Genomic DNA, 57,671 nt, shown 5'->3' on the forward strand with positions numbered 1-57,671 from the left:
CGCGCTCTCCAGCGAGCGTACCGAGGTCGTTCCCACGGCGATAACGCGGCTGCCGCGCGCTTTGGCGGCCAGCACCGCGTCAACCACGTCCTGCGGGACTTCGGCATATTCGGAGTGCATGATGTGCTCTTCGATGCTGTCCACGCGCACCGGCTGGAACGTCCCCGCGCCGACGTGCAGCGTCACGAACGCCATCTCAACGCCTTTCTCGCGCAGCTTTTCCAGCAGCGGCTCGTCAAAGTGCAGGCCCGCGGTCGGCGCGGCTACCGCGCCCGGCCTGACGCTATAAACGGTTTGGTACAGCTCGCGGTCGGCTTCTTCATCCGGGCGGTCGATATAGGGCGGCAGCGGCATATGGCCAATGCTGTTAAGAATATCCAGCACCGGACGCTCGTCGTTAAACTCGACTTCAAACAGCGCGTCGTGGCGTGCCACCATCGTCGCCTGGATGCTTTCATCATCGCCCAGCAGCAGCTCGGCGCCCGGCTTCGGTGCCTTCGAGGCGCGGATGTGCGCCAGGATGCGTTTGTCATCCAGCATGCGCTCGACCAGCACTTCAATCTTGCCGCCGCTGGCCTTACGCCCGAACAGGCGCGCCGGGATCACCCGGGTATTGTTAAAGACCAGCAGATCGCCGGGATTAAGCTTATCGAGCAGATCGGTGAAGGTGCCGTGCGTCAGCGCGCCCGTCGGCCCGTCTAACGACAGCAAGCGGCAGCTACTGCGCTCAGGCTGCGGGTAGTGGGCAATCAGGGATTCGGGTAGTTCAAAGGAAAAATCGGTAACGCGCATGACGGTGGCTCAGACTAAATAAAGAGGCGGGTAGTCTAGTGCCGGGGCGTTCTCCCTGCAACCTTTACCCCGCAGCACGGTTATAATACTCTAAATAATTCGCGCTGCAGGACAAGGCGCCTGTGCCTTGAACAGCGCCTGCGCTGGCCCCATCAGGGCGAGGCCGTCGGCCGAGTCATGCGGCAACCGGGAGGCAAATTCGTCAGCAACGAATTTAACCTGCCGAGGTCTGGCCTCCGGTGAGGGGCATGGATATCCTTCATTAATCCCGGGCGCTTAGTCAACTCGGTGACCGGGAAGAACAAGGCCCACGAATGGACCGAGTAAGGAAGCCAACGCACATGCAACCGGAAGTACAACGAGTATTATGAATTTTCTCGCACACCTGCACTTAGCCCACCTTGCCGACAGCTCGCTGCCGGGCAACCTGCTGGCCGATTTCGTCCGCGGTAATCCGCAGTCGGACTATCCCCTGGAGATCGTTGACGGCATCTTTATGCATCGGCGAATAGACGTCATGACCGACAATCTGGCGGAAGTTAAGGCTGCTCGGGAGTGGTTTCGTCCGCAGACCCGGCGCGTGGCGCCGATTACGCTAGACGTCATGTGGGATCACTTTCTCTCGCACCACTGGGACCGCATCTCGCCCGATATGCCGCTCAGCGAGTTCGTCCGCTATGCTCATGCCCAGGTGGCAACCATTTTGCCGGATTCGCCGCCGCGCTTCGTCAATCTCAATGAGTACATGTGGTCCGAGCGCTGGCTCGAGCGCTATGAGAATATGGCGTTTATCCAGCGCGTCCTTAACGGAATGGCCAGCCGGCGCCCGCGCCTCGACGCCCTGCGCGACTCCTGGCAGGACCTCGATACCCACTACGACAAGCTGGAGCAGCAGTTCTGGCTTTTTTATCCGCGCATGATGGCGCAGGCGAAAAATCGCGAACTCTAGCGGTTGCGTTTGCTGACAAAAAGGCTATCCTGAAGGTCACACTTCGATATCCATTGATAGGTAAAACCTATCTCATCGATTGTCAGCCTCACGTTGAGTTCGCTCGCTCCCGCCCCTATACTTGCCCGCGTTGCGTTTCAATTAACCTTAGTATTAACAGGAGAATCATATGGTTCTGGTAACTCGTCAGGCTCCGGATTTTACCGCGGCAGCAGTTTTAGGTAACGGCGAAATCGTTGAGAAATTCAACTTCAAACAGCACACCAACGGTAAAGCCACCGTACTGTTCTTCTGGCCGATGGACTTCACCTTCGTTTGCCCGTCTGAACTGATCGCTTTTGACAAACGTTATGAAGAATTCCAGAAGCGCGGCGTAGAAGTTGTTGGCGTTTCCTTCGACTCCGAATTCGTTCACAACGCATGGCGTAACACCCCGGTAGACCAGGGCGGTATTGGTCCGGTTAAATACGCGATGGTTGCTGACATCAAGCGTGAAATCCAGAAAGCCTACGGTATCGAACATCCGGACGAAGGCGTTGCGCTGCGCGGCTCCTTCCTGATCGACGCGAACGGCGTTGTTCGCCACCAGGTGGTTAACGACCTGCCGCTGGGACGTAACATCGACGAAATGCTGCGCATGGTTGACGCGCTGCAGTTCCACGAAGAGCACGGCGAAGTGTGCCCGGCACAGTGGGAAAAAGGTAAAGAAGGGATGGCCGCTTCTCCGGAAGGCGTCGCTAAATACCTGACCGAGAACGTTTCCAGCCTGTAATCGGCTGCCGTTCATAAAAAAGCTCGCCGCGGCGAGCTTTTTTGTTGCTTTGCGCCTCCCTTTTTTACTGCTGGAAATACGCGGCGGATACCGGCAAAGGGCTAAAAACATCCCGGTGCGCCTTTTTTTGTAATCCCGTTCAAACTTTGCTGAAAAAACAGCCTGATATTTGTGACAGGCATTGCATTTTTCCGTTTTAAATTAAGATGCAAGCTCATTTCCCCACACCTGCCTTTCCACCTCTGGAAAATTCAAAGTCAATAAGCCTTTGATATATAAAGATATAATTAATTTTATTTTTTCAGATAAAATATTTCCAATATCCCTTCGATGTGATCAACTTCAATATTTAAAAATCCATATGTGATCTGAAGCCTAATTTTTGTTGATATATTTGTTCATGATCTAGTTCAGGAATACGAACGCATTAAGGATCGGATGATGGACATTATTTTTAACCCTACATTAATTGCGCTTAAGCAAAATATTTCCACAGCCGAGCAGGCGATCGAATTCGCAGGAACGCTGCTTGTCCGGCAACACATTTGTCGCCCGGAATATATTAATGCGATGGTCGAGGTGTATCGGGATTTTGGTCCGGCGATTGTTATCGACCACGGCCTGGCGATGCCCCATGCCCGACCGGAAAAAGGCGCATTGCAAACGGGTTTTTCCTTAGTCACCACCCAACGGCCGATCGCATTTGGCCACGAGGAGTTTGATCCGGTGAAAGTCATTATTGCCATCGCCGGGGCGGATGCGAATAGCCATATAAAAATGATCCAGCTGATAGCCTCGCTGATTGAGTCAGATATTGTCACGTTTCTTCAACAGGAGCATGACGCCAATTCAGTATTACATTTCATCCAAAAGCAAATGGAGTAGTCATTATGTTAGTTATCAGAACGGTTTGTGGTAACGGTATTGGCAGTTCATTAATGGCTGCGAATAATGTCAAAAAAATATGTGATGAATTAGGTATTAAAGCCGACGTGGCCTCCGTTGATTTTGCCAACGCGGTAGGAGAAAAAGCCGACCTCTACGTCACAATTAAAGAGCTGGCAAACCAATTTCCTGCGCGCTGCAACGTCGCCATTATTCGCAGCTACGTGCACAAGGCGAAAATCGCCGAGGATATTACTGAAGCACTCACCAAAATTGCTGCAACTCACTCTTAATCATTATTGAGGGAACGACCATGCAGGCTATTCTTAGCTTCTTAGCGGAAATATTTAGTCAACCCGCGTTTCTGATGGGGATTATCGCATTTGTCGGGTTAGTGGCGCTGCGCTCCCCGGGTAATAAATTACTGACCGGTACCTTAAAGCCAATATTAGGCTATTTGATGTTAAGCGCCGGCGCCGGGGTTATTGTGGCAAACCTCAACCCTCTCGGCGGCATTATTGAAGCCGGATTTAATATTCGCGGCGTGATCCCTAATAATGAGGCCATTGTTTCCGTCGCGCAAAAAATGCTGGGCGTGGAAACCATGAGCATTTTGCTCTTAGGCTTTATTTTCAATCTGCTCATTGCCCGCTGCACCAAGTACAAATATATCTTTCTTACCGGGCACCACTCTTTCTTCCTGGCATGCCTGTTCTCCGCGGTGCTGCAGGCGGCAGAATTCCACGGCTGGATGCTGGTGTTAATCGGGGGATTCCTGCTGGGCTCATGGTCGGCCATTTCTCCGGCAATCGGTCAGCGCTACACCAAACAGGTTACCGAAGATGGCGGCATTGCGATGGGGCATTTCGGCTCGCTGGGCTATTACATCTCGGCCTGGATCGCCACGAAAACCGGTAATCCGGCAAATTCATTTGCCGATACTGAAATCTCAGAGAAATGGGGCTTTCTGCGCGACACCACGGTCACCACCGGGATCGTGATGTTTGTTATCTACTTCGTCTGCAGCGCCGTCGCGGGCACGGAGTACCTGCGGACGATAACCGACCAGAATATGCTGATCTTCTCTATCCTTACCGGCCTGCAGTTCGCGGTCGGCGTCGCCATCGTCTACAACGGTGTACGATTGATCCTCGGCGATCTCGTCCCGGCATTCCAGGGGATCAGCCAGAAGCTGATACCGAACTCCATCCCCGCCGTCGACTGTGCCGTATTTTTTACCTTTAGCCCAACCGCCGTTGTCGTGGGGTTCATCAGCTCGTTCGTTGGCGGCCTGGTCGGCATGCTTTTCCTCGGCGCATTTGGCATGGCGCTGATAATCCCCGGCATGGTGCCGCACTTCTTCTGCGGCGGAACCTCCGGAGTCTTTGCCGATAAGCTGGGCGGCAAACGCGGCTGCGTCATCGCCTCATTTATCGGCGGCATATTCCTTGCGTTCCTGCCGGCGATGCTGCTTCCGGCGTTGGGTAGCCTCGGCTTTGAGAACAGCACCTTCGCCGACTTCGACTTTGCTGTCTGGGGCATCATCATCGGTAATGCATTCACCCAGTTTGGTCAGATAACGATTTATCTCATCTGCCTGGCGCTTCTGGTCGCGCTGCTGGTGCCATTCTGCTTCCGCTCGGTGCGCGTGGTCGGTGACACCCTCAGCTATGAGGAGCTCACTGCGGATAAGAAAAATGAATAAGCGGTTTCATTTTTCCCTGCGGGAAGGGACTTCCTCCCGCAGCTGACAAAATAATCAGGAGTTGTTATGGCTATCTTGTCCATTGGGTTTTCATGTTTCGATCAGTTCTTTTTTCTTAACGAATGGCCGCAGGAGAATACCAAAAATTTCTGCCACGACTTTATCGAGAGCGGCGGCGGCCCGGCAGCAAATGCGGCGTGGCTGCTGGGCCTGTGGGGGGAAGATGTTTACTACATTGGCCATTTGAATAAGGACCTCTACGGCCAGCGTATTATCGATGAGTTTGCCGAGGCCGGGGTTGATACCAGCCAGGTGGTCTTCTCCGATGAAATGATCACCCCGCTGGCGTCGGTGCTGGTGAATCGGCTGTCGGGCTCAAGGACGATTATTACCCGTAAAATGCAAACACCGCCTTCGCTGACCTACGACCAGAAGCTGAAAATTGATGATTTAGCGGCGCGGCTCATTGAGTCAGAGGAACCGGTAACGCTATTAGTTGATGGGCATGAAGCAGAACTCAGCGAATATATCATCAAGAAACTGCCAGCCGCAAAGGTAGTTATGGACGGTGGTTCGCTGCGCGCCAGCAATATTAAACTGGCAGCCTGGACCGATTACTTTGTTGTTAGCGAGCATTTCGCCAGAGACTATATGAGCTATCGTGCCCTCGAGACCGAAGCGGAAATTAAAGCGGCGCTGATCGAGCTAAATAAAATTTGCCGCGGTGACGCCTTTATTACGCTGGGGGAAAAAGGCTGTGCGTTCTTAAAAAGCGGCATGCTGCAAATTGTTCCGGCCTGGCTCTGCAATGTGGTCGATACTACCGGCGCCGGGGACGTATTCCACGGAGCCTTTACCTATGGCGTGCACTACTCGTGGCATATCGACAATATTATTTTGTTTGCCAGCCTGACCGCGGCAATCTCTATTGAGAAAAAGGGCGTGCGTGAATCAATGCCCGACCTTGCCATCGTCCATAACTCGCTAAATAACTACGAAAGAAACTTAACGCAATATTTTGGTGAATAATTTCCGTTAATAAATATCGAGAGGTGATCATGTTAGTTTCTATGAAGGACATGCTTCAGCATGCCCTGCGGGACGGTTATGCCGTAGGGCAGTTCAATATTAATAATCTGGAATGGGTCGCTGCCGTATTAAGCACCGCACAACAGCTGCGCTCCCCGGTTATTTTAGGCGTCTCCGGCGGTACCGTTAAGCATATGCTGGGATTAAAATGTATTCATGACATCGTGGTTAACGCGATTGATTATTTACACATTGATATTCCGGTCGCGCTGCATCTCGATCACGGGACCACCCGTGAAGCCTGCGAAGCGGCTATTGAGGCCGGATTCAGCTCCATCATGTTTGATGGTTCGCACCTGCCGTTCAGCGAAAACCTGGCCATCACCCGCCATCTGGTCGAGCTGGCGCATGCCAGAGGCATTTCGGTTGAAGCTGAGCTGGGCACCATTGCCGGAAGCGAAGACGGTATCGTTAACTCGACGGTGATCTATGCCGACCCGCAGGAGTGCTACACCCTGGTCAGCGAAACCCAGGTCGATTGTCTGGCAGCGGCGTTAGGCTCGACCCACGGGCTGTACAAAGGCAAAGCAAAGCTCGGGTTTACGGAGATGAAGGCAATTGCGGAGCGGGTTAAGGTTCCGCTGGTGCTGCACGGCGGCACCGGCATTGCCGACGAGGATATGCGTAGGGCCATTGCCTGCGGCACGGCCAAAATTAACGTCAATACCGAAAATATGTACGCCTGGTGCCAGGAGGTGAAGGCCATACTATCTGCCGATACCGGTCATGATGTGAACGACCCGCGTAAAGTGATCGGCCAGGGGCTGAAACCGGTGCGCGAAATGATTGCGCGGCGCATTGAGCTGTTCGGCTCACAGAACCGCTATTAGCCAATTTTCACTTTATCGACGCCACTTCAGGGAGAACCCAGCCCCGGACAGATCCGGAGGCTGGTTAATCTGGGGCTAAAACGCGAAGCAGGAGCAGCCCAGCACGCCCCAGAACGCCTGCTCATCGGCAACCGGGATCGACGACCGCCGCGCAATATCGTGCTGGTGGCCGTGGACGCCGCAGCTGCCGCAGCACTGGTGCATCTGCACGATGGCGCCGATTTTTGCCGCAGCGGGCGGCGCCGAGCGGTAGTGGCCCGGAACCTTGACCACCGGAGACCACTCCGGCAGCACCGGGATGGGCGGCGGCGCCAGCGGCGAGAAGTGTCCGGCGGCATAAACCACTTTGCCATCAACCACCGTCAGCACCGATTCGATGCCTTTTATCTCCTCTTCCGGCACGCTGAAATAGTCCTTCGACAGCACCACCAGATCGGCAAGCTGATCCTGCTCAATACGCCCTTTTTTACCCTGCTCGCTGGAGAACCAGGCGCTGCCCGCCGTCCACAGCTCCAGCGCCACGTCGCGCGGCAGGCGGTTGCTCTCATCGTACATTGCCATGCCGCCGACGGTGCGCCCGGAGACCAGCCAGTAGAGCGCGGTCCACGGGTTGTAGCTCGCCACGCGGGTGGCGTCGGTGCCGAGCCCCACCGGCACCTCCATTTCCAGCATTTTCGCCACCGGCGGGGTGTGCTTCACCGCATCGATGCCGTAGCGGTCGACAAAATACTCCCCCTGGAAGGCCATCCGGTGCTGTACCGCAATCCCGCCGCCCAGCGCCTTCACGCGCTCAATATTGCGCTCGGTGATGGTTTCCGCATGGTCAAAGAACCAGTGCAGGCCGTTAAACGGAATCTCGCGGTTCACCTTCTCAAAGACGTCCAGCATCCGGCTGATGGATTCGTCATAGGTGGCGTGCAGGCGGAACGGCCAGCGGTGCTCCACCAGGTGGTGCACCACCCGCTCCAGTTCGTCCTCCATTCCCGCCGGCAGATCCGGACGCGGCTGCAGGAAATCTTCAAAATCCGCCGCCGAAAAGACCAGCATCTCGCCGGCGCCGTTGGCGCGGAAAAAGTCGGTCCCCTGCCCCGGCTTCAGCATATCGGTCCAGCGTTCGAAATCATCCAGCTCCTGCTTCGGACGCTGGGTAAACAGGTTATAGGCAATGCGCACGGTCATCTGCTGGTTAGCGTGCAGCTGCTCAATGATTTCATAATCTTCCGGGTAGTTCTGGAAGCCGCCGCCGGCGTCAATCGCGCTGGTCAGCCCGAGACGGTTCAGCTCGCGCATAAACTGGCGCGTCGAGTTCACCTGCAGCTCCAGCGGCAGCCTGGGCCCTTTCGCCAGCGTCGCGTAGAGGATCATGGCATTAGGTTTCGCTATCAGCATCCCGGTCGGGTTGCCGTTGCTATCCCGCACAATTTCGCCGCCCGCCGGATCCGGCGTCTCTTTGGTATAGCCTACGGCCTTCAGCGCCGCGCGGTTAAGCAGCGCGCGATCGTAGAGATGCAGCACGAATACCGGCGTATCCGGCGCCGCCTGGTTGAGCTCTTCCAGCGTCGGCATGCGCCGCTCGGCAAACTGGAATTCGCTCCAGCCGCCGACCACCCGCACCCACTGCGGCGAAGGCGTGCGATCGGCCTGCTCTTTGAGCATCCGCAGCGCATCCACCAGCGAGGGAACGCCTTCCCAGCGCAGCTCAAGGTTGTAGTTCAGCCCCCCACGGATCAGGTGCAGGTGGGAATCATTCAGGCCGGGGATCGCCGTATGGCCCTGCAGATCGACGATCTGCGTGCCTTCGGCGGCAAAGCTCATGATCCGATCGTGGCTCCCGGCGGCGAGGATCTTACCGTCGGCGATCGCTACCGCATCGGCCAGCGGGTTTTGGCGATCGAGGGTGTGGATCCGACCATGGGTCAGGATCAGTGTGGCAGTTTGTGACATAACGCTCTCCTTGAGGAGGCTGACTCAGTTTTTCTTTAACCAGCCAGCAAACAGGCGGGTCACGATGGGCATCCAGAACCAGACCACCAGCGCGACGACGCAGGCATCGTTTATCAAATGCAGCGGCAGGCTTCCCCGCATCGAGGGCAGCAGCATGCCGGTCAGCCAGGGCACCAGGTTGGTGCTGGGGAAGATAACCAGTAGGGTTATCAGAAACTGCTTCCAGCGCAGCGGCTGGCGCACGTTGGCCGCCGGCGGAGTAAACCAGAAAGCCGGTTCGGTACGGACCTCCGTGCGATCGCCCTCGCTAAGCAGCGGCGCAATTTCGGCAACCAGTTCGCGGCGCGTTTCCGACTGCGTCCAGGCGTAGAGGTGCTCAATGGTGTCGAAGCGAATAATCACGCTCCATAAATTCTGCCCGGCCCCCGGGCGAATGACGTTAGCGCCAAGGTGCCCGGGAAACTCTGCCGCCACGGGCATAATTTTTCCGAGCCACTCTTCATAGCGCTTACCGTGTTCGGGATCGAGCATATGACTGATAACCAGCGTTACCGATTTCTGTTGCGCCATGAGGAGCTCCTTGCTGCAGGGAAGCGGCGGGATTTCCCGCCATCAGCCATAAATGACAATACACAAAATCATTCAAGCTGCGCGGGGCGGGCAAAAGAAGCCCAAAGAGGCAGCCTGAAATACACAAAATCATTCATGCTGCGCCGGGGCGGGCAAACGAAGCCAGCAAAGAGGCAGCCTGAAATACACAAAATCATTCATGCTGCATCGAGGCGGGCAAACGAAGCCAGCAAAGAGGCAGCCTGAAATACACAAAATCATTCAAGCTGCGCGGGGCGGGCAAACGAAGCCAGCAAAGAGGCAGCCTGAAATACACAAAATCATTCATGCTGCGCCGGGGCGGGCAAACGAAGCCAGCAAAGAGGCAGCCTGAAATACACAAAATCATTCATGCTGCGCCGGGGCGGGCAAACGAAGCCAGCAAAGAGGCAGCTTGAAATACACAAAATCATTCATGCTGCGCCGGGGCGGGCAAACGAAGCCAGCAAAGAGGCAGCCTGAAATACACAAAATCATTCATGCTGCATCGAGGCGGCAAGGGAAGAAATCCCCAGGAGCATAGGTCACTATGTGACTGGGGTTTCTGAGTGCAGCCAACAAAGAGGCAGCCTGAAGGATGAAGTGTATTTAGGCCTGGCGCTCCGGCGCGCCGTGCACCATGGTGTACGCGTAATCCACGCCCATGCCGTACGCGCCGCTATGTTCGCGAACCAGGTCCATCACCGCGTCGTAGGTCTCTTTGCGCGACCAGTCGCGCTGGTACTCAAGCAGCACCTGCTGCCAGGTCACCGGCACCGCGCCGGCCTGCACCATGCGGTCAATCGAGCGCTCATGCGCATCGACGGAGGTCCCACCGGAAGCGTCGGTCACCACGTACACTTCATATCCCTCTTCCAGCGCCATCAGCGCCGGGAACGTCAGGCAGACTTCGGTCCACAGCGCGGAGATAATCAGCTTCTTACGCCCGGCAGCCTTAACCGCCTTAACGAAACCCGCATCTTCCCAGGAGTTCATTGAGGTACGTTCTATCGGTTTAACCTGCGGGTGCACCGCCAGCAATTCCGGCCAGATATAGCCGCTAAAGCTTTTTGTTTCCACGGAGGTATAAATAACCGGAACATTAAAAATCTTGCCCGCTTTAGCTAGCGCAACGGTATTATTTTTAAGCGTCTGGCGATCGATATTGGCGACACCAAACGACATCTGCGGCTGGTGGTCAATAAAGATAAGTGTTGAGTTGGTTGGATCAATCAGTTCCCGAATAGACATAGCATACCTTCTTAATCAATAAGTTAAAAAGAGACAATCAGCGCTGCTGTGGGTCTGGATCCTGACGGATAAAGCATGGTGAGTATAGTCAGTAATTTCTAACGAGTTATTAAAGAAATTTTTCTTATTTATTTCAAAAATAAAAGGCAAGAAATAAAAAACCCGCTATTAGCGAAGAGGGCGATAATGATGTTTATCAAAAAATTGCGGGTAACGGTTCTAAATTATTCACTGGTATTGAGCAACTGGCTTCGGTAAAACAGAGGGATTATTTATTACCGGTAAGCCGCCGATGCGCCTGAATCTTGATGTCCTGCAGATCCTCGATGCCCTGGAGACCCATGGCTCCTTCGCCACCGCCGCGGAATCGCTCTATAAAACGCCCGCCGCCCTGAGCTACATGATCCAAAAGCTGGAAAGCGATCTCGGTATCACCCTGCTGGATCGCAGCGGACACCGGGCGAAGTTTACCGATACCGGCACAATGGTGCTGGAAAAGGGTCGGCTGCTGCTCAACGCGGCAAAGGATCTGGAAAAGCAGGCGCTGCAGCTGAATGCCGGCTGGGAGCGGGATCTGGCCATCGCCCTGGACGCCTCCTTCCCTTTCGATCGTCTACTCCCGCTTATCGACGCGTTTTACGCGCAAAATCCGCAAACCCGCCTCAATTTTACCCACCACACGCTGGCGGGCGCCTGGGAAGAGCTGACCCGTAACGGGGCGGATATCATTCTTGGCGCGATCAACGAACCGCCGACCTCCGCCGAATGGTCGTGGAAAATGCTCGGCACGCTGGATAACGTATTTGTGGTCGCGCCCGGCCACCCGCTGGCGGAAACGGTACAGCCGCTGACCAACAAGCAGCTCAGCCTGCATCGCGCGGTGGTGATCAGCGATAGCGCCCGCCACTGCCACCCGCTCAACAGCAACCTTCTCACCGAGCAGCCGCAAATTCGCGTCGATGATTTTGCCAGCAAGGTCGCGCTGCTGCGGGCCGGGATCGGCTGCGGTTTTCTCCCCCGCCACGTCGCCCAGCCGTGGCTGGCGAGCGGCGAACTGGTGGAGAAAACCGTCATCTCTTTTCGCGAAAAGGATATCGCCTACATGGCCTGGCGTACGGATAACGACGGCCTGGCCCAGCGCTGGTGGCGGGAAGCCATTCTCGAAGAACCGTTTCTACACCAGCTTTATCCCTGACGGCTGAACCACACGCTGGCGGCGATGGCCGGAAGCGTCAGCACGCCGTCGTGCAGCGCGCCGCAGCCCTCTTTGCGCTGCCACTCGCCCACGTCCAGCAGCGGTGAATCCTCAACCACCACCTCACAGGCTTCGCCGCGGTTGATAGCCACCAGCACGCGCTGATTTTTATAAACCCGGGCAAATACCACCACGTTTTCTTCGGCATAAATCACCTGACACCCGCCGTAGCGCAGCGCCTGGTTCGCCTTGCGCAGCTTCGCCATGCGTTTATACAGGCCCAGCAGCGTCGCGTCCTGCAAAGCCGGGTCCCACGGGAAGGGTTTGCGGCAGAACGGATCGTTATTGCCATCAACGCCCACTTCGTCGCCGTAGTAGATGCACGGCACGCCCGGCCAGCAGAACAGCCAGACCACCGCCAGCGGCAGACGCGCAACGTCCTTACCCAGCAGCGACTTAAAGCGCGCCGTATCGTGGCTATCAAGCTGGTTAAACATCCGCAGCTGCTGCTGGTGCGACAGCCCGGCGCGGTAGTTATCCATCCACGCCACGCAGGTTTGCGCATCTATCTTCTGCGGATCGTAAGAGATATCGGTATTCGCCAGGAAGCCCCACAGCGGGAAGGTAAACCCGCGGTAGTTCATCGCCGCATCTTCGGCATCGGCCTGCAGCCACTGGCGCGCGTCGCCAAAATGTTCCCCAAAAACAAAGGATTCTGGCTGCGTCTCCTTTGCCGCCTGGGTTATACCGGCGATATGGCGCAGGTTATTACGCGCCCCGCCGCCTTCCCCCAGCATATGCACCACGTCCAGACGCCAGCCGTCCATGCTCCACGGCGCCTTCAGCCAGTGGCGCACGATGCTGTCTTCCCCGGCGTAGATTTCGTTGATCAGGCTGGTCGATCGATAATCCAGCTTCGGCAGGCTGGCGTAGCCCAGCCAGCTGTGCGCTTCGCCCTCGGGGGAAAAGGTGAACCAGTCGCGCCACGGTGAATCCGCGCTGTGGCAGGCGCCGCCGCTGCCGCGCTGGTGGCGGTCAAACCAGACGTGTGAATCTCCGGTATGGTTGAACACGCCGTCGAGGATCAGGCGCATCCCCTCCCGCTGCGTATTGTGCCGCAGGCGCAGCAGCGCGGCGTCACCGCCGAACTGCGGATCGACGCGACGATAATCTTCGGTATCGTATTTATGCACGCTCGGCGCGACAAACACCGGATTCAGGTACAGCGCCGTGACGCCCAGCTGCTTGAGATACGGCAGCTTCTCGCTGATACCGTCCAGATCGCCGCCGTAGAAGGTTGAGCCGCCCGCCTCGCCGGTTAACGGTTCATCCCACTGCTTCTGAACGATATCCTGTCCCGCAGCGTGGTGATGGTAGGGCCGATCCTGCTCGGTCTGGCGCGGTTCGCTGCGCGCAAAGCGGTCAGGAAAGATTTGATAAAAGACCTGATCGGCAACCCACTGCGGGCCGCTGTCCGGCAGATCGACCGCAAACTGCTCCAGCCGCGCCGGCGGGAAGCGGTTAAAGCCCTGCGGGGTAAACCAGCGCTGCCGGTCGGCCCACAGCAGCTTGAAGCTATAGCGCCGACGCGGCTGGCCGCTGGCCAGATTAATCTCACCGCGCCACGCGACGACGCCCGGCCGCGGCTCCTGGCGCAGGCGGTGCATCGGCAGCGAAAGCTCTTCGTTGTCTTCTTCCGCACGCAGCGTAACGCGCTGCGGCAGCTCATCGCCGCTGACCCACAGGGTGATCAAGAGTCGTCCCTGCTGCTCCTTGATAAACGGGGCAACAGGCAGGTGCCATGCCTTTAACATCGTTATTCCTCTCTGTACAGAATGGGCACACCTTGCCACAGCGCCCAGGGGTATGACTCATCATCGGCAGAATTATTGGGGGAGGAGAGCGGAGGAGGATATCGGAAAAGCGGAAATATCCTGCCGGACAGCGCGCGCATATCCGGCAGGCGAGCGGCCCGCCTAGCGGGCCTGCGCCAGCTGACGGTCGCGGCGGGTTTTCAGCTTCCAGCCGACCAGCAGCAGCGCTATCCAGGCGAAGCCGACGTACAGGGAAATACGCGTATCCGGATGGTAGCCAATCAGCGCAATGATAAAGACGAGGAACGCCAGGCCTACCGCCGTGGTCGCCACGCCGCCCGGCACTTTAAACTTCAGCGCCCTGGCCTCTTCCGGCGGCAGACGACGGCGGAAGGCAATCTGCGACAGCAGGATCATAATCCACACCCACACCGTCGCAAAGGTCGCCAGGGAGGCGATCACCAGGAAGACGTTTTCCGGCATGATGTAGTTCAGGTAGACCGCGAACAGCAGCGCGATGGTCATCACCATCACCGTCACCCACGGCACGCCGCGGCGCGACGTTTTGGCGAACATTTTCGGCGCGCTGCCCTGCTCGGCCATGCCGTGCAGCATGCGCCCGACGCCGAATACGTCGCTGTTAATCGCCGAAAGCGAGGCGGTCAGCACCACGAAGTTAAGGATACTGGCGGCAAACGCGATGCCCATATGCTGGAAGGTTAAGACGAACGGGCTGCCGTTAGTCCCAACCTGGTTCCACGGATAAATAGACATAATCACGAACAGCGTGCCAACGTAGAACACCAGAATACGCATCGGGACCGAGTTGATGGCGCGCGGGATGGATTTCTCCGGATCCTGCGCTTCCCCGGCGGTAATACCGATGATTTCAATCCCGCCGTAGGCGAACATCACCATCTGCAGCGACATCACCATTCCCAGCCAGCCGTTGCTGAAGAAGCCGCCGTTGCTCCACAGATTATGGATGCCGGTCGGCTGGCCGCCGTTGCCGATGCCCCAGATAATGATGCCGAAACCGGCGAGGATCATGATGATAATGGTGGCGACTTTAAAGAAGGAGAACCAGAACTCCAGCTCGCCAAACACCTTCACGCTCATCAGATTGACGGCGCAGATAATCAGCACCACGCTGAGCACCCAGATCCAGTGCGGGACCGTCGGGAACCAGACGCCCATATAGATGCCGAAGGCCGTCACGTCGGCGATGGCAACAATCAGGATTTCAAAACAGTAGGTCCAGCCGGTGATGTAGCCCGCCAGCGGGCCGAGGTAGTCCTGCGCGTAGCGCGAAAATGAGCTGGCGGCGGGGTTATGCACCGACATCTCGCCCAGCGCGCGCATAATAATGTACGCCGCCGCGCCGCCGATAATATAGGCCAGCAGCACGCTCGGGCCGGCCATTTTAATCGCATCGGCCGAGCCATAGAACAGGCCGGTACCAATTGCCGAACCCAGCGCCATAAAGCGGATATGCCGGGTACTTAGCCCGCGCTTAAGTTTGTTACTACTTTCCATCGTATTCCATGCCGTTTTTCTCCTTTAGCCTTCGTCGGGCGAAGATCAAAAGAGGATTACCTGAAAAACAAAAAACCACGGGACCTGAAGTCCCGTGGTTTAACACTGATTTTTAAACGTCGGCTAGTGCGCGCTGGATGTCACCTGACGCCCCGCGGCGCGGTCCCAGACCACCGCCAGAACCACCATCACGGCGGTCGGCATCAGCCAGGCCAGACCCTGCTCTGCCAAAGGCAGACGCGCGGTCCACGCCGGCAGCATATCGGCAAAGGCCGACGTTTTAATGCCGTCAATGATACCAAACATCAGGCTGATAAACATGGCCGGCGCAATAACGCGGGACGAATTATGCCACCAGTTGCGGGTAAAGCTTAATACCACCAGGGCGATACACGGCGGATAGATAGCCGTCAGCACCGGGATCGAAATCTGAATCAGGTGGCTCAGCCCGAGGTTGGAGACCGCCATCGAGAAGATGCCGAGAATAAACACCAGCGAGCGGTAGGAGAGCGGCAGATACTGGGCGAAAAACTCCGCGCAGGCGCAGGTCAGGCCAACTGCGGTCACCAGGCAGGCAATGAAAATCAACGCCGCCAGCATAAAGCTTCCCGCGCCACCAAAGGTGTGCTGGACGTACGAGTGCAGAATGGCCGCGCCGTTAGCCGACTGATCGACCAGGGTCGCGCTGTCGGAGCCGAGGCGGAACAGGGCCAGGTACAGCAACGTCAGGCCAACGCCCGCCATCAGGCCGGCCCACACGGTATAGCGGGTCAGCAGGCGCGCTTCGTTAACGCCGCGAGAGCGGGCGGCGTTAACAATGACGATCCCGAAGACCATCGCGCCGAGGGTGTCCATCGTCAGATAGCCGTTGACGAAGCCGTTTGAGAACGGCGCGGTGCGGTAGGCCTCCAGCGCGTTGCTGATCGGGCCTGCCGGCCAAATAATCGCCGCGACGGAGAGAATAATCAGGGCAATGATTTTCAGCGGAGCGAGGAAATTGCCGACGGTATCCAGCAGCTTGCCGGGATATAACGAAACGAGGATCACCAGGGCGAAATAGATAACGCTATAAATCAGCAGCGGCATCGCGCCGTCGCCGGTCAGCGGGGCAATCCCCACTTCAAAGGAGACCGTCGCGGTACGCGGAGTCGCGAACAGCGGTCCTACCGCCAGGTAGCAGACGACGGCCAGCAGAATTCCCGCCACTTTGCCAATCGGGGTGCTCAGGCTTTCAACGCCGCCGCCGACTTTCGCCAGCGCCACGACCGTCAGCACCGGTAAACCCACGGCGGTGATCAGAAAGCCGATAGCGGCGGTCCAGACGTGTTCACCAGCCTGTAAACCAACCATTGGGGGGAAGATGATGTTGCCTGCACCGACGAACAGCGCGAAGGTCATAAAGCCCAACGCTATGATGTCGCGAGATTTTAACTGATGGGTCATAAATTCATACTGCCTGTGGATGTGGTGGTGTTAAACGGAAAAATACCGTGCCTTCCCTTAGGGATGATACAGCGGCTATTGCCGGAAACTCAGCGAGATATGCTCCCGAAGCGGCGTGGGAAAGAATTGTTTTTTGAAATACCACGCAAAAGCAGTCTGTCTACGACTGCATGGGGCGCAATTTAAACGCTTATAACGTTTTAAAGCAAGGCGGGATCGCAAAAGCAGATGATTATGCTAAGTCTACAATTTCAACCAGCGTTATTAACCACAATGAAGGAAAACATGTGGCTAATCATGCGAACAAAAAAGCAGCAGACGTTCGTTAATTACGCAGCTGAAAATTGACTGCAAACGAAAATGACCAGCCGGAGCTGGTCATTGACAAGTTATGTTGACAGCGCGGCGCCTAGCCGCTTTTTTTGGCAATTAAACGTTCCGGCAGCAGGAAGCTAAACCGCGTTCCTTTACCGGGCGTGCTCTCAATATCCAGCCGGCTGTCGTGATGGTTGACCGCATGCTTAACGATAGCCAGCCCCAGGCCGCTGCCCCCGGTTTGCCGCGAGCGCGCTTTATCCACGCGATAGAAGCGCTCGGTGAGCCGCGGAATGTGCTCGGGCGCGATCCCCGGGCCGTTATCCTCAACGCTAAACAGCGCGCCGTGCGGCGCTTTCTGCCAGCTGACGGTAATCTCCGTGCCCTCCGGAGTATGGTTGATCGCGTTATACACCAGATTCGAGATCGCGCTGCGCAGCTGCTCATCGTTACCGAGTACCTGCAGCGACTCATCGACCACAAAGTGCAGGGTATGCTTTTTCTGGCTGAGCGTTTGCGCCTCGCGCTCGACAACCCGCAGCATCATCGGCACGTCGATTTTGTCGTTCATTGCCAGAACCGGGGCCGCCTCAATACGCGATAGCGTCAGCAGCTGTTTAACTAACCCCTCCATACGCTGGGTTTGCTCACGCATAGTATGCAGGGCTTTTTCCCGCGTCACCCCTTCCAGCACCTGCTCCTGCATCATCTCCAGATACCCCTGCAGCACCGTTAGCGGCGTGCGCAGCTCGTGGCTGACGTTAGCAAAAAAGTTGCGCCGCGCCCCTTCAAGCTGGTGCATCTGCGTCACGTCGCGCGCCACCATCAGCATCTGCTTGTCGCTGTAGGGCATCACGCGAATTTCCAGATGACGGGAGTTATTAAGGATCAGATTGAGCGGTTTACTGAAATCCTTGTTTTTTAGGTAGTTGGCAAATTCAGGGTAGCGCAGGAGGTTAAGGATGTTTTGTCCGCTGTCGTCCGGCCAGCGCAGATTGAGGATCTGCTGTGCGAGGCCGTTACACCAGAAGATCGCCCCCTCCTCCGTGGTCAGCACCACCGCATCGGGCAGCGATTCCGCCCCGCTGCGAAAGCGTTTGATCAGGCTGCCCAGCTCGCGTCGGCGTTTTTTATTACGCATCTGCATCTGGTGGAGGCCGTACAGCAGCGGTTCCCAGCTGCCGCTCCCCGGCGGTGGCGTCATGCTGCGGTCCACCCACAGCCACCACGAAAGACGTAATAAATTCCAGAAATGCCAGATAAGAAGTCCGGTCACCGCCGCCAGTAAAAACCACGGCAAATGACCAAATACCGCCCCGAGAATCAGGGCCGGGATACAAGATAAGAAAAGCTCAAGCGCCAGCCTTTTCCATGACAGCCGTTCCAGCACGGTTCACACTCCTGTCGACATTCAGAAACGGGCGGAGAAACGATATCCCGTGCCGCGAACCGTTTGTACCATCCGGTCATGGCCACTCTGTTCCAGCGCTTTACGCAGACGGCGAATATGCACGTCTACCGTTCGGTCTTCTACATACACGTTGGTCCCCCAGACGTGATTCAGCAGCTGCTCGCGGCTGTATACGCGTTCCGGATGGGTCATAAAGAAGTGTAATAACTTAAACTCGGTCGGCCCCATGTCCAGCGGGTTTTCGCCAGTCATCACGCGATGGGAGGAGGGATCGAGGCTCAGCCCCTGCATTTCAATCACCTCTTCCACCGCCATCGGGGAAATGCGCCGCATCACGGCTTTGATTCGCGCCACCAGCTCTTTCGGCGAGAAAGGCTTGGTGATGTAATCGTCGGCGCCGGTCTCGAGGCCGCGAACGCGATCTTCCTCTTCACCGCGAGCGGTCAGCATCACCACCGGTATATCGCGGGTCATCGCCTCACGCTTAAGCTGCTTAATAAACTGCAGACCCGATCCACCCGGCAGCATCCAGTCAAGGAGAATCAGATCGGGCCAGGGTTCATTGAGCTGGTTCACCGCGCTGTCAAAATCTTCCGCCTCGACGGGCTGAAAGCCGTTTTGTTCCAGAACAAAGCAGACCATTTCGCGGATTGGAGCTTCATCTTCAACGACCAGAATTCTTCTCGCCATTATTTACCCTGTATTTTTTAGCCATCAGTATAGAGTGCGGCGCCATTATGCGTCAGTTTTGTGACAGATTTATGAAAAAAATGGTCGTCTGACGATCGAGGATTTTGAATTATGACACGCACTTAACTCCCCCTGCGTCGATGGTATAATGGCGGCAACGCTCTTAGGCAACGGAATATTTATGCGCATCATTCACACCTCTGACTGGCATCTCGGGCAAAACTTTTACAGCAAAAGCCGCGCCGCTGAGCATGCGGCCTTTCTCGACTGGCTGCTGGCCAGCGCGCAGGAGCACGAGGTCGATGCCATTATTGTCGCCGGCGATATCTTTGATACCGGCTCGCCGCCGAGCTACGCCCGCGAGCTGTACAACCACTTCGTGGTTCAGCTCCAGCAAACCGGCTGTCGGCTGGTGGTGCTGGCGGGAAACCATGATTCGGTCGCCACGCTGAATGAATCGCGCGACATCCTGGCCTTCTTAAAAACCACGGTCGTGGCGAACGCCGGCCATGCCCCCTTCGTTCTGCCGCTGCGCGACGGCTCGCCGGGGGCAATATTCTGCCCGGTCCCGTTCCTGCGCCCGCGCGAGCTGGTCACCAGCCAGGCCGGACACTCCAGCGGTGAAAAGCAGCAGCTGCTGCTCACCGCCATCAGCGACTACTATCAGCAGCAGTACCAGCAGGCCTGCGCCCTGCGCGGCGACCGGCCGCTGCCGATTATCGCCAGCGGCCACCTGACCACCGTCGGTGCCAGCAAAAGCGACGCGGTGCGTGAAATCTACATCGGCACCCTCGATGCCTTCCCGGCCAGCCGTTTTCCTCCCGTCGACTATATCGCGCTGGGCCATATCCACCGGGCGCAGATCGTCGGCGGCTGCGAGCATATCCGCTACAGCGGCTCGCCAATCTCCCTGAGCTTTGATGAGACCGGGAAAAGTAAAAGCGTCAATCTGGTGACCTTTACCGACGGCCGACTGGCGGACGTGAGCCCGCTGACGGTGCCGATAGTCCAGCCGCTGGCGGTGCTAAAAGGCGATTTTGCCAGCATCAGCGAACAGCTTGACCGGTGGCAGGATAGCGCGGGGCTGCCCGCCACCTGGCTGGATATTGAAATCACCAGCGACGAATATCTGCACGATATTCAGCGCCAGATCCAGGCCCGCTGCGAAGCGCTGCCGGTGGAAGTGCTGCTGGTGCGCCGCAGCCGCGCCCAGCGCGAGCGTATTCTGGCCGGCGAGCGGCGGGAAACCCTCAGCGAACTGCGGGTTGAGGAGGTTTTTGCCCGTCGCCTGGCGCTGGAGGATCTCGAAGAGCCGCAGCAGCAGCGCCTCGAGCAGCTGTTTAACGAAACGCTGCACGGCCTGAACGATGAGGAGCACCTGTGAAGATTCTGAGCCTGCGTCTTAAAAACCTTAACTCCCTGAAAGGCGAGTGGAAAATTGATTTCACCGCCGAACCCTTCGCCAGCAACGGGCTGTTCGCGATCGTCGGGCCGACGGGGGCCGGGAAAACGACGCTGCTGGACGCTATCTGCCTCGCGCTGTACCACGAAACGCCGCGCCTGAGCAGCGTGTCGCAATCGCAAAACGATCTGATGACCCGCAATACCGCCGAATGCCTGGCTGAAGTTGAGTTTGAGGTCAAAGGCACCGCCTACCGCGCCTTCTGGAGCCAGAACCGCGCGCGCAACCAGCCCGACGGCAACCTGCAGGCGCCCCGCGTCGAGCTGGCCCGCTGCGACGATGGGCAAATTCTTGCCGACAAAGTCAAAGACAAGCTGGAGATGACCGCCTCGCTCACCGGCCTCGATTACGGCCGCTTTACCCGCTCGATGCTCCTCTCCCAGGGCCAGTTCGCCGCCTTTCTTAACGCCAAACCCAAAGAGCGCGCGGAGCTGCTGGAGGAGCTCACCGGCACCGAAATTTACGGTCAGATCTCCGCCCAGGTGTTTGAAAAGCACAAGCTCGCCCGCAGCGAGCTGGAAAAGCTGCAGGCCCAGGCCTCCGGCGTGCTGCTGCTAAGCGACGAGCAGCAGCAGGCGCTGCAGCAAAGTTTGCAAGTACTTACTGCTGAAGAACAGCAGCGCCTCGCCGAGCAGGCGCGGGAGCAAAATACGCTGCAATGGCTGCTGCGCCAGCAGGAGCTAAGCCGCGACCAGATCCAGACCGAGGCGCGACTGCGCGAGGCGCAGCAGGCGCTGGAGCAGGCCCAGCCGCAGCTGGCGGCGCTGCAGCAAGCGCAGCCTGCCGACCAGCTGCGTCCGCTGTGGACCCGACAGCAGGAGCAGGCCGAGGCGCTGGCGCAGACCCGCCGTCAGGTGGAAGAAGTAAATACTCGCTTACACGATCGGCTGAGGCTGCGGGCGGGCATTCGTCTCGCGGCGCAGCAGCAAACGAGCCAGCTGCAGCAGACGCAGCAATCGCTCGCCGAATGGCTGAAGGCCAACGACCGCTATCGTCAGTGGGGTAATGCCCTGGCGGGCTGGCGGGCGGCGTTCCAGCAGCAGGCGCGCGACGCGCAGCAGCAGGCCGGGCTGGAGCAGCGGCTGGCGGAAACCCGCCGTCGGCTCGGCGAACTGCCGCCGGCGACGCTGGCGCTGGATGCCGAGCAGGTTCGCGACGACCTTGCCCGCCACGCCGCCGCCCGCCCGCAGCGTCAGCAGCTGGCAACCCTGCACAGCCGTCTGCTGCCCCTGCGCCAGCGCCTCAGCCAGCTGCAGGCGACGGAGCAGGCCGGCCGCGAGGAGCAGGAGAAGCTGGAAACGACGCTGACCCAGCGGCGCCAGGCCTACAAAGAGAAAAATCAGCAGTTCAGCGATGTGAAAGCCATTTGTGAACTGGAAGCGCGGATTGCCGGACTGGAAGAGGAACGCGCGCGCCTGCAGCCCGGCGCACCTTGCCCGCTCTGCGGCTCCTGCGAACACCCGGCCGTCGCCGAATATCGGGCGCTGACGCCCGGCGTGAATCAGGCCCGCCGCGAGGCCCTCGAGCGCGAGGTTAAACGGCTGGCGGAAGAAGGCGCCCAGCTGCGCGGCGAGCTGGATGCGCTGTTGAAACAACAGCTTAAACAAAAAGAGGAGCGAGACTCGCTGCTCCAGCAGGAGCAAGCGCTTACCTCTCAGTGGCAGAGCGTCAGCGGCGAACTGCAGATTGACCTGCGGCCGGAGGATGATATTCCCGGCTGGCTCGACGCTCAGCAGGAGCGGGAGCAGCAGCTGTATCAGCATCAGCAGCGGCTGGCCTGGCAGGCGCAGCAGCAGGAGTGCGAGCTGCAGCTCCGGCAGCTGCAGCAGGATCTGGCCCAGCGTCACAGCGCCCTCAACGCCGAGCTCGCGGCCTTTGCCCTCAGCGCGCCTGAGGCGGAAACGGCGGCGGCCTGGCTGGCCGAGCGCGAAGAGGAAACCCGCGGCTGGCAGACCAGGCACGACGAATCTGCCGCCCTGCAGGAGCGCCTGCAGCAGCTGATCCCCCTGCTGGAGACGCTGCCGGAGACGGAAGAGGCGGTCCCGCCCGCGCCGCTTGAGGGCTGGCGCCAGGTGCACGACGACTGCCTGGCGCTGCAGAGCCAGTGGCGCACCCTTGGCCAGCAGGAGAGCCAGCAGCAGCGGCTGCTGGCAGAAACCGAGGGCCAGTTCGCCGCCGCCCTCGCCGCCAGCCCCTTTGCCGACCGGCAGGCGTTTCTCGACGCCCTGCTCGATGAAGAGACCCGCCAGCGCCTGGAACAGCTCAGGCAGACGCTGGAAAATACGCTCCAGCAAAACGGCGCTCTCGCCCTGCGGGCCCGGGAGGCGCTGGCGCAGCATCGACAGCAGCCGCCGGCGGAGGCCGACATCACCCAGCCGATGGAAGAGGTCGAGGCCCGCTTACGGCAGCTGGCCCCTCTGCTGCGGGAAAACAGCGCCCGTCAGGGGGAGATCCGCCAGCAGCTGAAGCAGAATGCCGAGAATCAGCAGCGCCAGCAGGCGCTGCAGCAGGAGATCGCGTTCGCCGCGCGGCAGGTGGAGGACTGGGCGTGGCTCAATTCGCTGATTGGCTCGAAAGAAGGCGATAAATTCCGTAAATTTGCCCAGGGGCTGACGCTGGATAACCTTGTCTGGCTGGCTAACCATCAGCTCAACCGCCTGCACGGCCGCTATCAGCTGCAGCGCAAGGCCAGCGAAGCGCTGGAGCTGGAGGTGGTCGATACCTGGCAGGCGGACGCGGTGCGCGATACCCGCACCCTCTCCGGCGGCGAAAGCTTCCTCGTCAGCCTTGCGCTGGCGCTGGCGCTATCCGATCTGGTGAGTCATAAAACGCGCATTGATTCGCTGTTCCTTGACGAAGGGTTCGGTACGCTCGATAGCGAAACGCTGGATACCGCGCTGGACGCGCTGGATGCCCTCAACGCCAGCGGCAAGGCGATCGGCGTGATTAGCCACGTCGAAGCGATGAAGGAGCGTATCCCCGTGCAGATCAAGGTGAAAAAAATTAACGGGCTGGGATACAGCCGTCTCGATAAGGCCTACGCGGTAGAGTAAAACTCCACCCGGCTTCCCGGCAGCGCGGTGCCGCCGGGAAGCCGGAGTCGAGAGCCTCTCCTCAGCCGCCTACAGCGGCCACAGCCAGGCCGCGCCGCGCACGCCGCTGGAGTCACCGTGCAGCGCTTTACGGATCGGCGTTTCACACTCGCCGCCAAACACCCACCCTTTCACCAGCGCGGGCACCGTCTGGTACAGGCGCTCGACGTTGCTCATTCCGCCGCCGAGTACGATAACGTCCGGGTCGAGGATATTCACCACGTGGGCCAGCGACTTCGCCAGCCGCATCTCGTAGCGGCTCAGCGCCAGCTCCGCCAGCGGGTCCTGCTCGCCAACCCGCTGCACGATCTCGCTGCCCTTTAACGGCTGGCCGCCCAGACGCCGATAGTCGGTGGCAAAACCGGTGCCGGAGATAAAGGTTTCAATACACCCCTGCTTTGCGCAGTAGCACGGGACCTCCGCGCGATAGCGCAGCTCGTCCTCATCCATCCACGGCAGCGGGTTGTGCCCCCACTCTCCGGCGGCGCCGTTGCCACCAATATGCGAACGACCGTTAAACGCCACGCCGGCGCCGCAGCCGGTGCCGATAATGACCGCAAATACGGTCTGAGCGCCCGCCGCGGCGCCATCCACCGCTTCCGATACCGCCAGGCAGTTGGCATCGTTCGCCAGCCGCACTTCGCGATTCAGCCGCTGGCTCAGGTCCTTATCAAACGGCTGACCGTTGAGCCAGGTGGAGTTGGCATTTTTCACCACGCCGGTGTACGGCGAAATCGAGCCGGGGATCCCCATTCCAACGCTGCCGCGCTCTCCGGTCGCCTGCTCTGCCATATCGACCAGGGCGGCAATATTCTCTATCGTTTGCCGATAATCGTCCCGCGGCGTCGGCAAACGGTGGCGAAACAGCTGCTCTCCCTTATCGCTCAGGGCAATGACTTCCGTTTTCGTGCCGCCTAAATCAATACCAATACGCACTGTATGCTCCTCTCCCCGATTAACAATGCAAGCATAGCGACAATTCGCTATCATGCCCGCTGGATTTAACGACAAAGCCGTGGAAATTATCATGCTGTGGTTCAAAAATTTAATGGTTTACCGTCTCAGCCGCGACATTTCCCTGCGCGCCGAGGAGATGGAAAAACAGCTGGCCGAGCTGACGTTTACGCCTTGTGGTAGCCAGGATATGGCGAAAACCGGTTGGGTATCGCCGATGGGATCGCACAGCGATGCGCTGACGCACACGACAAACGGGCAGATCGTTATCTGCGCGCGCAAAGAAGAGAAGATCCTGCCGTCTCCGGTGATCAAACAGGCGCTGGAAGCGAAGATCTTCAAGCTGGAAGCCGAGCAGGGCCGCAAGCTGAAAAAAACCGAAAAAGATTCGCTGAAAGACGAAGTGCTGCACTCGCTGCTGCCGCGCGCTTTCAGCCGCTTTAGCCAGACCATGATGTGGATCGATACCGTCAACGGTCTGATCATGGTGGACTGCGCCAGCGCCAAAAAAGCGGAAGATACGCTGGCTCTGCTGCGCAAAACCTTAGGCTCGCTGCCGGTTGTCCCGCTGGCGCTGGAAAACCCGATCGAGCTGACGCTCACCGAATGGGTGCGCTCAGGCACCGTGGCGCAAGGCTTCCAGTTGCTGGATGAAGCCGAGCTGAAGGCTATGCTGGAAGACGGTGGCGTGATCCGCGCGAAGAAGCAGGATCTGGTCAGCGACGAAATCGCCGTGCACATTGAGGCCGGGAAGGTCGTCACCAAGCTGGCCCTCGACTGGCAGCAGCGTATTCAGTTCCTGATGTGTGACGATGGCTCCATCAAGCGCCTGAAGTTCTGTGACGAACTGCGCGATCAGAATGAGGATATCGATCGGGAAGATTTTGCCCTGCGCTTTGACGCCGACTTTATTCTGATGACCGGCGAACTGGCCGCGCTGATTCAGAATCTGGTGGAAGCCCTGGGCGGAGAAGCCCAGCGCTAATCAGCTGAATGACATCCGCAGAATCACTCGATTACGCGGATCGTCATCCTGCCGCACGGCGGCAGGATGACAAAATCTGCATTACAGATAGCGGCACAGATAGGACGTTGGCTCAGCAACCTGCAGGTGGAACTCGCTGCTGCCAGGAACGTTGAATACTTCACCGGCGCTATAAACTTTCCACTCGGTTTCCCCAGGTAGCAGAACGTTCAGCGCCCCGCTGACCACGGTCATCTCTTCCGGCTGTGCGGTGCCAAAGGTATATTCCCCTTCCGCCATCACGCCCACGCTCGCGCGGCCCGTACTGCTGCTGGTGAAACCAATCGATTTCACTTTTCCATCGAAGTATTCATTACTTTGAAGCATAAACAAGCCCTTATGATCTTTTGTTGAAACCTCAATATAGGGGGCGCTCCTCGTTTCTGTCACGTAAAATTAACGTCTGATGCCTGTCCTGTGACGCAGGATAGCCGCAGCGCCCGCCTTTGCCCACAGGCCAGGCGCCTCGCAATACGCGCGGCCGCAAAACGGCTTAGACCAAAAGCTCTGCCGCCAGCCGTGAAACCAGCACGTTAGACAGCAGAACCGGCACGTCCAGCGCTTTTTGCAGCACGTCCCGGTGATGCTGATGGTAGCCGAGACAGTCCAGCACCAGCACGTCGGCGCCCTGCTCCAGCAGCACCCTTCCGGCCTCCAGCAAATCGCTGTCGCTGCCGCTAACCGGGTTCGCCAGCGCGTAGTACGGCGCGCTGTTGAGTGAGAGCCATTTTTGCTGCTGCAGCGGCAGAACGTCCTCAACGGGAACGATGACCCCCACCTGATGGCCGTCGACGATCGACGCCACCAGCGGCGGGATAATGCGCTGCGGCTCCAGCAGAATAGCGTTGCGCGCCGTAAAACCGCTCAGCATGTCGGAGCTCAACAGCAGAATGACGTCATACTCCTGCCGGTCGAGCACCGCGATAAGATGTTTTAAATCACGTTCAATCTTCCACCGCGAGACCTCGGCCATCCGGTTGTCATTGAGCAAGGTCAGCAGGCACTCGTCGTCGGGATCAACGGCATAATCTTCCATCACCTCTTCACGCGTCATTTTACCCAGCAGGCTAATATGCGTGATCTGCTCTTCCCTGATATGTTCGGTTAACAGCGGCAGAACCTCCGCTACCGGCACCACGCCAACGGTTAAAATGGCCATTGTTGTACTCATATCATCTACCTTTTCACTTCCACGCCTTCAGCACAGGCTTACCGCATAATATCCGCCCCCCTGGTGGCTAAAAATCAACCGTCCAGAAGCGTAGCAGCTTAGCGCTCCAGTAGAGTGTAAAGATTCCAGATGATTCAGGAACACTCCTGAAAAATCCGCACCTTAGGTATTCATTAGTACGCGTGATGAATTAAAAATGTGACAGGTGTCTGGTTTTACTCTTTGGCTGAGAGAAACAGCGCACCGCGCAGGTACGGAAATCAGCGGCGAGCGACAGGGTCAGCGGGGGCAAAAATACCTGCCAGCGGTGGCGCTGACAGGCTACGGCGCAGAAGGCGGGCTAGGATTTATCAGGATCCTCATAGCGCCGTTTGGCATCCAGCGCTTCGCTTTCGACAGGATGTTCGCTAATCAGTGAATCGGGGGTGGGATAATCGGCGCGGAGTTGATACCAGGTTTCAGTCTGGCCCTTCTGACCTTTCTCAACGGCGACGACGCGCGCTTCGCGCGGATATGGCGGTCGGTCTGGCATGGCTCTTCCCTCTTTTACCGTACGAGCCATAAAGTATAGATAGCCGCGCTCCGTTTGCCCCAGGTAAAGTCCGAACTCGCTCCGTTATCCGCCAGCAGGCGGCTCTTTCGCCACCCTGAAGGGTTAATTATCAACCGCACAGGCGCTCTGCAGCGTCGCCACGATCTGCCCGACCACCTCATCCGGCTCGGCGGTCGCATCGATAATATGGTGCGCGGTCGCCCGGTACAGCACCTCTCTTTGGGCCAGCACTTCGCCAACCTCATCGCGGATCGGTTTGCCGGTCAGCGTCGGACGCTGTTCGGTTTTCGGATAGGCTTCAAGGCGGTCAATCAGCGCAGATACCGAGGCCTGGAGATAGAAAACCACGCCGTTCTCACGCATAAACTGACGGTTCTCTTCGATGAGCACAATGCCGCCGCCGGTGGCAATAACCGTTTCCGGGCGGGTGACCGCTTTTAGCGCATGCGACTCCAGCTCACGAAAGCGATCCCAGCCCTCCTGCTCAACGATCGTCGCGACCGTACGCTGCTCTAGCGCCTGCAGGGCATGATCGGTATCGGTAAACTGGTAATTGCGCGCCCGCGCCAGCGCGTGGCCGATCGTCGTTTTACCGCAGCCGCGTGGACCGATGAGATAGATTGGCTGTGTCATTACCGAAGACCCTCTGGTTCCGCATTTTGCGGGAAAATGAATACGAAAAGTGCGCAATGATACCTGCAAAGCGGCGTCACGATAACCGTAAAATAAACGTTACAAATTATCAGGCGATCCCTTTCATCATAGAGAGCAAAGGGATTTTGCATGTAAACCTATCATTGCATTAAATGTTGCGCCAGATTTACCTCGACTCAGGGATTATTTTTTAGCCGCTGGCAGGCGTAAACGGTAACACATTTATGCAAAGCTTTACGCTGCAACATATTTACAACATGGGTGGTCCAGACGCACTCTGACCGTAATTTATCAGTGTGACAGAGGAATGTATCATGCAATCTGAAGAACAACGCCTTATCGATGGGCTGTTTTCCCGACTAAAAGAGGCCGGAACGCAGAGCGCATCGCGCGATGCTGGCGCCGAGGAGCGGATTGCGCAGCACATCAAAGAGCAGCCGGCCGCCCCCTACTACATGGCGCAAACGATCCTGATTCAGGAAGCGGCGATTAAGCGGCTCAACGATCGTATCCAGGCGCTGGAAGGCCAGGTGACGCAGCTGCAGGCGGCAAAACCGAGCAGCGGCGGATTTCTCTCCGGCCTGTTCGGCGGCGGCCAGTCGCCGTCGCGCGGTTCTGACCCTATTCCGGGCGCGGATCAGTACGGTCGGCCGCAGGCCGGCGCGCAGCCGCAGTATGCCCCGCAAATACAGCAGCAGAACTACGCTCCTCAGGCGGCTCGCGGCGGCGGCTTTATGGCCGGTGCGCTCCAGACCGCGGCGGGCGTGGCGGGCGGCGTGGTGCTCGGCAATATGCTGACCAATATGTTCAGCGGCTCGCACCCGCAGGAGATCGTCAATATCATCGAAGAGCAGCCGCAGGCTGACCTCACGCAGACGGCGGATAGCAGCGCGTCGGACGATCTCTTCCGCCAGGACGACGGTCAGTTCCTTGCGGATAACAGCACCTACAGCTCCGACTTCGACGCCGGTTTCGGCGATGACGACATCGGCAGCGACGACGATAGCTGGGTGTAGGCTACCGACCTTTCGCTTCTGTAAGCCACTTCTCCAGCGCGGCGGCAAACTGCTGACGGTCGCGCTGCGATAGGGTATCCGGGCCGCCGGTTTGCACGCCGCTGGCCCGCATCGTTTCCATAAAATCACGCATCGTCAGGCGCTCGCGAATGGTGGCCTCGCTGTAGCGCTCCCCGCGCGGATTGAGCGCCGCGCCGCCTTTGGCCAGCACTTCGGCGGCCAGCGGAATATCGGCGGTAATCACCAGATCGCCCGGCTCGCACAGGCGAACGATTTCATTATCGGCGACATCAAAGCCCTGCGCTACGCGCAGGGTACGGATAACGCGCGACGGCGGCACCCGCAGCGCCTGGTTTGCCACCAGCGTCGTTGGCGTTTGCGTGCGCTCGGCGGCACGAAACAAAATCTCTTTAATCACGTTTGGACAGGCGTCCGCATCAACCCAAATAGCCATTCCAGCTCCTGTTGACGAAAAAGGGGGCTATTATTGTCACCTGCTTTTGTCCCCCGGGAAAGCTCCGGAGTGATAAGCTAGATAGCTCACGACAAAATAAGCACAGGAGAAGGGTGATGGAGAAGAAAATTGGCTTTATCGGCTGCGGTAATATGGGTAAGGCCATTCTCGGCGGCCTTATCGCCAGCGGGCAGGTACAGCCGGGGCAAATTTGGGTCTACACCCCGTCGCCGGATAAAGTAGCGGCCCTACGCGACCAGTACGGTATCAACGCGGCGCAGAGCGCTCAGGACGTTGCCCAGGTTGCGGATATTGTGTTTGGCGCAGTGAAGCCGGGGATCATGGTTAAAGTGCTGAGCGACGTGGCCTCCAGCCTGAATAAAGATTCTCTGGTAGTCTCCATCGCGGCGGGCGTCACCCTCGATCAGCTCGCGCGCGCGCTGGGACACGATCGCAAGATCGTCCGCGCCATGCCTAACACGCCCTCACTGGTCAACGCGGGCATGACCTCCGTCACGCCAAACGCGCTGGTCACCAGCGAAGAAACCGCTGAAATTCTGACAATTTTCCGCTGCTTTGGTCAGGCTGAGATTATCTCTGAGGCGATGATCCATCCGGTGGTCGGCGTCAGCGGCTCGGCGCCGGCCTACGTGTTTATGTTTATCGAAGCGATGGCTGACGCCGCCGTGCTCGGCGGCATGCCGCGGGCTCAGGCCTATAAGTTTGCCGCTCAGGCGGTGATGGGCTCGGCGAAAATGGTGCTGGAAAGCACAGAGCATCCGGGCGCGCTGAAGGATATGGTGTGCTCGCCGGGTGGAACCACCATCGAGGCGGTTCGGGTACTGGAAGAGAAAGGTTTCCGTTCAGCGGTGATCGAAGCGATGGTGAAATGCATGGAAAAATCGGAGAAGCTCAGCCGCTCCTGAAGCCGGGCATAATCGGGTGAGGCCCGGCCTCACCCGTTTCCACTACCCCTGTTTTTTCAGGCAGGCGCTCATAAATTTCTTACGATCGTCCCCTTTCAGCGACTGCTGGGTCGCCTGACCGTTACACTCGCCCATTTTTTGCTGCTGAGGCGTTAACCCTTTGTTCTCCGGAGCCGGCGCATCTTTCTTCAGACAGCTGCTCATGAACGCCTTACGCTCATCCCCTTTCAGCGCTTTCGCCGACGCGTCTTTGTTACAGACCGTCATTTTTTGCTGCTGGGGCGTCGGCGTTTTTTCCGCGGCACTGACCGCAGTGGCAAAGACCAGGCCAAACAACAGGGCAACCAGTAATGTTATTTTCATCGCACCATCCTTCTGTGAGTCAATCCCTGTAAGTCTGGTCGCTGACGGGAAAAAAACCAGCCGGCGGCTGAAATTCGCCGCCGGCACGGGCTTATTTCAGGCCCAGAGCCTCTTTCATGGTATAGAACAGGTCGGTCTGATCGGTTAGGCCGACGACGTTCCCGGCGTGCGGGCCGTAGGCGGCGATACGCAGCTGCGTCCCGGTATGCTCCATCGACTCACCCTCGGAGTTACCGTAGCTCATCACCATCACCGCACCGTCTTTGGTGGTCAGCGCCTGCGTCAGGCCCGGCGCTTTAGAATCTGCGGGGATGATCTGGCTGGAGTGCGCGTGGTCGGCGGTTACCACCACCAGGGTATTGCCATCTTTTTTGGCGAACTCCAGCGCTTTCTGCACCGCTTCATCAAGATCGACGGTTTCGCCAATCTGGCCGCACGGGTTCGCCGCGTGATCCTGTTTGTCGATGGAGGCCCCTTCAACCTGCAGGAAGAAGCCCTTCTCATTGCTGCTCAGCAGGCTGATGGCTTTATCCGTCATCTGCGCCAGCGTTGGCACCGAGGCATCGCGCTTCGCGTTCGGCGTACAGGTTACCGCCGGCTTGTCGATATTGCCGTGCAGGGAGGCTTTAGGCCCTTCCCAGCGAACCGGCATATTACCGTCAGAAAACAGCCCCAGCAGCGGTTTGCCCTGGTTGGCTTCGCCGACCGCGGCCAGCGAAGCGGCGTCGGTAACAATCTGGTAGCCGCGAGCGACCGCCTGGTCATGCAGCGTTTTGCCCTGCCATTCACCGGCGGTGGCGGTTTCGGCGAAGGTTTTAGCCCCGCCGCCTAGCGTCACGTCGGCGCGGGCGTTCAGCAGCTGCTCGGTAATCGAACCCTTGCCGCCCTTTTCCAGCGCGTTGCCCGGACATTTTTCGCTGGTAACGCTGGGGCCATAGCACTTACGTGAGGTCACGTGCGCCACCAGAGCGGCCGGCGTGGCGTCCTGCAGTTCGGCGGTAGAGACGTTGCCGGTAGCAAAGCCGGCGGCTTTCGCCAGCTCAAGGATGGTCTGGTGATCTTTCTCGTGGATATCGACGCCCAGCGCGCCGTTATAGCTTTTGACGCCGGTGGTCCACGCCGTCGCGGACGCGGCGGAATCGGTCACATAATCCGGCTTGCCGGTTTTCTTATCCAGAGAATAATGAGTGTATTGACCGGTCAGCGGCAGCGCATCAATACCTTTGAAGAAGCCGCCCGCGCCTTCGGCATAATTGCGTGCGGCAGTAATTTCTGAATCACCCATTCCGTCACCAATCAGCAAAATAATATTTTTAGCTGGCTTGTTGATTAATGAGGCCTGCAAAGCGGCAGTTTGGTCGCCGCTTAAACGACGAGCGCCGCCGGGAGCGGTGATATCTCCCTGGGCGGCACGATTATCGAGCGCCGGGGCGGACGTGGTATCAGCATGAATAACCGGGGAAGCCAGCAGAGGCAGCAGGGCAATAAAGAGGGCGCTTAATTTCACTTTTGTCGTCTCCATGTAAAAATACTTAAAAAACAAAACGAGGGAGACTTTATAAAAGCGATGTGACAGTAAAATGACAGCATCCATGCCTTGTCACAGGCGCTAGCTACGAGGATGCCGCAACAGCTTTTTTATATATTGCTGCAACCGCTGGGCATCGCGCTCGTCAACCAGCGGACCAGGGCTGGCCTGCTCGATAGCCTGTTCAATATCGTTAATTAACGCCTGCTGAGCGTCCTGCTCCATATGCCTTAGCAGCGCCGTGACCACCACTTCCAGCGCCTCAACCTGCACCGTCAGCTCCTTTGTTTCCTCTTCCTTTTGTGCCAGATTTACCAGTAGCTCGGCAATGAGATTCTTCACAACGCTTTATCCTTAGGCGAGGTCAGTGAGTTGCTATTTATGTCATACATTAGCCGTCGGATACCAGAATTATTTTTTTAAAATGATTACTCGCCGCAATCAATATTTAGCGAAACGTTTTGCTCATTACTTATTTGGCGCGAGGGGTCCCCTGAATACCGGCGTAATAATCTTCATAACTAAATTTAATAGATAAGAGTTAAAAGGAATATTGCTATTCCAGCGCCCGCGAAAATAAATTCGGTTGCAGAAAGGCGGCCAACCTGGCAGGAGCATAGCCCGCAATCTGAGGGGGCGAGGCCGGTGGATGAGTCGGGAGCCGCAGGGTCAAGGCATCAGCAATTTCAGGGATAGCGGATATATAACTATAACGTATCGCCATAATATATCTGATAGCCCAAATTCACGCTGTCCGGTGCATCTTTACCGGCAAGTCTGGCAAGCAGTATTTCGCTGGCCGTTTTACCAATGTCATAACGTGGAGTAATGACGCTGGCTATTTTCTGCAAACTTGCGCGGCCAATTTCCAACCCGTGAAAACCAGCAATAGCCATATCCTGCGGCACCGCTTTACCCTGAGACTGACATTCAAGCAATACGCCAACCGCCAGATCGTCATTGGTACAAAAAATCGCGTCGATACCCGGGCACGACTGCTGCATTTTCAGGAACATCTGCCGCCCAAGGGCGACCGAAGAAATAGTACGCGGAGCCATGTGATACGCCTTCAGGCCATGAGCCTGCAGCGCCAGTTCGGTACCGCGAAAACGGCTCAGATCGCGGGGATCGTCCATTGAGCCAAAGAAGGCAATTGACCGTTTGCCGCTTTCGAGAAAAGCGTTGGTCATATCCCGTGCGGCCTTTTCGTTATCGAAGCCCACCTGAATATCAAGCTGCGGGCCACCGAAGTCCATCAGTTCCGCAACCGGAATACCGCTCGCGCGTACGTATTGGATCATGCGATCGCTATGCTGCTTGCCGGTCAGGATCAGGCCATCGATGTTATATGAAAGCAGGTTGAGCACTTCGCGCTCTTCGCGCTGGGGGTCATATTCGTAGTTAGCGATCAGGGTCTGGTACTGATGCGCGGAAGTCACCGACTCAATACCGGCCAGCACGTCGGCGAAAATCTGATTGCGAAACGAGGGGATAAGCACGCCGATTGTTTTACTGCGCGCGTTGAGCAGGATTTCCGGTGCCCGGTTGGGGATATAGTTATTCTCTTCCATGACTTTAGAAATAAGCTCGCGGCTGCGCTGCGACACCTGGCCTGGGTCGCGCAAATAGCGGCTCACCGTCATTTTATTAAGCCCCGCCAGGTTGGCGATATCCTGTAATGTCATCCGGCTGTTTTTCATCAGGTTCTCTACGACAAACGACTTATGTACTCGCAGAGAACCTTACCACAGCAGCTACGTTTTATGTTAACCCGCAACCTTTTTTGCCGTCAGCAGCGATGAAGAGGATTCATTATTGGCCCGCACGTTATACATCAGCACCACCGAGGCCAGCAGCGCGATAGCCATAAAGGTGTAAGAAACGCCGGGACCGCCCGTAACGCCATTCAAATAGCCAACCAGCCACGCGCCGAGGAAAGCACCAAGCGCCCCGAAGCTGTTAATCAGCCCCATAGAAACGCCGGAGACGTTACGCGGCAGCAGCTCAGGAATCAGCGCAAAGAAAGGACCGTACGGCGCGTACATGCAGGCGGCGGCAATCACCAGCAGCGCATAAGAGAACCAGAACGCCTGGTTGCCCACCATCCACGAACCGAAGAAGGCAATAGCGGCGATCAGCAGCAGTGGCCAAATGAACAGCTTACGATTCTGGAACTTGTCCGACAGCCAGGAGACTGTCAGCATTAATATAATGGCAGCCAGATACGGCACGGCCGCCAGCCAGCCTACCGCCACAATATCCATCTGTGCAGCATTTTTCAGAATCGACGGCATCCACATCATAAAACCGTACACGCCGATGCTCCACAGCGCATGCACGGCGCACAGCATAATGACGTTGCGCGATCGCAGCGCCTCGCCATAGTTACGTACCGGCTTGATATGGCTCTGTTCGCTATCCATCGCCTGCTGTAGAGCCTGTTTTTCCTGCTCGTTCAGCCAGGAGACCTCTGAAGGTTTATCGCGAACCAGTATCCACCAGCATACCGCCCACAGAACTGCCGGAATGCCTTCGATAATAAACATCTCCCGCCAGCCCCAGGACTGAATCAGGTAGCCGGAAACGATAGACATCCACAGCACGGTGACCGGATTACCGAGGATCAGGAAGGTATTGGCACGCGAACGCTCGGTTTTGGTAAACCAGTTGCTGATATAAATCAGCATCGCCGGCATCACCGCCGCCTCGACCACGCCGAGGGTAAAGCGAATAGCCATCAGCATCGGAATATTACTGACAAATCCGGTCGCCGCCGCGCAGACGCCCCATAATATAAGGCTGCAAAAAATCATTTTGCGCACGCTGCGCTTTACGGCATATATCGCGCCGGGAACCTGGAAAAAGAAATAGCCGAGAAAAAAGAGCGCACCAATCAGCGACGCGGTCCCTTTGGTGATGCCTAAATCATTTTCAATTCCCGCCGCGGCGGCAAATCCGTAATTCGCGCGGTCAAGATATGCCAGACTATAGGTAATAAAAATGATGGGCATTAAATACCACCAGCGACGCGCTGGTAACTTCGCGAGCATTTGCATAAGCAATCCTCAGATTATGTTCGTAGGCAAACGGGTTTAATTATGACTTCAGCTTAATTTTATTAACTGCGCCTAAAGCAGCAGCGATACAATCTGGATTAGGGTGGAAATTAGACGGCGGCAAGCATTCCTCCATCGACAAACAACAGATGACCGTTGACGAAGTTTGCCGCCGGAGAGGCCAGGTACACCGCAGCACCAATCAGCTCCTCCGGTTTTCCCCAGCGGGCTGCCGGCGTACGCTGATACAGCCATGCGGAAAACGCCTCGTCATTCACCAGCGCAGCCGTCATTTCGGTCGCAAAATAGCCGGGGGCAATGCCATTAACCTGAATATTATATTCCGCCAGCTCCACGCACATTCCACGGGTAAGCATTTTGACCGCTCCTTTCGATGCGGCATACGGAGTAATGGTTTTTCGCCCTAATTCGCTTTGCATCGAGCAAATATTTATTATTTTACCCGCACGGCGCGTCATCATATATTTAGCGACCTGCTGCGAGACGAGGAACACCCCTTTCTGGTTAACTTCAATAACCCGATCCCACTCCGCTTCGGGGAATTCAGTAAAAGGATATCGGCGCTGGATCCCGGCGTTATTAATTAAAATATCAATCGCCCCAATTTCCTGCTCAATACGGGTAATCCCGCGCTCGACCTCCTCCGCCCTGGTCACATCAAATGCGCATCCCACTGCGCGATAGCCCCGATCAACCAGCGCCTGCGCGGCCTGGTCCGCACGCAGCTGGGTCCGATCGTTGATAATTATCTCCGCGCCGTACTCTGCAAGGCCGCCGGCCAGCAGATTACCAATCCCCTGGGCAGAACCGGTGATGAGCGCTCGCTTCCCCGATAAATCGAATAAATTCCTCATAAAACCTCTTTTAAGATAGCTGTTACGCGTAACTGTATACGCGTAACAGTTACAAATAGAAGGGGCAAAGAGGTGAAAATGATCATTTTGTGATCGGAGATACATTTATAAGCGGGAGGGATCGGTAACCGGCATTTACGCTGTGACGTAAATACCGGCAGAAGGGAGGAGTGTGATTACGCCGTCGCCTGGCGGCTGCGCCGCAGCATAACCGCCAGCTGCCAAAGGTTAATCAGCACGATAATCGCCGTGGCGATAAACACCCAGCGGAAGCCGGCCATTGCCGATACCGAGGCGCCAATCAGCGGCCCGACGACGTTCCCCAGATACATAAACGACTGGTTATAGCCGAAGATGCGTCCGGTCACGCTATCGCTGCAGTATTTGAGCAGCAGCGTTTGCACCGCCGGCAGCATCGCGCCGTCGGCAAAGCCCAGCATGAAGCGCAGCACGCCCAGCTGCAGCGGCGTGGTCACGAACGACATCGCAAAGAACATCACCACCGCGCAGCACAGCGTCGCCAGCAGGATCCGCGAGGTGCCAATCCGATCGCCAAGCTTGCCTAAACGCGGGGCCGAGATCAGCGCCGAAACGCCCGGCACGGCGGCAATCATGCCGGCGAGGAAGGCAATATTATTGCTCTCCGGGGCCATCGATTTGATAAACAGCGCCAGAATCGGCCCGATTGAACCGTTGCACAGCTGAATCACGAGGGTGGTGAAGAACAGGCTAATGACCAGGCCGGGATAGGGCAGCGAAGCAAATACCTCCCTGCCGCTTAGGCGATCCGCCTTATTGACCTGCGGGCGCACGCCCTCTTTAATCAAGAACAGCGTCACCAGGAAGCTCACCGTCAGCAAAATGGCGGTAATGATAAACACCATTCGCAGACCAACGTGGTCGGCGAGGAAGCCTCCCAGCAGCGGCCCGCCGATGACGCCGCTAATCTGCGCCGTCGATAGCGTACTGAGCGCCCAGCCGCTGCGTTCGCGCGGCACCTGAGAGGCCACCAGCGCCATCGCATTAGGAATATAGCCGGAAGTCAGCCCCATCACCGCACGCAGGATAAACAGCTGCCAGACGTTGGTCGCAAAGGCCTGAAGCAGGATGGCAATCGCCATTCCCAGGGAGGCGCGCAGCAGCATCAGCTTGCGCCCTTTGCGATCCGCGAGGCTGCCCCACATCGGCGAAACGATGGCCGATACCAGGAAGGTGACGCTAAACGTCAGGCCTGACCACATCGACAGCGCCTCGTGAGAGGTGACGCCCAGCTGAGAAACATAGAGCGGCAAAAACGGCAGAATTTGGCTGATTGCCAGGCCGGTAAAAAAGCAGCCGAACCAGACAGAGATGAGATTAACCTTCCAGGATTCCATAACTACGCGTATTCATTAGTTTTTTGTGAATTATTATCTAGCTTAGCAAGTTCCCTTCGCCGGCGTATTACCAGAGATGCGCTCGCGATGAGTTTAGTGTTTTATCATTCTATATCCCGATTTATAAAATATTATCAGAGCTAATCGCCTGAGCCTCAGGGCGTTGTGCTGACTTCGCGTCGCCGCCGCGCATCGACTCCCGCCCTCGCCTGCTTATCCGCAGCGGCGGTTGCACAGCTTTTAACCCCCCGCAATCTGCCGCAGAGATTCTGGCAGCCATGCCGTCATCGCGCATGCTATGTTATGTGCTTTGATGTAATCAGGATGGAAGTTGAAATGGCTAAGATGAGGGTTGGGATCGTTTTTGGCGGCAAGTCGGCAGAACATGAAGTGTCGCTGCAGTCGGCGAAGAACATCGTGGAAGCAATTGATAAATCGCGCTTCGACGTCGTTCTGCTGGGGATTGATAAACAGGGTCTCTGGCACATTAACGATGCCGGTAACTATCTGCTGAACCCGCAGGATCCTGCCCATATTGCGCTGCGTCCCTCCGATGTCACGCTGGCGCAAATTCCCGGTCGCCAATCCGGGCAGCTGATTAATGCCGACAGCGGCCAACCGCTGGCCGCCATCGACGTCATTTTCCCGATAGTGCACGGCACCCTGGGAGAGGACGGCTCGCTGCAGGGCATGCTGCGGATGGCTAACCTGCCCTTCGTCGGCTCGGACGTGCTCGGCTCCGCCGCCTGCATGGATAAAGACGTCACCAAACGCCTGCTGCGTGACGCCGGCCTGTCTATCGCGCCGTTTATTACCCTGACCCGCGCTAACCGCCAGCGTTTTAGCTTCGCTGAAGTGCAAAACACGCTCGGCCTGCCGCTGTTTGTCAAACCGGCCAACCAGGGCTCTTCGGTGGGCGTGAGCAAGGTGAACAACGAAGAGCAGTATCAGCAGGCGGTCGACCTGGCCTTTGAATTTGACCATAAAGTAGTGGTTGAACAAGGAATCAAGGGCCGGGAGATCGAGTGTGCGGTACTGGGTAACGATGAACCTCAGGCCAGCACCTGCGGTGAAATCGTCCTCAACAGCGAATTCTACGCCTACGACACCAAGTACATTGACGACCAGGGAGCGAAAGTCGTCGTTCCGGCGGCCATTGACGGTGAAGTTAACGATAAAATTCGCGATATCGCCGTTCGCGCCTATCAGACGCTCGGCTGCAGCGGCATGGCGCGCGTCGACGTATTTCTGACGGCAGATAATGAAGTGGTTATCAATGAAATCAACACGCTGCCAGGGTTTACCAATATCAGCATGTATCCCAAACTGTGGCAAGCCAGCGGACTGGATTATACCAGCCTGATCACCCGACTGATTGAGCTGGCGCTGGAGCGTCACGCCGCCGATCGCGCGCTGAAAACCTCGATGAACTGATGAAATTGCCCCGGCGACGCAGCGCTTGCCGGGGCGACAGCTTTACGGCCCGGGTGGCCGCGAAACCGTCAGCGCCCTAGGCTTGCTCCGCCGGACGACGGCGAATAATAAACCCCGCCAGCCAGAAGCTAATGACCCAGGTCACCAGCCCCACGGCATAGGATTGCCAGCCCTGAGTTTCAAATCCCAGCAGCCCCACCACGCCGTTCAGAATAAAAATCAACCCCAGCGCAATAGCGTAATAGTGCCAGTCACGGCGAATTTTCTCAGTGAGCTTCATGACAACTCCAACGGCAAAAAAAGCATCTTCGCACAGGTGCAATCCACGGTCTGTAGCGGCGTTGAGAATTATTTAACAGTGGGAGATGGCTCTCTCTTTGCCAAACTTTTAGCACGCTCGCAAAGCGGCAAGTTCAGGAGTATTCCTGGCCGAAAATTACCAGCAATCTGATACTGGATAGCGCCCCCCGCTGCCAAAATAATCGCCGTGTAGCCGGTGTAAAAAACGGCTGAGAAGTGGAGTACGGAGGTTATATGGCAGAGTTTGCCTTTTCAAAAACGCTCTTTGGCAAAAAAAGAAGGAGCCCGCTGACCAGCAGCAATATCGCCTACGGACTGTTTGTGCTGTTCTGCTTCTGGGCCGGGGCGCAAATGCTGAGCATGCTGGTGCACGCACCCGGCGTTTTTGAACACTTAATACAGGTCCAGAATACTCACCATCCGCGCGTAGAAATCGGTCTGGCGGTGGGGACAATATTTGGCCTGGTCCCCTTTCTGATTGGCTGCCTGCTGCTCGCTCTTCTCGGGCTGTTCCTGCGCTGGCGCAATAATCGCTAACGACGCGCCATGCAGCTGGCGCGCCGCTCATCAACCCGCTTCGCGAACCAGGCGGTGGTCAGATTTCGCGTAATTTTAGGGCTTTCGAGCTGGATCCCGGGGAGTATTTCCCGCGGTACGGCCTTGCCTGCTTTCTTATCAGCAAGGCGGAAAACCTGCTGATAGAGGTCGGTTTTCTCAAACGCCAGGCTGTCGCCTTTCTTCAGCTGTCGGTGAATATCGTCATCACTCATCGCCAGCCGTCCGGCGACGCGCCGCACCGCCAGCTCGGTGGTCCCCGGCTCGTCGCTGTCGTAGCGAATCAAATCCCCGTCCAGCGCCAGCTTCACGCCGCTAACGTTGCTGACCGCATGCTGAAATGCGGCATTGCGGCTGGCGTACCAGCCGGCGTTGAAATCAGCAAAACGATACAGCGGCGCGCTATAGTTCGCCGGGTAGTTCAGCAAATGCCGGGTGCCAAACCACAGGCCGCCGCGCAGGCTAAAGACCTCCTTGCGCACGGTGCCCTCCATTTTCCACGGATAGCCGTCGGTGTGCTGCTGGGCAAAGGCGATGCTGACCTGCATCGGGCCGCCGGTATGCACCGGGTTGAGGGAGCCAAACAGGGTCTGGCCCATCGGTACCATGTCGATAAAATCGTCAAAAACGGCGCTCAGCTGCTTCTCCGTTTTCACGCTATCCAGGCGCTCGCTGTAGCTTTTGCCGTTCGGCGAAGGAATTTTTAGCGCGGTATGCACGACGAACAGCGGAATGTGCATTTTCTCCGCCCGGCGGTCTATCTCCTGCCAGGCGATTTTATTCAGCCCCGGCACCACCGGGTCAGACTGATAGTTGGACTCCTGCTGGGCCACCGCGAGCACCGAACAGACGTTTTCTTCCGTCGGTGCCAGCTTCTGGCTTTCGAAGGCTTTAGCTATCGCCTGCGCCCATTCGTCACGGTCCTTCACGCTGGCCGGCATTTTTTGCCGGACTACGGCGGCAACGTCCACGGGCTTTTCGCCTTTTTTTAGCGCCGGCCCCTGATTACTGGTACAGGCGCTGAGAACCATCCCCGCCAGAAGCGTCAGGGAGAGCGAAACAATACGAGTAGAGGCTGCTGCCGCCATAATCCTTCCTTGAGATAATTAACCGAGCGTTTGCGTGACTTCATTCAGCTCTTTGCCATCGAGCTCACGCTCAAAGCTGCGCAGACGTTTGTAGATGGACATCAGCTCCACCAGCGTCGTCCAGGAGCTGATCAGGTACTGGAACGAACCGCGCACCTGGCCGAATACGTTGGTTATCTGCGTCATCAGGCCCAGCGTAATGGTACCGGCAACGATCGACGGAAACAGCAGGAACAAACCGAAAACGTTATCGACCTGCAGATAGAGAATGCGCGCGATGTTGAAGTACATGTAGTGGAAATAGAGGCGGAAATAGTTGCGGCGTACGGCACCGAACAGCTCGCGTACGGTCGGCGGCGTCGCGCGAGCTGCGTCGTCTTCGCCGTACACCAGCTCTTTACGATAGGCCGCCTCAACGCGCTGGTTTTTAAACTCCAGCCCCGGCAGCTTGATCCCCACCACCGCCAGCATACCGGTTCCCATCAGCGACCAGACGATCGCCGCAATCACCAGGCCATACGGCAGGTGGCCAACAATCGGCAGGTCCGGCACGTGCTCGGACAGGGTGACCAGCACCGGCAGAAAGGCAATCAGGGTCATCACCGCGTTGATAAAGCTGACGCCCATATCTTCAAGGGTGGAGGCAAAGCGCATGGTATCTTCCTGCACACGCTGGGCCGCGCCTTCGATATGGCGTAAATGGTGCCAGTGCGCCATGTAGTGTTCGTTCATCGCGGTACGCCAGCGGAAGACGTAGTGGCTGACGAAAAAGTTGTTCATTACGCCGATAATCACCGCAATAACCGCAATCCCGAGGAATACGCCAATTTCTTGATAAAACTGGTTAATGCTGACCTTATGCGGCGTGGCCAGCGCGGCCTGTATCAGATCGTAGAACGGCGCGTACCAGGCGTTAATCGCCACCCCGACTTCGACCATAAACCAGGTGACGAAGATAATCAGCGCTGTGCCGAGGATCGACCAGTACTGCCAGCGATGCGGACTGTAGATAAACCAAAACAGAGCGAACACGCCGACGCAGAACATATAGTAAACGTAGAACAGCAGATAGTTCAGCGACCAGAAGCGTGCGGCGCTGATGGCCACGTTTTGCGATGCGCCGGCTATCCGCAGCAGCCAGTCGCCGCCGCCCGCCTGCCAAAAGATCACCGCCAGCAGCGACCAGATAAAGGCAGAGATAAAAAACGGCCCCGGTTTGGGGAAAAAAGATTTAAACATCATGCTCTCCTGCTAACTTCTTATCATTCTGATTATGCTGTGTACCACGACAATGCCCGCCGCAGAGAAGCAGCGGCAAGGAAAGGCGACCGAATTATGAGACCGGATATCAGCAGCTTAGTTCGTCTGCCAGGCGCTAAGAATTGTTTCTGTGGATTTCACGCGTACGGGATTGCCGGGGACGGTCAGCGTACGCCAGACCTCGTTATAGTGGGCAATCAGCGTTTGCGCCTGCGCCGCCGGGCGGTTAGCGGTAGTATGCGCATCTTCGGCAACGGTTATCGCATAGCCGCGGCTGGCGCCGTTCTTGATGGTGGTATCAACGCAATAGTCCGTTGCGCAGCCGCAAATCACAAACTGCGTAATGTCCAGCTCGCTCAGCGCCTGCGCGAGGCGGGTCTGGTAAAACGCATCGCAGGCGGTTTTAGTGACAAAAATTGCATTTTCCGGCTGCTCCAGCTCAGCCAGCAGCGCAAAACCTTCGCTTCCCTCTTCCAGCCCACCATCCTCAGCGTGCTGAATAAAAATCACGCGATCCGCGGCGCGGATCAGGCGGTTAATTTGTGCGACGCAGCGCTCACGCTCAATACGCGGGGTCGCAAAAACGCCATTTTGCATATCCACTACCATTACTACCCGCTGAGCGGCCATGTATCTCTCTCTTACAACCTGATTAACCAAACAATAATCATACGCGCCCGCCGGGTAAAGCGGGTATCGAAAGCGTAAAAAATCGTTTTTTACGCACCGTTACGTTTTTCCATGAAATATTGTCGTCATTGCGCTTCGCTGTGCGCCGCTTCGTAGTATAAATACGCTCTATATCTCTTTTCATCATATGGATACCCCCGTTGAAACGTAGTCTGCTCATTTTTGCTGCGCTGTGCGCGGCGTCGTGGACATCGGTCCAGGCTGCTCAACCGAGCGTCGACCCGGAATTTGCCTCCGATGTTGTCGACCGTTACGCCAACCATATCTACTACGGTAGCGGTGCCACCGGCATGGCACTGGTCGTCATCGACGGTAACCAGCGCGTTTTTCGCAGCTTTGGCGAGACGCGTCCGGGCAATAATGAACATCCTCAGCTGGATTCCGTTATCCGCATCGCCTCACTGAGCAAGCTGATGACCAGCGAAATGCTGGTGAAAATGCTCGATCGGGGGGTGGTGAAGCTTAACGATCCGCTGAGCAAATACGCTCCGCCGGGCGCTCGGGTGCCGAGCTATCAGGGTACGCCGATTACGCTAGTTAACCTGGCGACGCATACCAGCGCCCTGCCGCGTGAACAGCCCGGCGGCGCGGCGCACCGCGCGGTCTTCGTCTGGCCAACTCGCCAGCAGCGCTGGGAATGGCTGTCGACGACGTCGTTGAAAGCCGCGCCCGGCTCGCAGGCCGCCTACTCCAACCTCGCGTTTGATCTGCTGGCGGACGCCCTCTCGAACGCCGCGGGCAAGCCTTATCCGCAGCTGTTTGAAGAGCAAATTACCCGCCCGCTGGGCATGAAGGACACCACCTTTACGCCATCGCCGGATCAGTGTGGCCGCCTGATGGTCGCCGAGAAGGGTGCCAGCCCGTGCAACAACACCCTGGCGGCGATCGGCAGCGGCGGCGTTTACTCCACCCCGGGCGATATGATGCGCTGGATGCAGCAGTTCCTCTCCTCTGATTTTTACACCCGCGGCCAGCAGGCTGACCGCATGCAGACGCTGATCTATCAGCGCAGCCAGCTGACCCGCGTTATTGGTATGGACGTGCCGGGGAAAGCCGATGCGCTGGGCCTTGGCTGGGTTTATATGAAGCCGAAGAACGGGCATCCGGGCATTATTCAGAAGACCGGCGGCGGCGGTGGATTTATTACCTACATGGCGATGAACCCGCAGGCTAACGTGGGCGCCTTCGTGGTGGTCACCCGTTCCTCGCTGACGCGCTTTAGCAATATGAGTAACGGCATCAATGACCTGGTTAGCGAACTCAGCGGCGAAAAACCGCTGGCCGTTCCCGAATCCTGATTAATATTCTGAAGGCAAATGGTTGATGCTGACCAGTTTGCCTTTATCCATCTCGATATAGCCGCCCTTACGCAGAGCAGCAAGCACTTCGGCAACAACGGAGCGCGAAATACGCGTTTTTTGATGAATATAATTCATAACGCCAATGCGGAAGCGTAATTGTTCGTCCCAGTCAATCATCGACAGCAGCGTTGCGCGAATTTGCTCATAGGAGTTATTACCGATTAGCTGCAGGTCGCGTAGCTCCATAATGCGGTTATGCCATACCAGCCAGCAGAATGCGTCGCGCCACAAATTATTCTGGTCGATTATTTTAATCGCCTGGGAGGAAGGCAGGTGGTATCCGCTGCACTCTCCCTCGGTCATTAATTTATATTTCACCTCATTTTTCATTACCCCATCGGCCAACCCGATAATAAAAGGGGCCTGAGCGATACCCACAAGGATATTTTCACCTCTGCGCAGCGAGATTACGCCGGCCAAAATAACCACCGTTTTGTCGCAATGTATATCGTTCGAAAATATAATCTGCTTTTCACTGCAAAAATCGAAGCGCGTGCCGTATTTTGACAGGCATTGATCCAGCTGATCAAATTCATTAAGCGGTTTACTCAGCGATAGCATTTATGCATTCCTGACAATAATGCCCGTCAACTCCTTGACGGGCATACTTTGAGATTAAATAACCTTTAATGTTTTATCACTGCAAACTATCTTACCAGGTGTATTTAACGCCCACGTTAGCAGACCAGTCCTGATCCACATCCCCGCCGCCGAGGTAGCTCACATCGGAGTAGGCGCTGAAGCTGCGGGTAAAGCTGAACTGCGTACCCAGCCCAACGCGTACCGCAGAACCTTCGGTGCCGTTATCGATAGCATCCCCGTTGACCTTAGCGTTGTTGTCGGCATCGTCATACACGTAGGCCAGCTTGAAGTAAGGCGTAAGCGCCTGATCGCTGCCGTAGCTAAAGGTGTAGCCCGCATCAACGCCCAGCTCATAGCGCATGCTGTCGTAAGACTGTTCGCCTACCTTCATGCCGTTGCTCAGGCGGTAGTCGTCCCCAGACTGGAACAGGCCGGATACGCTGCCGTACGGGGTCACATAGCCCGCATCGCCCAGCTTCCAGTCGTAGCCCAGCTTCAGACCAAAGCCCCAGGCATCCGTGGAAGTCCTGCCATCGACGTACTGGCCGTTGCTCATGCTGGCAGACAGCTCGTTGTTGAAGCGAGAGTAGTTCAGAGAGCCGTCAACGAAAACGTTGTTCGCAAAGCGGGCGGACGAGTAGACGTAGGCCGTCTGGCTGTCCTGATCCACCTGACCGCTGCGATCGCTCAGGTCGCCTTTCACGAAGCCCGCTGCGGCCCCGACGATCCACTGGGCGTGGTTACCCTCAATTTTGCTATCCAGACCAAGCATGACGCCGTTGACGTTCTGATCGTAGCTGATGGTGCCGTTATCGCCGTTGAAGCTGCCGCCGAAGTAGCTGCCCCAGACGCCGCCGTTATCCGCCAGACCGTGCCGGGAGTGGGTCAGACGCGTCGCCACGGTATCCTGCTGCAGGTTCCAGATATTGCTGTTCGCGGACGGGATGCTGAGCGCCATATTTGCGTAATCAGTTAGCGACCGCTGCTGCATAACCACCACGTTGCCTTCCTGCTTAGCCTGCCAGGTGTAGGCACCCAGATCGGCTTTGTTTGCCGCAGAGAAGGTAGCGGTGCTGCTCTTGTCGTTAACATAGACCAGCTCTTTGCCTTTGTAATCAGCAATGGAGCCCGTACCTACCGCGTTATCAATACGCACTTTATAGTTGCCGGTGGCGGCCGCAACGTTATCGCCTGCGTTATCCACTTCAGACTGGTCAAAAGAGGTGTCGGAGTCACCGTTGCCGTTGATGGTCAGGTGACCATCAGAGTTCATGGCGATGATGCCGTAGCCGTAGTTTGGCTTAGCGGTATCGTTAGTGCGATCGTTGGTTAAATCGGCATTCAGCACGAAGCGATTGCTGTGAACGTTTAACACGCCAGCATGTACGTCCCCGCGGGCATCCGTCGAGCTGGTCAGGTTCAGCGTATCGGCCTGCAGCGCGTACGCCGTGCTGTTGCCCACATCGAGAATACCATCGTGGGTGACGTTGACGATGTTGGCATACAAGGCAGCATCATCCACACCCCAGCCGGCGGAGACATCGTCGGCAATCGTGACGATACTGTTGTCGATTGTCAGCGCGTGGGTCGCGACGTGGCCATCTTCCGCGATCTTCAGAGCAGAGCCTCCGGTCAGAGAGATGGTGTCAGAGACCAGGGTGGAATCCGCTACGTTGACCACAGAACCGCTGTTGATGCTTAAAGTATCAATCAGCGACGTTTTGGTGGTATCCCACCGTGAACCGCCGTTCAGCGTCACGTTGAACAGACCGCTCTGATAGACTTCATTGCCGGCAACGTGGCCGTTTTCATTGTAGGCCGTATCGCTGCTGTTGATCCCATAGGTTGACCATGGCCACAGGCTGTTCGCCGCGACATCAATCAGCGTTGCGGTCGCTTCAGTGCCTTCGCCAAAGCTGTCGTAAACGCCATCGCCATCGGAATCGATCTGATGCGTGGAGATCGCGGCCCCCACCCACTTGCTGCCGTTATTCAGCGTGACATCCATGCGGTCGGTGCCGTCCCAACCGTTAGTATCTACGGCAGAATTGGTATCCCGATAGCTGTCCGCACCGCTCGGGAAGAAATTGTGGTCAAAGTTACTGGCAAAAAGGATGTCACCCATCAGGGTAGAGTTAGTGAGGTTAACCGTCGTCTGCATCGCGTTATCCGCATTCGGATTGGCGATAGCGGAGATCGCGACGTCATCAGTATTGAAGCCGGCACCGCCGTTCACGTTCAGGCCGCTACCGCCGTAATCGCTGGCGTTATTGTTGTTGCCGAACCAGCCGGAGGTGCCTTCATCTGACCATGAGCCGGACGTCACGGTAGAATCCGCTACATCGATCGCGTTATGGAACACTTTGCCGCTGTTGACGCCGGTGCTGACGGTATTGTCGTCAATATCCCCCCACTCATAGCCCTGGGTTAGGGTTATGCCGGCAACGTGGGAGTTATTTTTGACGACCAGATCGACCTCCTGATCCAGCGTAATGGCCGTCCCCAGATCGTAAACGTCAACAACGTGCGTATCTACGGATCCATCGGCGTGCGTGCCGTTGTAGGTATAGTGCTCGTAGTTATCATCAATGGTCGAGTTATCAACGGTCAGCGCCAGGCGGTCATAAACGTAGCCGGTAGCGTCACGCCCCACGCAGTCGGTGGTCATGCACTCGGAGGTGATCATCCCGTGAATGGTGCTGTTTTTAATAGTCAGGCTATTGATGTTCGCGTTGGTAGCAAGACCATCGTCCAGATAGTAAGTCGAGATCACGCCATTAACGACGGACTTATTGATGACCGGATAAATGTCACCGTTATAAAGACTATCCGTCGCATAGTTATTCCAGCCTACATAGCCATTATAATAAACACCGTCGACATAGTTAGCGTCGTTATAATGTTTAAATGTCGTGTAGTTGGTTCCAGATATATCAGTAACAGCACTTGCCTGAGAGGTGATTGCCAAAGTGCAGGCTAATGCTAATTGTGAAACTGCAAATTTCTTTTTCCAAGGGTGCATTGTCATCCCTCCTCAGGGACGTAATATCGTTGATCCATCAATTATCAATACGTAGAAGAACATTATTATGCTTCGCGGAACGATTATGCGGTGTCAGCGAGGAAAGGTTCAATTATTCTTTAGCCAAAGTCCGAAACCGGACAATAATTTAATCAGCACAACTCCCGGAAATAAAAAACAAACACTCTAACTTCAGTTAATTAGCCATGAAATAAACACCAGACATAAAACAAACAAATACATTAGCAAACAAACAAAATAACAATGAATAAACAGAGAAAAACCTTCACCATATTAAATATATAATTCCCATTAATTCCTAAAACATCCAATAAAAAACAGCCACTGAAAATATAAATATTCGCCATGCGCATTCAATTCAGCAACCCATTATTATTGCCAGCACCGTCCGGCCGACGGGAGATTTTAAGCCACTTTCGTAAAACGTCCGCCCTCAGGTTCGGGTATACTGCGGTCTTTCATTTCACAAAATCAGGCAAACCATGACAGATTTAATCACTCGCCCGCGCCGCTTGCGTCAGTCCGCTTCGCTACGAGCCATGTTTGAAGAGACAACACTGAGTTTGAATGACCTGGTGTTGCCGATCTTTGTTGAAGAAGAAATCGACGATTACAAAGCCATCGAGGCCATGCCCGGCGTGATGCGCATCCCGGAGAAGCACCTGGCGCGTGAAATCGAGCGTATCGCCAACGCCGGTATCCGGTCGGTGATGACCTTCGGTATTTCCCATCACACCGACGCCAACGGCAGCGATGCCTGGAACGAAAACGGCCTGGTCGCGCGGATGTCGCGTATCTCTAAGGATGCGGTACCGGAGATGATCGTGATGTCCGATACCTGCTTCTGCGAATACACCTCCCACGGCCACTGCGGCGTACTCTGCGAGCACGGCGTAGACAACGATGCCACCCTGGTGAACCTCGGCAAGCAGGCGGTTGTTGCGGCAGCGGCCGGCGCTGATTTTATCGCGCCATCCGCCGCGATGGACGGCCAGGTGCAGGCTATTCGCCAGGCGCTGGATGCCGCCGGGTTTACCCGCACCGCCATCATGTCCTACTCCACCAAGTTTGCCTCTTCGTTCTACGGCCCGTTCCGCGAGGCGGCGGGCACCGCGCTGAAGGGCGATCGTAAAACCTATCAGATGAGCCCGATGAACCGCCGGGAAGCAATTCGCGAGTCGCTGCTCGATGAAGCCCAGGGCGCTGACTGCCTGATGGTGAAACCGGCCGGCGCCTATCTTGATATCCTGCGCGATATCCGCGAGCGCAGCGATCTACCGATCGGCGCTTACCAGGTCAGCGGCGAGTACGCGATGATCAAATTTGCCGCCCAGGCGGGCGCCATCGATGAAGAAAAAGTGGTTCTGGAAAGTCTGGGAGCCATTAAGCGCGCCGGCGCGGATCTGATCTTCAGCTACTTCGCCCTTGATCTCGCCGAGAAGAAAATCCTGCGCTAAACCCGTCTTGCGGGCGACAGGCTGCGCGCGCAGGCCGGGAATTTTCCTGACCTGCGCCGCGCTTTCGGGTCTGCCAATACCGAATCTTCACCCAACTGCAATATAAGCGACACTTCCGCCTTCTACTGTCTCGGCAGGACGGAGGAGGAAGCGCTATGTTTAGTCTCGATCATGTACTCGACGACCTGTGGCCTCAGGCCAGGCCCGCCGCCTGGCAAAAGAAGCTGCTAAAAAAACTGCTCCATGAGGAAGAGTTTCAACAATTTGCCGCCCGCCATCGCCACCTGAAGGGGCTCGATACGGTCGAACAGGTGCTGGAACACCTGAATATTCGCTGCGCGATCCCGGCGCACGATCTGGAACAAATTCCCGAGCACGGCCCGCTGGTGATCGTCGCCAATCATCCTACCGGTACCCTCGACGGCCTTGCGCTACTCTATGCCGTCTCCCGCGTTCGCCGCGATGTAAAAGTCGTGACCAACCGCCTGTTGACCCACCTTGAGCCGCTCAGCTCGCTGTTCATTCCGGTCGATAATATCAACGGCCGTACCGCTAAAGCCGCGCTGCAGCAAATGGATCGCCAGCTGCAAAACGGCGGCGTGCTGATCTTTTTCCCGGCAGGTGAAGTCTCGCGCCTGACGCGCCGGGGGATCCGCGATAAGAAATGGCACCCCGGCTTTATCAAGCTGGCGACCAAATATCGCGCCCCGCTGCTGCCGGTGTGGATCCGCGCGCACAACAGCGCCCTGTTCTACGCCAGCACCCTGCTCTCAGAAAACCTGCCGCTGCTGCTGCTTATGCAGCAAATGTTCCGTCGCCGCAACAGCAGCCTGCCGATCGGCATTGGTCAGCAGATTGCCTGGTCCAGCTGGTATAGCCCGCAGATGTCTCCCCGGGAGCTGGCGGACCGCTGCTATCGCCACGTCGAGCTGATGGGCAAAGGTCTGGCGGGCCTCTTCAAAACGGAAAGCGCCATCGCCCGCCCTGAAGATCGCGCGCTGATAAAACGCGAGCTGCACCGCGCGGAGTGCCTGGGGCATACCGCCGATGGCAAAACCATCTATCTGTGGCAGCGCAACGGTCAGGACGACGCCCCGCTGCTGCGCGAGCTCGGCCGCCTGCGGGAGATCGCCTTCCGCGCGGTGGGGGAAGGTAGCGGCAAGCGTCGCGACGTCGACGGCTATGACGACGATTATCTGCACCTGATTCTGTGGGATGAGGAAGATCTGGAGATCGTTGGCGCCTATCGCTTTATGCCCACCGCAATGCAGCTGGAAAAGCGCGGGCTGGAGGGGATTTACAGCTATAGCCTGTTCCATTACGACCAGCGGATGGACGACATTCTCCAGTACGGCATTGAGCTGGGGCGCAGCTTTATTCAGCCGCGCTACTGGGGACGGCGCGGGCTGGATTATCTGTGGTCGGGGATCGGCGCCTACCTCGCACGCTACCCGCACTACCGCTATCTGTTCGGCCCGGTGTCTATTTCCGGCGGCCTGCCGCCGGCGGCCCGCGATCTGCTGGTGGCCTTCTATCGGCTGTGGTTCCCGGCGACCCACCCGCTGGCGGAGTCGCGGCGTCCCTATCCCGCTTCGCTACCGGACGTGCTGGCGCAGTTTAGCGGCGAGGATTATGCCGAGGATCTCACCCGGCTGAAGTCGCTGCTCGGCAATCTCGGCTGCGCCATTCCGCCGCTGTATAAGCAATACTCCGAAGTGTGCGAGCCGGGCGGCGTGCAGTTTATCGATTTCGGCAGCGACCCTGACTTCAACAACTGCGTGGACGGGCTGGTGCTGGTGGATTTGACGTTTTTAAAAGCCAACCGCTATCAGCGCTATATCGGCGCGCATCTGTAATCAGCCCGGCCTGCGGCGCGCTGCCGCAGGTTTTAACCGGCGCGATAGTACGGCTTATCGCCGAGGATCGTCGCCCGGTGCATAATGCGCCGCTGCGGCAGATAGTCGGCGTTGGCGTAATGCTGGGTGACGCGGTTATCCCAAATCGCCACATCGTTCGGCTGCCAGCGCCAGCGCACCTGAAACTCCGGTTTCGTTATATGGCTAAACAGGAAGTTCAGCAGCGCCTCGCTCTCTTTCTCGGTGACGTCAACAATACGCGTGGTAAAGCCTTCGTTAACGAACAGCGCCTGCCTGCCGGTCACCGGATGCGTGCGCACCACCGGATGCAGCAGCGGCGGGTTCTTCTCCACCGCCTCCAGCCAGCGCCGGTGCTCCTCTTCGCTGCCGCGGTATTTATACTCCTGGAACGATTTACGGAAATCATGCTCCGCCCGCAGGCCGCTCAACAGCTGGCGAAAAGGCTCGGAAAGCGCTTCGTACGCCGCCACGCCGCTGGTCCACAGGGTATCACCGCCGGTGGACGGCAGCTCTTTCGCCGCCAGAATCGCGCCGGCGGGCGGCGTCTCGATAAAGGTGACATCGGTATGCCAGTTGTCGTTATCCGGCGGATTATCATCATGGGTGTCGAGCACGATAATTTCATCGACGCCCGGCGCGTGGGGATAGACCGGATGAATATGCAGGTCGCCAAAGCGCAGCGCAAAGTCACGCTGCTGCTGCGGGGTAATATTCTGCTCGCGCAGGAACACCACCTGATGGCGCAGCACCGCGTGATACAGCTGCTCAAACTGGTTATCGCTCAGCGGACGCGCGAGGTCCACGCCGGCTACCTGCGCGCCAATATAGGGTCCCAGCGGGGTAATGCTCAGACGTTCACTCATTGTACTTCTCCATGCCAGGGCGTCAGGCGACGCTGCAGCGCGCGCAGCCCCAGTTCCAACAGAAACGCAATTATTGCAATCACCGCAATCCCGGCCAGCACCACGTCGGTTGCCAGAAATTCGCCGGCGGATTGCACCATAAAACCTAATCCGCGAGTGGCGGCGATCAGCTCCGCGGCCACCAGCGTTGACCAGCCCACGCCAAGACCAATGCGCAGCCCGGTGAGGATCTCCGGCAGCGCGCCGGGTAAAATAACCAGCCACAGCACCTGCGCGCGGCTGGCGCCTAGCGACTGGGCGGCGCGAATGCGCACCTGCTGGGCGCTTTTCACCCCCGCCAGCGCCGACATCGCCACCGGGGCGAAGATCGCCAGATAGATCAATAAGATCTTCGACGTCTCGCCGATGCCGAACCAGATAACCATCAGCGGGAGATAGGCCAGCGGCGGCACCGGGCGGTAGAGCTCAATTAACGGATCGAGAATGCCACGCACCGTCGGGCTGAGCCCCATGGCGATCCCCACAGGAACGCCGAGCAGCACCGCCGCCAGCAGCGCGATGACGATCCGCGTCAGGCTCGCCGCCAGGTGCTGCCAGAGGGTGGCATCCATAAAGCCCTGCGGGCCGGCAATGGCGATCAGCTTGCGTAGCACCTGGCCCGGCGGCGGCAGAAACAGCGGGCTAACCAGCTGTAGCGCCGCGACGGCCCACCAGATAGCCAGCAGCACCGCCAGCGTCGCCGCGCTCAGCGTCAGCTGGCGGGAAACCGGCCAGCGCCACTTCAGCGGCCGCCGACGCGGTTTATCGTTGATGACCACGCTCATGAGAAGGCCTCCCGTTGTTCAAATACCCGGCTCAGCACGTATTCACGCTGCTCGATAAAGCGCGGATCGGATTTAATGCTGCGGCAGGACTCGCCGGCGACGAAGCGGCGGCCAAAGTCGAGCGGCAGTCGCTCCAGCACCTGCCCCGGGCCGGGCGACAGCAGCACCAGCTCGGTGGCCATAAACACGGCCTCTTCAATATCATGGGTGATAAGCAGTACCTGCTTGCCGGTCTCGTGCCACAGGCCGAGCAGCAGGGTTTGCATCTGTTCACGGGTAAAGGCGTCCAACGCGCCGAACGGCTCATCAAGGAGCAGCAGCTGCGGATTGGCCGCCAGCGCTCTGGCAATCCCCACCCGCTGGCGCTGGCCGCCGGAAAGCTGCCAGATAAAGCGTTTTTCCGCCCCTTCGAGACCCACCTTCTTCAGCATCTGCGCCGCCGTTTCCCGGCGGAGCGCTTTGTCCACGCCCGCCAGCTGCAGCCCCAGCGCCACGTTATCCTGCACGTTACGCCACGGCAGCAATCCTTCATGCTGAAAGACCACGCCGCGTTCGGCGCCCGGTCCCGTTACGCGCTGCCCTTCAAGGACGATGCTGCCGTGCTGATAAGGCACGAATCCGGCAATCAGGTTCAGCAGCGTGGTTTTACCGCAGCCCGACGGTCCAAGGACCACTAGCAGTTCGCCGCTGTCCAGCGTCAGGTTGATATCCGCCAGCGCCGGTTTGCCGCCGTAGTCGGCAAAGAGATGCGAGATTTGCAGCATCGTGACCTCCTTATTTCACAAAACGGTCGGTAACGTACTGGCTGTAATCGGCGCCGGCATCGGGTACTTTGCCCTGCTCTTTGAGGAACTTAGCCGTATCGATAATCGCTTTGTTCACCGGTCCGTTCAGCTCCTGCGCCTGCTGCGCCGCGGTCAGGTAGGTATTGCCCTTCACCAGCCCCGGGACGTCCGCATCCGGCACGCCGCTCAGGCGCGACAGTTTGCTGATATTTTCCGGCTGCTTCAGCCACGCATCCGGGTTAGCAATGTAGGGCTGCTGGGCGTCGATAGCGCTCTTCGCAAAGGCTTTCACAATCTCAGGGTGCTTCTCGGCAAAGTCTTTACGCACCACCCACACGTCCAGGGTTGGCGCGCCCCACTCGCCGACCTGCGACGAATCGGTTAGCACCTTGCCCTCTTTTTCCAGGGCGTTGACCGCAGGGGCCCAGACGTAGGCGCCGTCGATATCCCCGCGCTGCCAGGCGGCAATAATCGCCGGCGGCTGCAGGTTGATAATCTGTACCTGGCCCGGCTTAATGCCCCAGTGCTTCAGCGCCGACAGCAGGCTGTAGTGGGTGGTGGAGATAAACGGCACCGCGATGCGCTTACCAATCAAATCTTCGGGTTTAGTAATGCTCTTTTTCACCACCAGCGCTTCGGAGTTACCGAGCTTTGAGGCCAGCAGGAAGACTTCAATCGGCACCTGCTGACTGGCGGCTACCGCCAGCGGGCTGGAGCCGAGGTTGCCAATCTGGACATCGCCGGAAGCCAGCGCGCGTACGATGCTCGCCCCGCTGTCGAACTTGCGCCAGTCAACGGTCGCACCGCTCTCTTTGGCAAAGGTATTGTCAGCCTGAGCGACTTTCGCCGGCTCGGCAGAGGTTTGATACGCCACGGTGACGTTGACCGCCTGCGCCTGAAAAGCGGCGAAAGCCAGGGCGGCGAAAAGTGTAATGCGCGATGCGTGTGCCATAGTGTCTGCTCCCCTTCGTTGTTATGGGTGCAGTATTTCCGGCCTGATGCGTTTGATGAAGTAATTAAAAATTCTGGCTAATAGCCAATCGTCATTAGAAAAAAACTGGCAAACGATAGTTAAAAATGGGGATTGAGTAGCAGAAGCGCAGGCCCGGTAAGCATAGCGCGAGCGGGGAGATCCCCGGCCGGCGACGCGCTGCGCCGCGGCCGGGAGACCGGTCAGCGTTTGGCCGCCAGCGCGGCAATATCTTTCGGCGTGGTGCGGCAGCAGCCGCCAATCAGTTTTGCCCCCGCCGCCAGCCACTGCGGCAGATACTCGCTTAGGGCGACGCAGGACTCGCCGTGATGGTGCCAGGTTTTGCTCACCGCGTCGTAATGCTCCCCGGAGTTGGGATAGACCACCAGCGGCAGTGCGGTCAAACCGTGCAGGTGCTGCAACGCGGCGGTGGTGTTCTCCAGGGCAATACAGTTAATGCCCAGCGCCACCACCTGCGGATAGTGCGCAAGCGCCGCCACCACTTCGCTCAGCGGCGTGCCGTCGCTGAGATGCCCGGCGTCGCGCAGGGTAAACGAGAACCAGGCGCGAGCGCGCGGGTACGCCGTCAGCAGCGCCGCCAGCGCCTTAATTTCGGCAAAGGACGGCAGGGTTTCGCAGGCCAGCAGATCGGCTCCGGCATCGAGAAGCGCTTCCACGCGCGGGCGATGGAAGGCCTGAAAATCCTCCGCGCTGCGCTGATAATCGCCGCGATATTCCGAACCATCGGCGAGATACGCGCCGTACGGCCCCACCGAACCGGCGACCAGCAGCGTGCCGGCCTGCGGGTTTTCCGCAAGGTACGCCTCCCGCGCTTTACGCGCCAGCTCAACGCTTTTCCCAATCAGCGCTTTCGACTGCGCCTCGTCCAGCCCGCAGGCGGCGAAGCCCGCCGGGGTTGCCTGATAGCTGGCGGTGATCGCGACCTGCGCTCCGGCGCGGAAATAGTCGAGGTGCACGTCGCGAATCAGCTGCGGATTTTCCAGCAGCACCCGCGCCGACCACAGGCTATCGGCCAGATTACAGCCGCGCGCTTCCAGCTCCGTCGCCATCGCGCCGTCGAGCAGCACAAAGGGCTCGCGGGCGAGGATAGAGGTTAGCGGGTTATTCTGCGACATGCTGTTGCTCCCTGTTAAGTTGTCGTGCGTGAGTCAGATACCAGACACCATAGCACAGCGCCACGAAGGGAATTCCGCACCACAGCGCAATGCGCTGGCTGGGGTCAAACGCCAGGCCCACGCAGGCCACCAGGCATAAAATGAACCCCAGCACCGGCACCAGCGGATACCACGGGGCGCGATAGTGCAGCTCGCTCAGGGCTTTACCCTGCTGGAGATGGCGACGGCGGAACATAAAGTGCGAGGCGCAGATGCTGAGCCACACCGCCACCACCGCAAAGCCGGAAATCGCCGACAGCGCGACAAACACCGTATCTGGCGCAATAACGCTGGAAAACAGCGCCAGCACGCCGCCGAGCATGCTCACCGACAGCGCGGTCAGCGGCACGCCGTTCCTGGTCACTTTGGCAAAGCACGCCGGCAGGGTCCGCTCGTTCGCCAACGACCACAGCATCCGCCCGGAGGCGTAGAGGCCGGAGTTGGCCGCCGACAGGATCGCCGTCAGGATCACGAAGTTAAAGATATCCGCCGCGTAGGGGATGCCCACCTTTTCAAAGACCAGCACAAACGGGCTTTTCTCCACTCCCGCCTGCTGCATCGGGATCAGCGCCGCCAGCACAAATACGGTGCCGATAAAAAAGATAATCAGCCGGGCGATGGTGGTACGAATGGCGATCGGGATGACCTTATGCGGGTTTTGCGTTTCACCCGCCGCGATGCCGATAAGTTCGGTCCCGGAGAAGGCGAAGTTCACCGCCACCATGGTCATCAGGATCGGCAGGCCGCCGTGCGGGAACCAGCCTTCAGAGGTCAGGTTACGCAGCCCCGGCGCCGGCGAACCGTCCTGCATCGGGATAATGCCGAATATCGCCGCCCCGCCGAGAATAATAAAGGCGATGATGGTGACGACTTTGACCAGCGAAAACCAAAACTCGCCTTCGGCAAAGAAGCGGGTAGAGATGACGTTAAGGAAGAAAATCACCGCGCAGAACACCACGCACCATACCCACACCGGCACCTGCGGAAACCAGTACTGCATACAGAAACCGGCGGCGGTAAAGCTCGAGCCGAGCGCCACCGTCCACGTCAGCCAGTAGAGCCAGGCTACCGTGTACCCCGTTGCCGGGCCGAGATAGCGGGCGGCGTAGACGTGAAACGCGCCGGTCTCCGGCATCGCCACCGACAGCTCGCCAAGGCACTGCATCACCAGCCAGACCACCAGCGCGCCAATCAGATAGGCCAGCAGCGTACCCGCCGCCCCGGTGGTCGAGATGATATAGCCGGTATTAAAAAACAGGCCGGTACCAATCACGCCGCCCAGCGAGAGCATGATCAGGTGGCGGGTTTTCATGGTGCGCTTCAGCGGCTCACCCTGCTGCGGTGTACTTTGCATATTACCTTCTAAACGTATGGACATCTAAACATCCAAAGAGGTGCAGTTATACCGCGCCGCAGCTGAAATTGCAAAACAAGCGCCGCTTTCCACGCCGTTTTACGGGCGTTTGCCCGAAAAATGAGCGCGGGTTCTGGGCATTTAAATGACAAAAAGCAAAACGTGATCGGCATAAACACAAAAATAAAACAATGTTGCTATTTTTACAAAACACAACACCTAAAAAGGATAATCAGATGACAACCCGCCCCTTTCCTCTGTTGGCTGCCGTCGCTATCGTCGGCGTCATCCCCTTTCATACGGCTCTCGCCGCCAGCAAGGTGACGTTTGCGGATAAAGT

General features: G+C 57.6%; 53 protein-coding genes (2 of these 53 only partly in view). 19 read left to right on the forward strand and 34 right to left on the reverse strand.

The window, feature by feature from the left end:
- On the reverse strand, positions 1-792 hold the 5' portion of the coding sequence (gene queA, locus MMW58_RS22845; RefSeq protein WP_133596385.1) for a tRNA preQ1(34) S-adenosylmethionine ribosyltransferase-isomerase QueA. Its footprint begins 279 nt before the window's first position; the window shows 792 of its 1,071 coding nt (coding positions 1-792); the start codon lies at positions 790-792; its stop codon lies off the left edge, out of view.
- A 367-nt stretch (positions 793-1,159) separates the two neighbouring features.
- On the opposite strand from queA, the gene acpH reads away from it, so the two are divergent.
- The 7 genes from acpH to fba all read left to right on the forward strand — a co-directional run bounded on the left by acpH (position 1,160) and on the right by fba (position 7,022).
- Positions 1,160-1,741 carry an ACP phosphodiesterase gene (gene acpH, locus MMW58_RS22850; protein ID WP_241722164.1) on the forward strand — a complete coding sequence of 194 codons (582 nt, stop codon included), beginning with the start codon at positions 1,160-1,162 and terminating at the stop codon, positions 1,739-1,741.
- A 169-nt stretch (positions 1,742-1,910) separates the two neighbouring features.
- On the forward strand, positions 1,911-2,513 hold the full coding sequence (locus MMW58_RS22855; RefSeq protein WP_004858569.1) for a peroxiredoxin: 603 nt from the start codon (positions 1,911-1,913) through the stop codon (positions 2,511-2,513).
- A gap of 441 nt (positions 2,514-2,954) precedes the next feature.
- The gene (locus MMW58_RS22860) at positions 2,955-3,398 is read left to right on the forward strand and encodes a PTS sugar transporter subunit IIA (protein WP_133597949.1); all 444 of its coding nucleotides are present in this window, start codon (positions 2,955-2,957) and stop codon (positions 3,396-3,398) included.
- A gap of 5 nt (positions 3,399-3,403) precedes the next feature.
- Entirely contained in the window at positions 3,404-3,691 is a 288-nt protein-coding gene (locus MMW58_RS22865; protein ID WP_041144277.1) for a PTS sugar transporter subunit IIB, read from the forward strand.
- Positions 3,692-3,711: 20 nt separating this feature from the next.
- Positions 3,712-5,103: a PTS ascorbate transporter subunit IIC gene (locus MMW58_RS22870; RefSeq protein WP_045854191.1), complete on the forward strand. Its 1,392-nt coding sequence runs from the start codon at positions 3,712-3,714 to the stop codon at positions 5,101-5,103.
- Positions 5,104-5,169: 66 nt separating this feature from the next.
- The gene (locus MMW58_RS22875; protein WP_159235902.1) at positions 5,170-6,132 is read left to right on the forward strand and encodes a carbohydrate kinase family protein; all 963 of its coding nucleotides are present in this window, start codon (positions 5,170-5,172) and stop codon (positions 6,130-6,132) included.
- Positions 6,133-6,161: 29 nt separating this feature from the next.
- Positions 6,162-7,022, forward strand: coding sequence for a class II fructose-1,6-bisphosphate aldolase (fba, locus tag MMW58_RS22880; protein ID WP_133596381.1), 861 nt, complete (start codon positions 6,162-6,164; stop codon positions 7,020-7,022).
- Positions 7,023-7,097: 75 nt separating this feature from the next.
- Here the strand turns inward: fba and MMW58_RS22885 are convergent, their stop codons facing one another.
- The 3 genes from MMW58_RS22885 to MMW58_RS22895 form a co-directional block, all read right to left on the reverse strand.
- Complete coding sequence (locus tag MMW58_RS22885) at positions 7,098-8,966, reverse strand: amidohydrolase (RefSeq protein ID WP_159235901.1); 1,869 nt, start codon at positions 8,964-8,966, stop codon at positions 7,098-7,100.
- A gap of 24 nt (positions 8,967-8,990) precedes the next feature.
- The gene (locus MMW58_RS22890) at positions 8,991-9,536 is read right to left on the reverse strand and encodes an antibiotic biosynthesis monooxygenase (protein WP_133596377.1); all 546 of its coding nucleotides are present in this window, start codon (positions 9,534-9,536) and stop codon (positions 8,991-8,993) included.
- A gap of 627 nt (positions 9,537-10,163) precedes the next feature.
- Complete coding sequence (locus MMW58_RS22895) at positions 10,164-10,805, reverse strand: hydrolase (RefSeq protein WP_241722165.1); 642 nt, start codon at positions 10,803-10,805, stop codon at positions 10,164-10,166.
- Between the two features lie 292 nt (positions 10,806-11,097).
- On the opposite strand from MMW58_RS22895, the gene MMW58_RS22900 reads away from it, so the two are divergent.
- Entirely contained in the window at positions 11,098-12,000 is a 903-nt protein-coding gene (locus tag MMW58_RS22900; RefSeq protein WP_133596373.1) for a LysR family transcriptional regulator, read from the forward strand.
- On the opposite strand, the gene malZ is transcribed toward MMW58_RS22900, so the two are convergent.
- From malZ to phoB, 5 genes are all read right to left on the reverse strand, one after another.
- A complete protein-coding gene (malZ, locus tag MMW58_RS22905) occupies positions 11,991-13,814 on the reverse strand; it encodes a maltodextrin glucosidase (protein ID WP_241722166.1) in 1,824 nt (607 codons plus the stop codon). The two genes, MMW58_RS22900 and malZ, sit on opposite strands and share 10 nt — an antisense overlap.
- 162 nt (positions 13,815-13,976) lie before the next feature.
- Complete coding sequence (gene proY / locus MMW58_RS22910) at positions 13,977-15,350, reverse strand: proline-specific permease ProY (protein WP_133596369.1); 1,374 nt, start codon at positions 15,348-15,350, stop codon at positions 13,977-13,979.
- Between the two features lie 123 nt (positions 15,351-15,473).
- A complete protein-coding gene (brnQ, locus tag MMW58_RS22915) occupies positions 15,474-16,793 on the reverse strand; it encodes a branched-chain amino acid transporter carrier protein BrnQ (protein ID WP_133596368.1) in 1,320 nt (439 codons plus the stop codon).
- Between the two features lie 409 nt (positions 16,794-17,202).
- Positions 17,203-18,498, reverse strand: coding sequence for a phosphate regulon sensor histidine kinase PhoR (phoR, locus tag MMW58_RS22920; protein WP_133596366.1), 1,296 nt, complete (start codon positions 18,496-18,498; stop codon positions 17,203-17,205).
- A 21-nt stretch (positions 18,499-18,519) separates the two neighbouring features.
- Entirely contained in the window at positions 18,520-19,209 is a 690-nt protein-coding gene (gene phoB, locus MMW58_RS22925) for a phosphate response regulator transcription factor PhoB (protein ID WP_133596364.1), read from the reverse strand.
- 181 nt (positions 19,210-19,390) lie between these two features.
- On the opposite strand from phoB, the gene sbcD reads away from it, so the two are divergent.
- Complete coding sequence (sbcD, locus tag MMW58_RS22930; RefSeq protein ID WP_241722167.1) at positions 19,391-20,593, forward strand: exonuclease subunit SbcD; 1,203 nt, start codon at positions 19,391-19,393, stop codon at positions 20,591-20,593.
- Complete coding sequence (gene sbcC / locus MMW58_RS22935; RefSeq protein ID WP_241722168.1) at positions 20,590-23,724, forward strand: exonuclease subunit SbcC; 3,135 nt, start codon at positions 20,590-20,592, stop codon at positions 23,722-23,724. The genes sbcD and sbcC overlap by 4 nt, the downstream gene beginning before the upstream one ends.
- Before the next feature lie 69 nt (positions 23,725-23,793).
- Here the strand turns inward: sbcC and mak are convergent, their stop codons facing one another.
- Complete coding sequence (gene mak, locus MMW58_RS22940; RefSeq protein ID WP_045854180.1) at positions 23,794-24,699, reverse strand: fructokinase; 906 nt, start codon at positions 24,697-24,699, stop codon at positions 23,794-23,796.
- A gap of 91 nt (positions 24,700-24,790) precedes the next feature.
- On the opposite strand from mak, the gene rdgC reads away from it, so the two are divergent.
- Positions 24,791-25,702, forward strand: a complete 912-nt coding sequence (rdgC, locus tag MMW58_RS22945) for a recombination-associated protein RdgC (protein ID WP_041147534.1) — start codon at positions 24,791-24,793, stop codon at positions 25,700-25,702.
- An 81-nt stretch (positions 25,703-25,783) separates the two neighbouring features.
- On the opposite strand, the gene ppnP is transcribed toward rdgC, so the two are convergent.
- From ppnP to aroL, 4 genes are all read right to left on the reverse strand, one after another.
- Positions 25,784-26,068 carry a pyrimidine/purine nucleoside phosphorylase gene (gene ppnP / locus MMW58_RS22950; RefSeq protein WP_045854179.1) on the reverse strand — a complete coding sequence of 95 codons (285 nt, stop codon included), beginning with the start codon at positions 26,066-26,068 and terminating at the stop codon, positions 25,784-25,786.
- Positions 26,069-26,234: 166 nt separating this feature from the next.
- Positions 26,235-26,912 (reverse strand): AroM family protein, encoded by a 678-nt coding sequence (locus tag MMW58_RS22955; protein ID WP_133596359.1) that lies wholly within the window; start codon positions 26,910-26,912, stop codon positions 26,235-26,237.
- Positions 26,913-27,252: 340 nt separating this feature from the next.
- Complete coding sequence (locus tag MMW58_RS22960; RefSeq protein ID WP_095094292.1) at positions 27,253-27,444, reverse strand: YaiA family protein; 192 nt, start codon at positions 27,442-27,444, stop codon at positions 27,253-27,255.
- A gap of 123 nt (positions 27,445-27,567) precedes the next feature.
- Complete coding sequence (gene aroL, locus MMW58_RS22965; RefSeq protein ID WP_241722169.1) at positions 27,568-28,098, reverse strand: shikimate kinase AroL; 531 nt, start codon at positions 28,096-28,098, stop codon at positions 27,568-27,570.
- Between the two features lie 335 nt (positions 28,099-28,433).
- Here aroL and MMW58_RS22970 point away from each other — a divergent pair, with 335 nt between their 5' ends.
- On the forward strand, positions 28,434-29,135 hold the full coding sequence (locus MMW58_RS22970) for a DUF2076 domain-containing protein (protein ID WP_241722170.1): 702 nt from the start codon (positions 28,434-28,436) through the stop codon (positions 29,133-29,135).
- 1 nt (position 29,136) lies between these two features.
- Here the strand turns inward: MMW58_RS22970 and MMW58_RS22975 are convergent, their stop codons facing one another.
- Positions 29,137-29,589 carry a YaiI/YqxD family protein gene (locus tag MMW58_RS22975; RefSeq protein WP_045854174.1) on the reverse strand — a complete coding sequence of 151 codons (453 nt, stop codon included), beginning with the start codon at positions 29,587-29,589 and terminating at the stop codon, positions 29,137-29,139.
- A 116-nt stretch (positions 29,590-29,705) separates the two neighbouring features.
- Between MMW58_RS22975 and proC the strand changes: the two genes are divergently transcribed.
- Entirely contained in the window at positions 29,706-30,515 is an 810-nt protein-coding gene (gene proC / locus MMW58_RS22980; protein WP_241722171.1) for a pyrroline-5-carboxylate reductase, read from the forward strand.
- A gap of 42 nt (positions 30,516-30,557) precedes the next feature.
- On the opposite strand, the gene psiF is transcribed toward proC, so the two are convergent.
- The 7 genes from psiF to MMW58_RS23015 form a co-directional block, all read right to left on the reverse strand.
- Positions 30,558-30,878: a phosphate starvation-inducible protein PsiF gene (gene psiF, locus MMW58_RS22985; protein WP_041144255.1), complete on the reverse strand. Its 321-nt coding sequence runs from the start codon at positions 30,876-30,878 to the stop codon at positions 30,558-30,560.
- A 91-nt stretch (positions 30,879-30,969) separates the two neighbouring features.
- On the reverse strand, positions 30,970-32,400 hold the full coding sequence (gene phoA / locus MMW58_RS22990) for an alkaline phosphatase (RefSeq protein WP_241722172.1): 1,431 nt from the start codon (positions 32,398-32,400) through the stop codon (positions 30,970-30,972).
- Between the two features lie 87 nt (positions 32,401-32,487).
- The gene (gene iraP, locus MMW58_RS22995) at positions 32,488-32,748 is read right to left on the reverse strand and encodes an anti-adapter protein IraP (RefSeq protein WP_041144254.1); all 261 of its coding nucleotides are present in this window, start codon (positions 32,746-32,748) and stop codon (positions 32,488-32,490) included.
- 365 nt (positions 32,749-33,113) lie between these two features.
- Positions 33,114-34,106, reverse strand: coding sequence for a DNA-binding transcriptional regulator IdnR (gene idnR, locus MMW58_RS23000; RefSeq protein ID WP_045854170.1), 993 nt, complete (start codon positions 34,104-34,106; stop codon positions 33,114-33,116).
- Between the two features lie 66 nt (positions 34,107-34,172).
- The gene (locus MMW58_RS23005) at positions 34,173-35,462 is read right to left on the reverse strand and encodes an MFS transporter (RefSeq protein ID WP_241722173.1); all 1,290 of its coding nucleotides are present in this window, start codon (positions 35,460-35,462) and stop codon (positions 34,173-34,175) included.
- Between the two features lie 110 nt (positions 35,463-35,572).
- Complete coding sequence (gene idnO / locus MMW58_RS23010) at positions 35,573-36,337, reverse strand: gluconate 5-dehydrogenase (protein WP_076944634.1); 765 nt, start codon at positions 36,335-36,337, stop codon at positions 35,573-35,575.
- A 176-nt stretch (positions 36,338-36,513) separates the two neighbouring features.
- The gene (locus tag MMW58_RS23015) at positions 36,514-37,713 is read right to left on the reverse strand and encodes a multidrug efflux MFS transporter (RefSeq protein WP_045854167.1); all 1,200 of its coding nucleotides are present in this window, start codon (positions 37,711-37,713) and stop codon (positions 36,514-36,516) included.
- 336 nt (positions 37,714-38,049) lie between these two features.
- Here MMW58_RS23015 and ddlA point away from each other — a divergent pair, with 336 nt between their 5' ends.
- Entirely contained in the window at positions 38,050-39,147 is a 1,098-nt protein-coding gene (gene ddlA, locus MMW58_RS23020; protein ID WP_133596345.1) for a D-alanine--D-alanine ligase, read from the forward strand.
- Positions 39,148-39,223: 76 nt separating this feature from the next.
- Here ddlA and MMW58_RS23025 read toward each other — a convergent pair whose 3' ends face one another.
- Entirely contained in the window at positions 39,224-39,427 is a 204-nt protein-coding gene (locus tag MMW58_RS23025; RefSeq protein ID WP_045854165.1) for a DUF2754 family protein, read from the reverse strand.
- Between the two features lie 254 nt (positions 39,428-39,681).
- On the opposite strand from MMW58_RS23025, the gene MMW58_RS23030 reads away from it, so the two are divergent.
- The gene (locus tag MMW58_RS23030; protein ID WP_159235889.1) at positions 39,682-39,984 is read left to right on the forward strand and encodes a DUF2755 family protein; all 303 of its coding nucleotides are present in this window, start codon (positions 39,682-39,684) and stop codon (positions 39,982-39,984) included.
- Here the strand turns inward: MMW58_RS23030 and MMW58_RS23035 are convergent.
- The 3 genes from MMW58_RS23035 to MMW58_RS23045 form a co-directional block, all read right to left on the reverse strand.
- Positions 39,981-41,090 (reverse strand): DUF1615 domain-containing protein, encoded by a 1,110-nt coding sequence (locus tag MMW58_RS23035; RefSeq protein ID WP_241722174.1) that lies wholly within the window; start codon positions 41,088-41,090, stop codon positions 39,981-39,983. The genes MMW58_RS23030 and MMW58_RS23035 overlap by 4 nt on opposite strands.
- Positions 41,091-41,108: 18 nt before the next feature.
- Positions 41,109-42,329 (reverse strand): peptide antibiotic transporter SbmA, encoded by a 1,221-nt coding sequence (sbmA, locus tag MMW58_RS23040; protein WP_133596339.1) that lies wholly within the window; start codon positions 42,327-42,329, stop codon positions 41,109-41,111.
- A 117-nt stretch (positions 42,330-42,446) separates the two neighbouring features.
- Positions 42,447-42,959, reverse strand: a complete 513-nt coding sequence (locus MMW58_RS23045; RefSeq protein ID WP_241723771.1) for an isochorismatase family protein — start codon at positions 42,957-42,959, stop codon at positions 42,447-42,449.
- A gap of 221 nt (positions 42,960-43,180) precedes the next feature.
- Here MMW58_RS23045 and ampH point away from each other — a divergent pair, with 221 nt between their 5' ends.
- Complete coding sequence (ampH, locus tag MMW58_RS23050) at positions 43,181-44,338, forward strand: D-alanyl-D-alanine-carboxypeptidase/endopeptidase AmpH (protein WP_159235886.1); 1,158 nt, start codon at positions 43,181-43,183, stop codon at positions 44,336-44,338.
- On the opposite strand, the gene iprA is transcribed toward ampH, so the two are convergent.
- Together iprA and ehaB are read right to left on the reverse strand one after the other, a co-directional pair.
- Complete coding sequence (gene iprA / locus MMW58_RS23055; RefSeq protein ID WP_133596334.1) at positions 44,339-44,962, reverse strand: hydrogen peroxide resistance inhibitor IprA; 624 nt, start codon at positions 44,960-44,962, stop codon at positions 44,339-44,341.
- 91 nt (positions 44,963-45,053) lie between these two features.
- On the reverse strand, positions 45,054-48,005 hold the full coding sequence (ehaB, locus tag MMW58_RS23060; protein ID WP_241722175.1) for an autotransporter adhesin EhaB: 2,952 nt from the start codon (positions 48,003-48,005) through the stop codon (positions 45,054-45,056).
- 503 nt (positions 48,006-48,508) lie between these two features.
- On the opposite strand from ehaB, the gene hemB reads away from it, so the two are divergent.
- Together hemB and olsF are read left to right on the forward strand one after the other, a co-directional pair.
- Complete coding sequence (hemB, locus tag MMW58_RS23065; RefSeq protein WP_133596330.1) at positions 48,509-49,483, forward strand: porphobilinogen synthase; 975 nt, start codon at positions 48,509-48,511, stop codon at positions 49,481-49,483.
- A 155-nt stretch (positions 49,484-49,638) separates the two neighbouring features.
- Positions 49,639-51,339 carry a bifunctional ornithine lipid synthase OlsF gene (olsF, locus tag MMW58_RS23070; RefSeq protein ID WP_133596328.1) on the forward strand — a complete coding sequence of 567 codons (1,701 nt, stop codon included), beginning with the start codon at positions 49,639-49,641 and terminating at the stop codon, positions 51,337-51,339.
- 32 nt (positions 51,340-51,371) lie between these two features.
- Here olsF and tauD read toward each other — a convergent pair whose 3' ends face one another.
- The 6 genes from tauD to mmuP form a co-directional block, all read right to left on the reverse strand.
- A complete protein-coding gene (gene tauD / locus MMW58_RS23075) occupies positions 51,372-52,223 on the reverse strand; it encodes a taurine dioxygenase (protein ID WP_241722176.1) in 852 nt (283 codons plus the stop codon).
- Positions 52,220-53,047, reverse strand: a complete 828-nt coding sequence (gene tauC / locus MMW58_RS23080) for a taurine ABC transporter permease TauC (protein WP_159235884.1) — start codon at positions 53,045-53,047, stop codon at positions 52,220-52,222. Before tauC ends, tauD begins: the two co-directional genes overlap by 4 nt.
- Positions 53,044-53,811 carry a taurine ABC transporter ATP-binding subunit gene (gene tauB, locus MMW58_RS23085; RefSeq protein ID WP_095094247.1) on the reverse strand — a complete coding sequence of 256 codons (768 nt, stop codon included), beginning with the start codon at positions 53,809-53,811 and terminating at the stop codon, positions 53,044-53,046. The genes tauC and tauB overlap by 4 nt, the downstream gene beginning before the upstream one ends.
- A 10-nt stretch (positions 53,812-53,821) precedes the next feature.
- Positions 53,822-54,784, reverse strand: coding sequence for a taurine ABC transporter substrate-binding protein (gene tauA, locus MMW58_RS23090; protein WP_041144238.1), 963 nt, complete (start codon positions 54,782-54,784; stop codon positions 53,822-53,824).
- A 221-nt stretch (positions 54,785-55,005) separates the two neighbouring features.
- Positions 55,006-55,938 carry a homocysteine S-methyltransferase gene (gene mmuM, locus MMW58_RS23095; RefSeq protein WP_241722177.1) on the reverse strand — a complete coding sequence of 311 codons (933 nt, stop codon included), beginning with the start codon at positions 55,936-55,938 and terminating at the stop codon, positions 55,006-55,008.
- The gene (mmuP, locus tag MMW58_RS23100) at positions 55,925-57,331 is read right to left on the reverse strand and encodes an S-methylmethionine permease (RefSeq protein ID WP_241723772.1); all 1,407 of its coding nucleotides are present in this window, start codon (positions 57,329-57,331) and stop codon (positions 55,925-55,927) included. Before mmuP ends, mmuM begins: the two co-directional genes overlap by 14 nt.
- A 236-nt stretch (positions 57,332-57,567) precedes the next feature.
- On the opposite strand from mmuP, the gene MMW58_RS23105 reads away from it, so the two are divergent.
- Positions 57,568-57,671, forward strand: the 5' end (the start) of a protein-coding gene (locus MMW58_RS23105) for a glycoside hydrolase family 28 protein (protein ID WP_241722178.1). It continues 1,279 nt past the right edge of the window; 104 of the gene's 1,383 nt are visible here — the first part of the coding sequence; the start codon lies at positions 57,568-57,570; its stop codon lies beyond the right edge, outside the window.

This window comes from Klebsiella sp. HC6 (genome assembly GCF_022605325.1).
GTDB classification, from domain to species: Bacteria; Pseudomonadota; Gammaproteobacteria; order Enterobacterales; family Enterobacteriaceae; genus Klebsiella; species Klebsiella terrigena.

Bases quoted from the DNA above. Each gene is read 5' to 3' on its own strand.
- tauD (WP_241722176.1), bottom strand. From the start codon at position 52,223: ATGAGTGAACGTCTGAGCATTACCCCGCTGGGACCCTATATTGGCGCG.
- MMW58_RS22885 (WP_159235901.1), bottom strand. From the start codon at position 8,966: ATGTCACAAACTGCCACACTGATCCTGACCCATGGTCGGATCCACACC.
- fba (WP_133596381.1), top strand. From the start codon at position 6,162: ATGTTAGTTTCTATGAAGGACATGCTTCAGCATGCCCTGCGGGACGGT.
- MMW58_RS22970 (WP_241722170.1), top strand. From the start codon at position 28,434: ATGCAATCTGAAGAACAACGCCTTATCGATGGGCTGTTTTCCCGACTA.
- psiF (WP_041144255.1), bottom strand. From the start codon at position 30,878: ATGAAAATAACATTACTGGTTGCCCTGTTGTTTGGCCTGGTCTTTGCC.
- MMW58_RS23035 (WP_241722174.1), bottom strand. From the start codon at position 41,090: ATGGCGGCAGCAGCCTCTACTCGTATTGTTTCGCTCTCCCTGACGCTT.
- malZ (WP_241722166.1), bottom strand. From the start codon at position 13,814: ATGTTAAAGGCATGGCACCTGCCTGTTGCCCCGTTTATCAAGGAGCAG.
- phoB (WP_133596364.1), bottom strand. From the start codon at position 19,209: ATGGCGAGAAGAATTCTGGTCGTTGAAGATGAAGCTCCAATCCGCGAA.
- ppnP (WP_045854179.1), bottom strand. From the start codon at position 26,068: ATGCTTCAAAGTAATGAATACTTCGATGGAAAAGTGAAATCGATTGGT.
- ehaB (WP_241722175.1), bottom strand. From the start codon at position 48,005: ATGCACCCTTGGAAAAAGAAATTTGCAGTTTCACAATTAGCATTAGCC.
- aroL (WP_241722169.1), bottom strand. From the start codon at position 28,098: ATGACACAGCCAATCTATCTCATCGGTCCACGCGGCTGCGGTAAAACG.
- acpH (WP_241722164.1), top strand. From the start codon at position 1,160: ATGAATTTTCTCGCACACCTGCACTTAGCCCACCTTGCCGACAGCTCG.
- idnR (WP_045854170.1), bottom strand. From the start codon at position 34,106: ATGAAAAACAGCCGGATGACATTACAGGATATCGCCAACCTGGCGGGG.
- MMW58_RS22900 (WP_133596373.1), top strand. From the start codon at position 11,098: ATGCGCCTGAATCTTGATGTCCTGCAGATCCTCGATGCCCTGGAGACC.
- olsF (WP_133596328.1), top strand. From the start codon at position 49,639: ATGTTTAGTCTCGATCATGTACTCGACGACCTGTGGCCTCAGGCCAGG.
- MMW58_RS22955 (WP_133596359.1), bottom strand. From the start codon at position 26,912: ATGAGTACAACAATGGCCATTTTAACCGTTGGCGTGGTGCCGGTAGCG.
- MMW58_RS22870 (WP_045854191.1), top strand. From the start codon at position 3,712: ATGCAGGCTATTCTTAGCTTCTTAGCGGAAATATTTAGTCAACCCGCG.
- MMW58_RS22895 (WP_241722165.1), bottom strand. From the start codon at position 10,805: ATGTCTATTCGGGAACTGATTGATCCAACCAACTCAACACTTATCTTT.
- MMW58_RS23015 (WP_045854167.1), bottom strand. From the start codon at position 37,713: ATGGAATCCTGGAAGGTTAATCTCATCTCTGTCTGGTTCGGCTGCTTT.
- MMW58_RS23005 (WP_241722173.1), bottom strand. From the start codon at position 35,462: ATGCAAATGCTCGCGAAGTTACCAGCGCGTCGCTGGTGGTATTTAATG.
- mmuP (WP_241723772.1), bottom strand. From the start codon at position 57,331: ATGCAAAGTACACCGCAGCAGGGTGAGCCGCTGAAGCGCACCATGAAA.
- phoA (WP_241722172.1), bottom strand. From the start codon at position 32,400: ATGGAGACGACAAAAGTGAAATTAAGCGCCCTCTTTATTGCCCTGCTG.
- rdgC (WP_041147534.1), top strand. From the start codon at position 24,791: ATGCTGTGGTTCAAAAATTTAATGGTTTACCGTCTCAGCCGCGACATT.
- MMW58_RS23025 (WP_045854165.1), bottom strand. From the start codon at position 39,427: ATGAAGCTCACTGAGAAAATTCGCCGTGACTGGCACTATTACGCTATT.
- iprA (WP_133596334.1), bottom strand. From the start codon at position 44,962: ATGCTATCGCTGAGTAAACCGCTTAATGAATTTGATCAGCTGGATCAA.
- hemB (WP_133596330.1), top strand. From the start codon at position 48,509: ATGACAGATTTAATCACTCGCCCGCGCCGCTTGCGTCAGTCCGCTTCG.
- MMW58_RS22875 (WP_159235902.1), top strand. From the start codon at position 5,170: ATGGCTATCTTGTCCATTGGGTTTTCATGTTTCGATCAGTTCTTTTTT.
- MMW58_RS23030 (WP_159235889.1), top strand. From the start codon at position 39,682: ATGGCAGAGTTTGCCTTTTCAAAAACGCTCTTTGGCAAAAAAAGAAGG.
- MMW58_RS22890 (WP_133596377.1), bottom strand. From the start codon at position 9,536: ATGGCGCAACAGAAATCGGTAACGCTGGTTATCAGTCATATGCTCGAT.
- MMW58_RS22855 (WP_004858569.1), top strand. From the start codon at position 1,911: ATGGTTCTGGTAACTCGTCAGGCTCCGGATTTTACCGCGGCAGCAGTT.
- tauC (WP_159235884.1), bottom strand. From the start codon at position 53,047: ATGAGCGTGGTCATCAACGATAAACCGCGTCGGCGGCCGCTGAAGTGG.
- MMW58_RS22865 (WP_041144277.1), top strand. From the start codon at position 3,404: ATGTTAGTTATCAGAACGGTTTGTGGTAACGGTATTGGCAGTTCATTA.
- mmuM (WP_241722177.1), bottom strand. From the start codon at position 55,938: ATGTCGCAGAATAACCCGCTAACCTCTATCCTCGCCCGCGAGCCCTTT.
- tauB (WP_095094247.1), bottom strand. From the start codon at position 53,811: ATGCTGCAAATCTCGCATCTCTTTGCCGACTACGGCGGCAAACCGGCG.
- proC (WP_241722171.1), top strand. From the start codon at position 29,706: ATGGAGAAGAAAATTGGCTTTATCGGCTGCGGTAATATGGGTAAGGCC.
- sbcD (WP_241722167.1), top strand. From the start codon at position 19,391: ATGCGCATCATTCACACCTCTGACTGGCATCTCGGGCAAAACTTTTAC.
- MMW58_RS22975 (WP_045854174.1), bottom strand. From the start codon at position 29,589: ATGGCTATTTGGGTTGATGCGGACGCCTGTCCAAACGTGATTAAAGAG.
- brnQ (WP_133596368.1), bottom strand. From the start codon at position 16,793: ATGACCCATCAGTTAAAATCTCGCGACATCATAGCGTTGGGCTTTATG.
- sbmA (WP_133596339.1), bottom strand. From the start codon at position 42,329: ATGTTTAAATCTTTTTTCCCCAAACCGGGGCCGTTTTTTATCTCTGCC.
- ddlA (WP_133596345.1), top strand. From the start codon at position 38,050: ATGGCTAAGATGAGGGTTGGGATCGTTTTTGGCGGCAAGTCGGCAGAA.
- tauA (WP_041144238.1), bottom strand. From the start codon at position 54,784: ATGGCACACGCATCGCGCATTACACTTTTCGCCGCCCTGGCTTTCGCC.
- MMW58_RS22860 (WP_133597949.1), top strand. From the start codon at position 2,955: ATGGACATTATTTTTAACCCTACATTAATTGCGCTTAAGCAAAATATT.
- MMW58_RS23045 (WP_241723771.1), bottom strand. From the start codon at position 42,959: ATGGTAGTGGATATGCAAAATGGCGTTTTTGCGACCCCGCGTATTGAG.
- proY (WP_133596369.1), bottom strand. From the start codon at position 15,350: ATGGAAAGTAGTAACAAACTTAAGCGCGGGCTAAGTACCCGGCATATC.
- idnO (WP_076944634.1), bottom strand. From the start codon at position 36,337: ATGAGGAATTTATTCGATTTATCGGGGAAGCGAGCGCTCATCACCGGT.
- MMW58_RS22960 (WP_095094292.1), bottom strand. From the start codon at position 27,444: ATGCCAGACCGACCGCCATATCCGCGCGAAGCGCGCGTCGTCGCCGTT.